This window comes from Pyxidicoccus sp. MSG2, assembly GCF_026626705.1.
Lineage (GTDB): Bacteria > Myxococcota > Myxococcia > Myxococcales > Myxococcaceae > Myxococcus.
Genome location: NZ_JAPNKC010000001.1, coordinates 8,180,767 through 8,235,366 on the forward strand (window position 1 = coordinate 8,180,767; position 54,600 = coordinate 8,235,366).

Here is a 54,600-nt window from a genome sequence, read left to right on the forward strand (position 1 = left end):
CACTGAGGCTCGTCGTGTGGTGGTCGACGTTGATGACCGTGGGCGCCGCCAGCGACGTGCCCGCGAGGTGGATGCCCGCTGGGACGTGAAGCCCGAACCCTCCTCCGTTCCAGGGCCAGCCCCACGTCAGCTTCGTTGCATCCGAGATGGTGATGGTGCCTGGATCCAGCACGACCCGTGAGTGCCCCTGGGCCTTGGCCCAGTTGATGGCGGCCTGATACCAGCGGGGGGAGAGGGTGCTCCCGTCATCGGTGCAGGTCCGGGCGGTGTCGCCGACGCACGTGGCGCCGACTGCGCCCGGGGCACAGAAGGCGCGCTGGAAGCCAGCCGTGCCGAGGACGCGGGCGCACATCGTCGTCGAGGTCAGGGTGGCCGGCGGCGCGGAAAGACTTGCGCCCTGTGCGGGGCCGCCTCTCAGGATGATGAGCAGTGCAAGGGTATGGAAGAGGAGACCTCGGCAAGGCTTCGCCGTCAGGGACGCGTACAGCAGGGGGGCTCTCATGAGATGGCTTTCGGGTTGGGAAAGGCCCGGGGTTTATCTCGCAACACCATTGCATATGGGTACCGAAATCGCCTGGGTGGAGGTGAGAGGCTTTGCGGCTTCGGGCGCTGCTCGTCGTGTGAGAGAGTGCGGCCACGCACTCAATGGACGACAGGCGCTACCCCATCCCGGCGGGGCTCCACCGGGTGGAGCAGGACATCCAACGAAGCCGCTTCGTCACCACCGCCGCCCACACGCCGACGGTGGAGGAGGCGAAGTCCTTCGTCGCCCGCGTCCGCGGCGAATTCCCGGACGCGAACCACAACTGCTGGGCGTACGTCGTGGGGCCTCCGGGCTCGACGGCCCAGGTGGGCATGAGCGACGACGGTGAGCCCCACGGAACGGCGGGCCGGCCGATGCTCACGGCGCTGCTGCACGGAGGAGTGGGGGACGTGGCCGTGGTCGTCACCCGCTACTTCGGCGGCACGCTGCTCGGGAAGGGCGGACTGGTGCGAGCCTATACCGGCTGCGTCCAGCAGGCGCTGGAGAGCCTCCCCACCACCGAGCGTGTGCGGAAGGTCCGACTCGCCGTCGAACTGGAGTACGCGAGCATCGACGGCGTCCGCCGACTCCTGCCCGAGTACGAGGCCCAGGTCGTGTCCGAAGAGTACGCCGCCACGGTGGGCTACCGGTTCGAGCTGCCCGTCACCCGCGTGGACGCGTTCCGCACGGCGCTGACCGACCTGACTCAGGGCCAGGTTCTCATCGAGCCGGTGGAGTCCGAAGATTGACCCTGGGGCCCGCAGGGGAGAGCCTCCGGAACGATGAGTGCAGGTCCCGACCTCTTCTCCGCCTCCGTCGATATGAACCGCTTCGCGCCCCTGGCCGAGCGGATGCGCCCGCGCACGCCCGAGGACTTCATCGGGCAGTCCCACCTGCTCGGTCCCGGCGCGCCGCTGCGCCAGCTCATGGAGCGCAAGTCGATTGTCTCCTCCCTCTTCTGGGGGCCACCGGGCGTGGGCAAGACGACGCTCGCACGCATGCTGGCGTCGAGCGTGGACGCGGAGTTCGTCATCCTCTCCGCCGTGTCCGACGGCATCCCCCGCATCCGCGAGGTGGTGGCCGAGGCGGAGCTCCAGCGCAACCGCTACTCCCGGCGCACCGTCCTCTTCGTCGACGAAATCCACCGCTGGGCGAAGAACGTCCAGGAGCAGGCGCTGCCCCACGTGGAGAGCGGGCTCCTCGTCCTGCTCGGCGCCACCACGGAGAACGTCAGCTTCGAGGTGCGCCCCGCCCTCATCAGCCGGTGCCGCGTCTTCCAGCTCAAGGAGCTCACCCTCGCGGACATCCAGCGCGCTCTCACCCGGGCGCTCACGGACGAGAAGCGGGGCCTGGGGACGCGCAAACTGACGCTGGGCGAGGAGGCGCTGACGCTGCTGGCGAAGGGCGGCGCGGGCGACGTGCGAAAGGCGCTCGGGGCGCTGGAACTGGCGGCCAACCTCTCCGCCGACGGTGCGGAAATCACGGTGGAGACGGCGCGCGAGGCCGTGGGCACCAGCCTGTCTCGTCACGACAAGGACGGGGACGAGCACTTCGACCTGCTCAGCGCGCTCCAGAAGTCCTGCCGTGGCTCCAACGCGCAGGGCGCCATCTTCTGGGCGGCGAAGCTGTTGCAGACGGGCGACGTCGTGTCGCTGTGGCGCCGCCTCAAGGTGATTGCCGTGGAGGACGTGGGCATGGCCATGCCCGAGGCCATCACCATCGTCCGGGCCTGTGAGGAGGGCTTCCACTCCATCGGCCTGCCGGAGGGGCGGCTCTTCGTCGCGCACGCGGTGGTGACGCTGGCCACGGCGAAGAAGAGCAACCGCGCCTACCAGGCGATGAACGCCGCCATGGAGGCGCTGGAGCAGCACCCCAACGCCGCGCCGCCGCTGAACCTCCGCAACGCGCCCACGGAGCTGATGAAGGAACTGGGCCACGGGAAGGGCTACCAGCCCCCGTGGAACTTCAAGGACCACTACGCGCCGGGGCAGACATACCTGCCCGCGCCGCTGGAGCGCGCTGTCTTCTACCGCCCGAGCAAGGAAGGCTACGAGGCGGAGGTCCACGAGCGCATGACGCAGTGGTGGCGAGACGACAAGGCGGCGAAGGACGAGTAGCGCTTCATGCTCTTCGCGGGAGGGGCACGAAGCGCCAGCCGAAGGCCCACGCCGGAATGGCCGTGGCACCGAAGCCCGCGCCCAGCCCATACAGCACCTCGTCGAGCGGGACGCCCAGGAGTCTGCCCGGCAGCAGCAGGCTGGGCCTCCAGGTGCGCTCGAACACGCCGGGCACGAGCGCGCCGAAGACGAGGCACAGGCCCAGGTAGATGACGGCCGACACCAAGGCTCCGAGCAGGCTGGGAACGACGAGGTCCCTGCGCGACAGCAGCAGCGCCGAGGACACGGACACCATCGCCGCCACCGCCGCGTAGAGGATGGACAGGCCCGCCGCGAGCAGCACGCCCGTCACCATCATGGCCAGCGCGAAGGCACCCACGGCTCGCGCCCAGGCCCTCACTGGCCCACGGTGAGGCACGAGCGTGCGGCGGAACGCCACCGCGTAGGCCGTGGAGGAGAAGGCGCCCAGGCCCGCGACGAACAGCACGTCCTCGATGCCGAAGCCGAGGCGGTCCGCCAGCCCGAAGAGGAAGCGGGGCGTCCAGTACTCCGGATAGAAGAGCCACTCCGTCGCCGCGAAGGGCAGGGACACCACCACGACCCGCTTCAGCAGCGGGCGCAGGTCCGGACGGGTGAGCCAGACGCAGCTCCCCGGCACCAGGGACAGCACCGACAGGACGAGGAACTCGTAGGGCACGGCGGCCTCAACGCAGCGCCAGGGCGACGAGCGGGAGGGCCACCATGGCCGTGGTGGCGGTGATGGCGGCGGCCACGCGGACCAGGATGCGCCGTGAGCCGGGAGGCGCGGGCCGGGCCAGCACCACGCCCAGCGCCGCCAGCGCGGGCACCAGCAGCCACGGGTCCGCGCGCAGTCCCACGGCCTCCAGCCCGAGGGGAGCCAGCACCAACGTGACGGCGTTCAGCGCCAGGATGACCCACGCGGCGCGCTCACCGCCCACGCGTGCGGGGAGCGTGAGCTTCTGGCTCTCCCGGTCGGACGGCTCGTCGGGCAGCGCGGTGGCGATGGCACAGGCCAGGTGCGTGGGCAGCAGGCACGCGACGAGCCACCAGGGAAAGCGGTCGAGGTCTCCTCCCTGTGCGAGGTAGCCGTAGAGCGGGAGCACGCCGCTCACGCCCACCATCTGTAGGACTTCACCGCCGCCCCGGTAGGACAGCCGCAGCGGCGCGTAGCTGTAGGCCCACAGCAGCGCCAGGGCCGCCAGCGCCAGGGGTACCAGCAGCGGCACCCCACGCGTCACCGAGAGCGCCACGGATACCGCCACCAGCCCCATGGCACAGCCGAGCGCCGCGGTGCCGAGCGCCCGGGGCGAGAGCCGCCCTTCCACCAGCACGCGCGAGCCGCCGGAGAAGAGGGTGGCCGTCTGGTTGCGGCGGTCCGTCTCCTGGTCCGCCCAGTCGTTGGCGTAGACGATGAAGAGCTGGTCCAGCACGCCGAAGAGCTGGACGCCGAGCAGCGTCGCAACGTCCAGCGAGCGCCCCGTGAGGCGAACGGCGACGAGCTGCCCGAGCAATAGCGGGAGAGCGATGTACGACTGCGATGGCAGCCGCGAGGCCTGCAGCCAGGCGCGAAGGGCCGTCATGAGGTGCGGCCCCGCGACAGGCCCAGGCGGAGTGCCGCCTCCGTGCGCAGGTCCCCGAAGGGCAGGTGCCACCGGGGGTCTCCATCCAGCCGCCACGCCTTCACCGGGATGAGGTCTTCCCGGGCGAGCGTCTGGTGGAGCCGCGTCTCCTCGTCTGGCTCGCGCGAGAAGCCGAAGGGGTTGCGGAACTCCGCGCCCTGGAGCCGCGAATACTTCGCGTCATTGCTGGCGACGAGCGCGAGCAATTCCTGGCGGCGCCCTTCGAGGTAGTCGAGGAAGGTGGCATCGAAGGGGCGGATGGCGGCGCGCTGCTCCGGCTCGCGCATCACCCATCGAGCCCAGTCGTAGCCGAAGACGAAGTCGTGCGCGTACCGGAAGCGCAGCGCGGACCGGGCGCCGAAGCCACGACACAGGGCCACCACCCGGCGCGCGAAGGCCTCCATGTCGTGCGGTGCTCCGGCCTCCCAGAGACAGCGCGCTGGATAGTCGAGGTCCCAGAAGATGTTGTCCGGGAAGTCCTCCGCGAGCGCCTCGACGATGTCGCAGAGCCCCTGGGTGAAGGCCCGCAGCCGCGCTTCGTCGCCCTGGTCCGTGGTCAGCTGCTCGGCCAGCTCGCACGGTGTCGGTGCGCGAGCGCGGTCCGGCGCGAGCGAGGCCCGCGCGCCGAGCAACGGCTCCAGGCGCTCCAGCCGGGAGCGCAGCGTGTTCTCCAGCCTCCTCATGCCGGCGCCCCTCCGAGCAGCCCGAGGCCGCCGAGCAGCACGAGTCCGGACAACGCGAGCGTCCCCCACCAGATGGCGCGGTGCAGCTCCAGCTTGTACGCGGACTGCGCGCCGAAGGCGTTCGTCACCGCGCCAGGGCTCTGCCTGCGCACGCGTGCCGCGAAGGCGAGCACCACCCCTGCCGCGGGAAGGACGGTGAGCGGCGAGGCCACTCGAGCCATCCACGGCGCCGCGAGCCAGAGGAGCGCGCCGAGCACCAGCAGCACCTCCGAGCCCCGTCGAGCGGAGGCATTGCCCCGGACCGAGGCCCACGTGCGCTTGCCTCCGGCGCGGTCGCTCTCCTCGTCGGACAGTCCGCTGGCCAGGGCGCTCGACAGCGACAACGCGAGCAGGCCCGGCGCCAGCGCCACGAGCCACGTCGGCGCCCACTGGCCGCACTGCGCATACGCATGCAGCGCGGGGAGCACGCCGCCGACGCCCACCATCTCCAGCACCTCGCCACCGCCCCGGTAGTTGAGCCGCAACGGCGGCAGCGAGTAGGCGATGAAGACGAACAGCGCCAGCGCGGCGAGCGGCGCCAGCAGCGGGCGCTCCAGGGCGGCACCGGCCACCATGGCCATCAAGAGCGCCACCGTGCCCGCGCCCAATCCCATGGCGAGCAGCGCCCCCGCGGGGAGGATGCCGTCCGGAATCGTCTTGGGCGAGCCGGCCTTGGGGAACATGCGGCGCTTGAGCGCGTCCACCGCGCGGTCGCCCCAGTCGTTGAGCAGGACGATGAAGGCGACGTCCGCCACCATCCACAGCACGCCGAAGGCGAGCGCGCCCACGGAGAGGCGTCCCGCATGGGCGGCGCCCACCGCCTGCCCGAAGAGGGCGGGGACGAAGACCTTCGGCCAACTCGCGGGCTTGAGGGCGTACCACCACCGCTCCGCAAGGCCCATGGTCTCGACGTGCATGCGACCCGACTCTCTCCCGAGGCTCGGAGGTTCTGCCCTCCTGGTGGGTAGCGTCAATGATTCGCTTTCCGCAACCGCCAACCCTTTGTGCTTGCTCGCACTCGGGGCGCTTCCTATCTCGGGGAGAGGCCCCTTCCCTGGAGTCCCCATGGCCGCCCCGACTTCGCCTTCCGGTCCCGCCAATCGGCTGGGCCAGGAGCCCTCGCCCTATCTGCGCCAGCACGCCCACAACCCGGTGGACTGGTTTCCCTGGGGCGCGGAGGCACTCGCGCGGGCGAAGGCGGAGGACAAGCCCATCCTGCTGTCGGTGGGCTACTCGGCCTGCCACTGGTGCCACGTCATGGCGCACGAGTCCTTCGAGTCGCCGGAGACGGCCCGGCTGATGAACGAGGGCTTCATCAACATCAAGGTGGACCGCGAGGAGCGGCCGGACCTCGACCAGATATACCAGGGCGTGGTGCAGCTCATGGGGCAGGGCGGAGGCTGGCCGCTCACGGTGTTCCTCACGCCGGACCTGAAGCCCTTCTACGGTGGCACCTATTTCCCTCCGAACGACAAGTACGGCCGGCCCGGCTTCCCCCGGCTGCTGACCTCGCTGCGCGACGCGTGGGTGAACAAGCAGGATGAAATCCAGAAGCAGGCCCGCCTCTTCGAGGAGGGCCTGGGCGAGTTGGCCTCCTACGGCCTGGATGCGGCGCCCGGCGCGCTGTCCGCCGACGACGTGGTGGCCATCGCCCGGTCCATGGCCCAGCAGGTGGACCCGGTGCACGGCGGCTTCGGCGGTGCGCCCAAGTTCCCCAACCCGATGAACCTCGCGCTGATGTTGCGCGGGTGGCGTCGCGCAGGTGGGGCGCCGCTGAAGGACGGCGTGTTCCGCACGCTGGAGCGCATGGCCCTGGGCGGCATCTACGACCAGCTCGGCGGCGGTTTCCACCGGTACTCGGTGGACGAGCGGTGGCTGGTGCCCCACTTCGAGAAGATGCTCTACGACAACGCGCAGCTCCTGCACCTGTACGCGCAGGCGCAGCAGGTGGAGCCCCGGCCGCTGTGGCGCAAGGTGGCGGAGGAGACGGTGGAGTACGTCCGCCGCGAGATGACGGACGCGGGCGGCGCCTTCTACGCGGCCCAGGACGCGGACAGCGAGGGCGAGGAGGGGAAGTTCTTCGTCTGGCGCCCGGAGCAGCTCCAGGCCGCGTTGCCGGAGTCCCAGTCCGAGCTGGTGCTGCGCCACTTCCGCGTCACGCCCGCGGGCAACTTCGAGCACGGCACGACGGTGCTGGAAGTCGTGGCCTCCGCGGCGGAGCTGGCGGACTCGTGCGGACTGTCACTGGAGCATGTGGAGCGGGAGCTGGCCGCGGCGAGGCAGACCCTCTTCGACGCGCGCGAGCAGCGGGTGAAGCCGGGGCGGGACGACAAGATTCTTTCGGGTTGGAACGGGCTGATGATTCGCGGGCTGGCACTCGCCGCGCGCGTCTTCGAGCGACCGGACTGGGCCCGCCGGGCGGCAGCCGCGGCGGACTTCGTGCTCGCGAAGCTATGGGACGGGACGCGGCTGGCGCGCTCGTATCAGGACGGACAGGCGCGCATCGACGGCTTCCTGGAGGACTACGGGGACCTGGCCTCGGGGCTCACCGCGCTCTACCAGTCCACCTTCGACGTGAAGTATCTGGAGGCGGCGGAGGCGCTGGTGCGGCGGGCGGTGGAGCTGTTCTGGGACGCGGAGAAGGCGGCCTACCTCACCGCGCCTCGCGGGCAGAAGGACCTGGTGGTGGCGACGTACGGCCTCTTCGACAACGCCTTCCCCTCGGGCGCGTCCACGCTGACGGAGGCGCAGGTGGAGTTGGCGGCGCTCACAGGGGACAAGCGGCACCTGGAGCTGCCGGAGAAGTACGTGGCGCGGATGCGCGAGGGGCTGGTGAAGAACGCCATGGGCTACGGCTACCTCGGGCTGGCGGCGGATGCGCTGCTCGACGGCGCGGCGGGCGTCACCTTCTCCGGCGCGCGCGAGGCGGTAGCGCCGCTGCTGGCCTCGGCGAACCGCGTGTATGCGCCCACGTTCGCCTTCGGCTGGCGCGAGCCGGGAGCGCCGGTGCCGGCGCTGCTGAAGGAAATCTTCGAAGGCCGCGAGCCGGTGGGCGGCAGGGGCGCGGCGTACCTGTGCCGGGGCTTCGTTTGCGAGCGGCCCCTCACGGATGCCGAGGCCCTGGCCCAGCGATTGGCGGCGGCTCCGACGGGGGCCTGAGCGCCTCGCTCCTGGCTCCGACGGGGCCTCGAGCGCGACGCTCAGGGCCTCGAAGGGAACTCAGCGTCGCGTGCTCAGGGCGACATCGGGGCCGCGGCCTCTTCCTCCTCCTCGGCGCGCGGGTAGTCCGCCGGGCGGGCCGTCGTCGCGTCGATGTCGTTGAGCGAGTAGTCGTCCACGGTGAGGGTGCCCACCCGGTCTATCGACATGCCGAGGCTGAGCCGGCGGGCCGAGCTCGGCACTCCCGGCGTCGTCCACTCGGCGCGGGTGTAGCTGCTCACGGCCGGCAGCAGCGGGCCCTGCGTCCAGTAGTCCCAGACGCCTGAGCTGTCGCGGGTGTACGCCTTGAAGCGCACCGACGTGGTGGCCTTGTACCAGGCGGAGATGCGGTAGCGGTGGCCGCTGGTGGCCGCGGGGGCGCACGTGCCGCTGTCCTGCAGGCTGATGAGCTTGCGGTCGCCGCTGGTGTAGCTGGTGATGCGCACCTGCTGCGCCCAGCTCCCGCTGTGCGCGTCCGACGTCCGCGTCCAGGTGAAGGTGTTGGTGCCGAAGCCGCCGCGCTGCCAGCAGTCCGGCGTGCCATCGCCGTTGCTGTCCGCCTCCAGCGATGGGTTCTGGAACAGCTGCGAGGACGTGGGCGGCCAGGAGACGGGCGGCTTCAGGGCGCCGCCGATGACGGTATCCATGAGGGCGACGGTGGTGCCACGCGAGACGCGGGGGGCCAACCAGTCGAGGAACGCCGCCAGGTTGGCCGGGGAGATGGAGTACTGCTGGGGCGGGTCGCACGGCGAGCAGATGTGGTGGAAGACGATGGGAATCCATCCGCCGCCGGAGTTCTCCGCGTTGAGCACCCAGGCCTTCATCGTGTCGAGCGAGGTGGTGCTCTGCACGGAGCCATGCGTGCGAATCGCGTAGGCGTCCGCGGGAGGCACGGGCTCGCCGTAGGGATTGCTGCTGCTGCCGCCGGGCGAGCGCAGGCCGCCACTCTCCCGGGCCGAGTTGTAGTTGCAGTCGATGACAATCTGCCGCGTGACGGAGTCCTTGTCGCCGAACGGGTAGGCGAAGGACGTCACCCGGAAGCCGGCGTTGAGCAGGGCCACCCGGTCGTTGCAGATTTCCCTGCGCTGGTCGTCCGCGGAGAGCTCAGTGAGGTGCGGGTGGGTCAGCGTGTGGCCGCCAATCTCATGCCCGGCGTCCCGAAGGGCGCGCACCTGGGTGAGGGTCAGGCGGCCGGACATGCCCAGCCTGGCGCTGTTGATGTAGAAGGTGCCGCGCATGCCCCGTGCTTCGAGCATGGACGCGGCCTGGAGCTGGTTGGCCAGACAGTCATCGAAGTTCAGCGAGACGATGACCTGACCCGGCGCCAGCGCGCGAGTGGTGGTTTCCATGGTGCCCCCTCAGGTGGCGATGTCGGACCAGCCTGAAGTTGGGCATGAGGGGCGCCACGGGCACATGCTTCTCTCCAAATGCACACGGGGCGCGAAGGCCTTTTCCCGGCCCCGCGCCCCGCGTGTCACTCACGTGTGTGAGTGAGGACTAGAACAGCCGGATGGTGCTCGACTGGGCTCCCGAGCGCACGCTGCGCAGCTGCTGCGCATTGCCGTACACGTTGGCCTCCGTGCAGGCACCCAGCGCGCCGATGTAGCGCACGTTGATGCTGTCCACGGCGCCGCGCGGGCGCACGATGATGCCGCTGAAGCGCACCAGCGTGTTGCGGTCGTCAGAGTCGAACGGCGTCTCCGGCGTCTTGAAGCCCACCGTCAGCGTCAGGCCGTCCGCGGACACCTCGGTCGTCACCGTCTCGGAGGCGTTGTTGTTCGGCTGGTCCGTCACGAAGCGGCCCATGTTGCCGTCGACGTCGATGTCCGTGGTGAGCAGCTGCGCCACCTGGCAGTCCGCCGTGCGCGGCGCGACTTCCACCGGCCGGTTGAACGTCACCACCAGCTTGCCCGCGTTGCCCAGGAGCGCGTCCGGGTCATCCGCGTTGGAGAACACCGCGTAGAAGCTCTGGTCCGTCGCGCCGGGGGCGCTGATGGCCATCGCCTGCTCCGGCTGGCTCATGCCCGCGACGATGTCCGACTGGCCCGACAGCACGCGGCCGTCGACCGCGCCGCCCAGCACCGCCTCGCAGTGGTACGAGGCGCCGTTGACGAGCTGCGCGCCCGGAATCACCGCGACGCCGTTGGCATCCGTGGTGCCACTCACCGTCGTGCTGCCCGTCGCCTCCGGCGGCAGGAAGCTGCCCGCCGTCTGCAGCGTGTTCGTCTGGTCCAGCCGGTACTGGCAGTTCACCTTCACGTCCGGCACCGCGCGGCCGTTGAGATTCACCAGGAAGCGGTAGTCCACCGCGAAGCCCGTGGGGAACATGCGGAGGTTGACCACCTCCTGCGCGCCCTGCTGCTCGAAGTCGTTGTTCCACGTCTGCATGGTGTAGCGACCCATGAAGCGCTCGTAGCCCGGCGCCTGCGCGAAGATGGGGAACTCCTCGCCCAGCGGGATGCCCTCAATCTGGTAGCAGCCGTCCGCCTCGATGCTGTTCTCCTTCGTCAGGTCGCCCTCGCCACAGGGCTTCGCCCGGCGGAACTCGCCGCCAATGACGGCGTACACCTGCGACTTGGACGCGTCGTCGTCGTCGAGGTTGTTCTTCCCGTCGTTCTCCTGGAAGAAGTTCATGCGCTGGCCGCTCTGGCCATCCACCACGAACCCGACAACGCGACCTTCGCCACCGCTGCTGCAGCCCGTGGCCGCCGCCAGCGTGAGCACCACGAACGCCTTCTTCAGCTTCTGCATGTATTGCCCCCCTCTGTGTGTTGAGGCAGGGCCGCTCAATAGTCGAAGTGTCAACGTATGGCCAGTGGGCTTCTGGACGGGGCGCCCACACCCCGGGGCCGGGGTCACCCGGCCCGCCGGTGCATGCGGACGCTCACTTCACGTCAGTCACCTTCAGCGCGCCGATGAGGGGGGTGATTTCCGCGTTCCCCTCCTCGCCGAAGCCGAAGTGCGTGGCGTCCGCCACCACCTGGTTGAAGGTGGGGTCCATCTGGGTCCATTCCCCCACGTAGGCCTCCACCCACTCGTGCCAGTAGAGGGCGGGCACGCCGTCCTGGTTCACCATGTAGATGACGCCGTCCACGCGCCGCGCGGGGATGCCCGCCGCGCGCAGCAGGGCCACCGTCAGCAGCGAGTGCTCCGTGCAGTCCCCGCGCCGCTGGCTCAGCACGTCCGTGGCCCGGTCCGCGCTGGCCCCGTAGTCCTTCTCCAGATTCGTGGCCACCCAGGTGCTCACCTTCTGGGCCGCGCGGTATGCGTCCTTCTCGTCGCCGACAATCTTCTTCGCCTGCTCGCGGATGGCCGGGGCGTCGCTCTCCACGATGATGGAGGACTTGAGGTTCTCCCCCCCGTCCGGGTCCGCCAGCGGCCGGGGCTTGCGGGCCTTCTCCGCGGGCGCCGCCGCCGACAGCGTCACCTCCACCTTGCCGTCGGGCAGGGGCTTGAAGTGCTGCCGGTACGTCTCCTCGCGGAACTTCTCCGGCAGCCCCTGCACCACCAGCGTCACCTTGCCGGGCACCGCGCGCGCGGACTCGGGCAGCGGCTTGGGGAGCACCACGCGGGTGAGGCCGAACACCTCCACCAGGTCCAGGCGCTTGGCGACGGGCTCCGTCTCCTTGCGCGCCTGCATCGTCTGGCCGAAGTCCACCAGCACCGTCTCCCCGCGCTGGGTGATGAAGGAGGTGACGGGCACCTTCTCCTTCTCCGACAGCGAGCTGACCCGGCTCAGCTTCACCTTCACCCCGTTGATGACCCGCTGCTCCGGGGGCTCCACGGTGGTGGTGAGGCCGTAGGTCTCCAAATCCAACCCGTCCAGCGTGAAGCCCGTCACCTTCGCCTTGCGCAGCAGGGCCACGCGCGCGGGGTCCGAGTCCTCCACGTGCTCCCGCGGGGTGGGCAGCTTCGGCAATTCCTCGTCCGGGCGGCCCGGGCGCTTGCGCACCACGCGCATGCCGTCGGGCATGGCGGTGCCCTCCAGCATCTGGTCTCCGCCGTCCCCCTTCTGCGTCACGGTGAAGGACAGGAGGCGCCCGCCGGGCTTCGCCTCGTAGACGCGCTCCTCGCGGTGCACGCGCTCGGACACGCGCGTGGCCACCATGGCCTTGAAGACGAGCTGGTTGGTGGCCTTCACCCGCGCGGGCTCGCCGGGCAGGAGCTCCACGTCCGTGAAGAGCCAGCCCACCTTCTTGTCCATGAGGTAGAGGCCGAAGTACTCGCCCCCCTTCGGGCGGGGGGCCTTCACCACGTCCGACAGCTCGGCCTTCGCCGGGGCCGTCGTTGACACCGCGGGCTTGGCGGGGGCCTGGGCGAGGACAGGCGGCGCGCCCGTCAGCAGGGCGCACAGGGACACGGCGGCGAGGGACGTCAGGCGGAGCGGGCGGGTCATCACGCCCCTTCTAACGAGGGAAGGGGCGGTTGTCTTCAACCGCCCCGCGCCGCGCCCTCCGGGACTACATCCGCTTGGTGAGGATGATGAGGTCGTCCCCCACCTTGTAGAAGTCGCGGATGCGCGCCTCCTCGCCGTACTTCATGGAGGCGTAGAAGCCGCGGGTGGGGCCGTAGGCCTCCGTGGCGCTCGTCTCCACTCGGATGAGGCGACCGTTGCGGCGGCGGATGTCGCCCTCCATGGCGGACACCAGCGCGGCGCCCACGCCCTGGCCCCGGACCTCCGGCGAGGAGGCAATCCAGTACAGGTCGTAGGTGTCCTCCGTCATCGGCGTGGGGCCGTAGCAGACGTAGCCCACGAGCTGACCGCCCCGGTCCGCGACGACGATGGAGTAGTCCGTGTTGCCCGGCGTGAGCGCGATGCCGACCAGCTCGATGGCGACCTCAACCTCCTGCGGCGAGAAGGTTTCGATCTTTCGAATCAGTGCGGCGAGGGGCTCCTTGTCCTTTGCGACGAGTGGCCGGATGTCCATGTGCTCTCTCGAGAGCGACCTCCACGAGCCGGGCCGCCAGGGCCGCATAGTCCATTCCAGCGGCCTTGGCGGCCTTGGCGAACCCTGCGCTCGGATGAAGGTCACAGTTGGGGTTGATGTCGATGACGTAGGGCACGCCCTCCGGGGATACCCGGAGATCGACCCGTCCATAGTCCTGACAGTCCAGTGCTGCAAAGGCTTCTAGCGCCACTTGCACGCAACGCGCCTCCAGCGTCACGTCCACCTGGCAGGGCCCGCTGGTCGTGTCGCGGTACTCGTCCGACTCCGGCTCCCACTTGGCGGTGTAGGAGACGATGTTCGGCCGCTCCTCGAAGGTACGGCCGAAGTGAATCTCTGTCAGCGGCAGTGGCTGGCGCGGCTGGTTGCCCAGCAGCGGCACGTAGATTTCGCGCCCGGGAATGAACTGCTCCACGAGGGCCGGCTGATGGAAGGTGCGGAGCACCGCGTCACAGGCGCGCACCAGCGCGGCGCGCTCGTACACGACGGAGTCGGCCGTGACGCCCACGCTGGCGTCCTCGCGCGCGGGCTTGACGATGAGGGGCCAGGGCAGGTCCACCGCCAGCGCGTCCTCGAGCTTCTGCACCACGCGGAAGGGCGGGGTGGGCACGCCGCGCGCGCTCAGCACCTCCTTGGCCTTCGGCTTGTGGAGCGCCAGCCCGAGCGACAGGGCGGACGAGCCGGTGTAGGCCAGCCCCAGCGCGTCGAGCAGGCAGGGGACCGCCATCTCCCCGCGGCTGTCCGCCGCGAGCGACTCGCAGAGGTTGACGACGAGGTCCGGCTGGCGCCGGCGCAGCGTGTCCACGAAGTCCAGCCGGTCGCCTTCGATGGCGAGCGGCTCGGCGACGGTGTCCCCGCGGGAGAGGGCCTCGGCCAGGGCCGAGGCGACGCGCACGACATCCTCGCGGGCCTCCCGTCCGGGGTCGTCCTCGAGGAGGTCGTGGTCGCGGTTGTGCAGCAAAATGATGTGCATTCGGAGGTGGGCGAAGGGTTAGCACGTCCCCCGGATTGATCCCAGTCCGTGGATGACGGTTGGCTACCTCCTGGGCTACCTCCCGGAGGGGTATGAAGTACGGTTGGCTACCTCCCGGAGAGGTATCCAGGAGTATGGAAAGAGAACCATGCGTATCCGCGACCCCATCCACGGCACCATTCCGGTGAGCGACCCGGAGAAGGCCGTCATCGACAGCCGGCACTACCAGCGGCTTCGCTACGTGCGCCAGTTGGGCTTCGGAGACCTCGCCTTCCCGGGTGCCACGCACACCCGCCACATCCACTCGCTGGGGGCCATGCACGTGGCCTCGCGCGTCTTCGGCGCGGTGGCCTCGCGCTCGTCGCTGCCGGACGAGGTGCGGGAGCGCTTCTGCGCGGCCGTCCGGCTGGCGGTGCTCTGCCACGACCTGGGGCACATGCCCCTGTCCCATGCCTCGGAGCGCATCGCCCCGAAGCGCTCGCTCCTGCGCCTGCCCTCCTGGTTGGACGCCGCGGCGGAGGGCGAGCAGGCCACCCACGAGGACTACACGGCGAAAATCCTGCTCGACAGCTCGCTGACGCCCATCATCGAGCGGCACTTCGGCTCGCTGGGCATCACCCCCATGGCGGCCGTGGCGCTGATTTCCGGCGCGAAGCCGCCGAAGGACCCGGGCTTCACGCACCAGGGCGTGGACTGGACGCCGCTCCTGCGCGCGATTGTGTCCGGGGAGCTGGACGCGGACCGGATGGACTACCTGCTGCGGGACTCCTTCTACACGGGAGTGAACTACGGCCGGTACGACATGGACTGGATCATCGGCAACCTCAACCCGGCGGTGAAGGACGGGCGGGCGTACCTCGCGCTGAGCCGGGCGGCGGCGTTCGCCTTCGAGGACTTCCTGCTCAGCCGCTACCACATGTTCGTGTCGGTGTACCTGCACCACACGTCGGTGAACTTCGACTACATGCTGCGGCGCTACTACGAGGAGTCGCCCGGCGAGTTCGAGATTCCGTCGGACATGGAGGACTTCCTCCTCTGCGACGACGCGGCGCTCTGGTACACGCTGCGCCGCTCGAAGAATCGCTGGGCCGAGCGCATCAGCCGGCGGCAGGGCTTCAAGCTGCTGGCCCAGTTCACCGAGCGCGACACGGGGTACGACCTGGACGTCCTGCGCAGTGCGCTGGTGACGCACAACTTCGAGCACTACGTCGTCGAGTCGATGAACGTCCTCAGCAAGTACGCCTCCGGTGCGGGGAGCAAGGGGCCGAGCCTGTTCATCATCGACGCTTCCACCGGGCGGCTGACGGAAGTGGCGCGCTACACCCCCCTGTATCAGCGCTACAGTGGCGCGGTGCGCCTCAGCCGGCTGTACGTGCGGCCGGACCAGGCGGAGAAGGCACACGAGCTGATGGGCCGGCTCCTCGGCCAGACGGTGCAACCATGAGTGAGCGTCTCCCCGGTCTGGGCCTCGGCCTGGACACCAGTCACACCCCCGTCGAGCCCCGACCGTCCTCGGTGGCGGTGCTCTACCGGCGCACGGGCGCGGGCGTGGAGGTGTACTGGGTGAAGCGCGGCAAGCAGCTCGCCTTCGCGGGCGGCTTCTACGCCTTCCCGGGCGGAAAGCTGGACGCCGCGGACGCCGAGGTCCCCGTGCGGGGCGCGACGGGAGAGGAGGCGGCACTGCGCTCGGCCGCCGCGCGCGAGCTGTTCGAGGAGGCCGGCGTGCTGGTGGCCGAGGGCGCGGAGGCACTCTCCCCGGAGCGGCTGACGGAGCTGCGCAAGGCACTGCTGGCGGGCGAGCGGGGCTGGGGTGACATCCTGAAGGCGGAGGGGCTGGAGCTGCGCGCGGACGACTTCCGCGCCGCGGGCCGGTGGGTGACGCCGCCGTCCCTGCCCGTGCGCTTCGACACGCGCTTCTACCTGGTGGAGGCGCCGGAGCACTCGCGGGCGGAGTGGTGGCCCGGGGAGCTGTCCGAAGGCGCATGGGTGACGCCCGCGGACGCGCTGGCGCGCTGGGGGGACGGCACGGCACTCCTGCACCCGCCCGCGCTGCACGCCTTCCAGGTGCTCGGCGCCTTCACGGACGAGGCGGAGGCACGGGCGCGGATGATGACGCCGTCGTTCTGCCCGGGCTACGTCGCCCAGCGCATCGAGTTCCAGCAGGGCGTGCGGGTGATGGCGCTGGAGACACCCACGCTGCCGCCGGCCGCGCACACGAATGCGTACGTGCTGGGCAACGGCGAGCTGCTGGTGGTGGACCCGGGCGCCTCGGACGTGAAGCAGTACGCGAAGCTGCTGTCGCTTCTCTCGGGGCTGAAGGCGGAGGGCCTCAAGGTGGTGGCGGTGGTGCTCACCCACCACCACGGGGACCACGTCGGCGGGGCGCGCGCGGTGAAGGAGCGGCTGGGCGTGCCGCTGTGGTGCCATGCGCTCACGGCGGACCGGCTGGACTTCCCGGTGGAGCGGCTGCTGGAGGATGGCGAGGTGTTGGAACTGGCCGGCGATGTGCCGCAGCGCTGGCGTGTGCTGCACACGCCCGGCCATGCCCGGGGCCACCTCTGCCTGGTGGACGAGCGCAGCCGGGCGGCGGTGGTGGGGGACATGGTGGCGGGCGTGGGCTCCATCGTCATCGACCCGCCCGAGGGCAACATGCGCGAGTACCTGGCGCAGCTCGCGCGGCTGCGGGATTTGCCCGTGACGACGCTGTACCCCGCTCATGGCCCTCCGATGCCGGACGGGCCCGCGAAGCTGCAGGAGTACCTGAACCACCGCGCCCTGCGTGAGTCGCTCATCCTCCAGGCGGTGCCGCCGGAGGGGGCCACGCTGGCGCAGGTGGTGTCCACGGCGTACGCGGACACGCCGCCGCTCCTGCACCCGGTGGCCGAGCGCAGCGCGCTGGCCACGCTGGAGAAGCTGATGGAAGAGGGACGCGTGCGCGAGGAGTCGCTCCAGTACTTCCGCGTGTAGTCGCAACGGGCCCCGTTTTCAGGGCAGGATGGCGCATGCTCGTCACCGAGAATGCGCTCCGGAGGTTCATCGCCGCCCTGCGAAGGGGCGCCACGCCCCGGGAGTCGTCGCCCGCCGTGCGGGACTTCGTCGAAAGCGCCCGCACCCTCGACCCACGCACCCTGGTCCGTGATGGTACGGCGCTGCTCAAGAAGGAAAAGGACGCCGCCGTCGCGCGCGTGGTGCTGCGCACGCTCCGGGGCGTGCTGGGGGACATCGAGGAGCACGGCAAGTACAGCGAGTTCGCCGACGACGCGTCATTCGTGCGGCGCGCCGTCCCCACCTGGGAGAAGCAGGTGGGCGACGACGAGGACGACGACGTGCTGCTCGCCGACGACCTCGAGTCGTCCCTGGTGGTGGTGGTTCCGTCGGCCGACATCCCACCCGCGGAGTTGAAGGCCTGGAAGGTGCTCGACAAGAGCCGCCGGCTCGCCACGGCGCTGACCGCCCTCGTGAAGAAGCCCGTCTCGCCGTGGTTCGCGGAGCTGGTCACGGCGTACATCGGGCGCGAGGTGACGCGCATCGCGAAGAGCTCGCGTGCCGAGTCCTGGCAGTCGAAGCTCGATGACGTGCCGGTGCTGCTGGGCCTGCTGCCCGGGCTGGGCATGCCGCCGATCTTCGCCCCGCGCGTGCTGCGCGCCGCCAATCTGGTAGTGCTCCGTCATCAGCACGCGCCCACGCGTGAGGCGCTGGCCGCGCTGGGCGGTGTCGAGGTCTCCGCTGCCGACACGGAGCGCGCCAACGGCATCAAGCGGGGGGCCGCCGTCAGGGCGGGTGTCCGCGCCGCGAATGCGCGACGGGCCGCGAAGACGACGCAACCGGCGACGACGAAGCCGCGACGGGCCGCGAAGGCGCCGCGACGGGTTGCGAAGACGCCGCGGGCAGCGAAGACGCCACGGGCAGCGAAGACGCCACGGGCAGCGAAGACGCCACGGGCAGCGAAGACGCCACGGGCAGCGAAGACGCCACGGGCAGCGAAGACGCCGCGACGGCGGACGACGGACGGCTGAGGCGTAGGGGCTGAGGGTCGCTTCAGAAGCGGCCCATCAACCCGAGCCGGGGCCCATGCTCCGTCATGCCCGCGAGGGGCACCACCCGGACCTGGGAGTGACGGGAGATGGGGGGCTGCGGGGCGGCGGGCCCGGACGCCTGGGACAATTCGTAGCCCACGGTGGCGCCTGCAACGGGCATCACCAGCAGCGCGAGCGAGAGCGCGTCACTGTTGCCCGAGTCCAGCACCAGCGAGCCCAGCAGCGCGCCGCCCCATCCCACGAGGCTGCCGCCGGCGGTGGCGAGGAACTGGCCCTTGCCGCCCATGAGCCGGCCGCCCACCCACGTGCCCGCGGGGATGCCAATCAACACGCCGGTGAAGCCACCCACGAGCGACACGACGCGACAGTCGTCACAACCCACCGTGGGTAGCGCCAGGACATAGCCTGCCACCAGCCCCACGGTGCCCGCCACGATTCCGCCAGCGGTGCCTCCCACCAATTCCACCGCCACGCGGGGCACGGGGTCCTCGGCGCGCGCGGCGGCGCGGACGGGGCGGGCGGGCTCGCTCACGGTGGTGGAGGGCACTTCCCCTCGCCCCGACGGCTCGCGGGTGTCCTCGCCCTCGGGGGGCGGCGTCTGGCGGGATGGCCGGTCCGACGTCCCCGACGAGGGGACGGGGATGAGCGGCGGCGGGGTCAGCTCGGTGACGGGGGCCTCGGCCGGCTCGGCTTCGGACCCCTCGGCGGGCTCGTCCCCGGGCGTCTCCTGTCCCCAGGCGGCACCGGTACCCGTGAGGACGAGGACGGCCAGCCAGGTGGAGAGCACGCGCGGAGGCTTCACCGGGGCGACGCTACCGCAAGGCGGGGCCGGCCGTCGCGTCAGCTCGCGGAGACCTCGGGCACGCGCTGCGCGCGGGCCCGGCGGCGCAGCAGCAGCCAGACGAGGGGGGCCGCGGCCAGCAGCGCCTGCGGGACCAGCGACACCGCGTCCGGGTAGATGCCCAGCAGGTCCACGGTGATGAAGCGCAGCGGCACCAGCGGCAGCGCGCCCACCTCCTGCAGCGAGTGCAGGCCCTTGCCCAGCAGCATGACAGCGGTGACGACGAGGACGATGGTGGACACGTTGAAGAGCGTCTTCATGGGCAGCCGGTAGCCCATGCGGTTGACGAAGAGGACCAGCACGAGGATGGCCACCACACCGAGGAGCGCGCCCCAGGCCACGCCCGCCGGAGAGTCCAGCGCGAGCCCCTGGAGGAAGATGGCCGTCTCGAAGCTCTCGCGCAGCACCGCGGTGAAGGAGATGAAGAACAGGCCCGCCATGCTGCCGCGCCCCAGCGCGCCCTGCATCTTCTGGCGCAGCTCGCCCATGAACTGGCTCATGTTGGAGCGCGCGTTGAGCCACAGCGCGGCGTACACCAGCATGACCACCGCCAGCAGCGCCGCCAGGCCCTCCATCCACTCGCGCTGCGCACCGGCCAGCAGGTGGCGGCCCAGCACGTAGGAGATGGCGCCGACGACGAGCGCGGAAATCCACCCGGCCTGCACCACGCGGATGTGCTCGGTGGCCTTCATCTTCTTCAGCGCCGCCAGCAGCGCGGCGACGATGATGGTGGCCTCGAAGCCCTCGCGCAGCATGATGAGCAGCGTCAGCCACATCGTGGACACCAGGTCCGCCGCGCTGCCCGTGCTCCGGCGCGCCTGGTCCAGCAGGGAGATGAGCTCGCGTCCCTCGTCCTGCAGATGGGGGCTGCCGCTCTCCGCCGCCAGCCGCGCCTGGAGGAAGGCCTTCTCCATGCGCATCACCAGCTCCGGGTCCCTGGAGCGCAGCTTGGGCTCCACCGGCTCCACGCCGTTGAGGTACGCGTCCAGCAGGGCCGCCTTCGCGGCCGCGCTGTTTCCGGCGGCGCCCTGGCGCATGGCCTCTTCGATGCCTGCGCGCGCGAGCAGCAGGGAGCGCTCCTCGTCCGCGTCCGGCAGCTTGCGGCGCAGGCAGGCGAGGTGCTCCTGGCCGTACTCCTTCACCAGGTCGTCATCGGTGGAGTTGGCCAGGCGCTCCAGCGAGGCGCTCGGCGGAGTGCCCTCGCAGGGGGGCTGGCGCAGGGTGAAGACGAAGAAGGCCAGCGACCAGCGCTCCTCCTCGGAGAGGGTGGGGTAGGACGGCATCGACGTGCCCGGCACGCCGAAGCTGGTGGTGTTGAAGGCCTTGTAGGGGGTGAGGCCGCCCATCAGCTCGGCGTCCTGGAACTTCGCGGGGGCGGGCTCCATGTTCGCGGCGATGGGCACGTCCGCGTGGCCGTCCACGCCGTGGCACGCCGCGCAGTTGGTCTTGTAGAGCGCTTCGCCGCGCTTCAGGTCCGGCAGACGGCGCGGGCTGCGGGCGAGGCCACCGGCCAGCACCAGGTCCTCCACCAGCGCGCCGCAGTCCCGGCTGACGCCCGGCGCGTCCTGGGCGTGGTCCACCCGCGCCTGGATGGCCTGCACGCGCGGCAGGAAGGCCTCCGCGGCAGGGCCCAGGCCCTTCGCCGCGTCCACCGCCTCCGCCGCGAAGCTCTTCTGCTCCGCCAGCTCGAACTCCGACTGGGTCTCGATGGCGTTCGGGTAGTCCGCCTCCAGGTACTGGAGGATGCCGATCAGCCGGTGCCAGGTCCGCTCCTCCGAGGTGCCCTCGGCACGCGCCGACAGGGGCAGCACGAACAGCAGGAACAGCACGGACAGGGCAGCGCGAGTCATGGCCCCCGGTCTACCAGCCGAGGGGTTGTGTTTCAATCTTGAGAATCAATATCAAAATTAAGACGCATCAGACGCTCGATAAGACGGGACGGGTCGGTCCGGTCCACTGCTCCACCTGGAGCGATTGGATGCGCAGACTGTCCACCTTCCAATCCCCACCCCGGAGCCGGCCGATGGCCAGGGCGCCGATGGCCAGGGCGCCGATGGCGAGCGCGCCGACGCTGAGCGCCCCCAGGGTGAGGGCGCCCAGGGCGGTGGCACCCGAGGCGAGCGCGGGGAAGACGCGGGGACGGGGAGCCCGTCGGGCCCGGAGCGAGGAGGCCAGCCGCAGGGAGACGGTGAGCGCGGCGCTGTTGGCGGCGGTGAGCGCGGCGGCGCTGGCCAGGGCCGCGATGCGCCAGGGGAAGTCGGCGGGACGGGTGGTGATGGCGGTCTGCATGCCGTGGAAGTGGGCACGTGCCGACAGGGTGCCAGCAGCCGTGAGGCAGGGCGCCCGCTCGGACGGGCACTCCCTGGGCGTTCGGGATGTCAGCGGTCGGGGTGAAGGGCGTCCATGCCACATGGACCTGGATATCCCCGCCCCGAAGCCCGCCGCGTCGCTGAAGATGTACATCCTCATCCGCGAGTCGGTGCCCACCGGGCATGCCGTGCTGGCGGCGGCGCACGCGTCGCTCGCGGCGTACCTGAAGTTCAAGGACACGCCCGAGGTGGCCGAGTGGCTCGCCGGTCCGTTCTACAAGTCCGTGTGCCGGGTGTCGGACGCGGAGTTCGAGCAGGGCAGGGCCTGCGAGGACCACGTGGTGCTCACCGAGTCCTCCCTGGGCGGGCAGGAGGTGGCCATCGCCTTCCGGCCCCGGCGCGAGTGGCCGAAGGCGTTCCGCTTCTTCCGCCTGTTCAAGTGACGCGGACGGGCCTCAGCGCTCGTACGTGAGGAACGCGTGGGGCAACTCGGCCTCCGGGTGCTGCGCGTCCTCGACGAGCCGCCAGCCGGACAGGTCCACCTCGGGGAAGTACGTGTCGCCGGGGAACTCGCGGGCGATGCGCGTGAGGTAGAGCCGGTTCCAGCGGTCCATCGTCTGCGCGTACATGTCCGCGCCACCCGCGATGAAGACCTCGTCGTCGCCGCGCGCCCGGGCCAGCAAGAGCGCCTCGTCCACCGAGTGCGCCACCATGACGCCCGGGGGCGCGTAGTCCTTCTGCCGGGTGACGACGATGAAGGTACGGCCCGGCAGCGGACGGCCGATGGACTCGTACGTCTTGCGGCCCATGACCAGGGTGTGGCCCATGGTGAGCTTCTTGAAGCGGGCCAGGTCCGCGGACAGTCGCCACGGGAGCTGGTTGCCGGCGCCGATGACCCGGTTGGAAGCCATGGCGACGATGGCGGACAGTCTCATACGGCCACGGGCGCCTTGATGGCGGGGTGCGGCTCGTAGCCCTCGAGCGTGAAGTCCTCGTACTTGAAGGCGAACAGGTCCTTCACGTCGGGGTTGATGCGCATTCGGGGCAGGGGCCGGGGCTCGCGCTGAAGCTGCGTCTTCGCCTGCTCCACGTGGTTGAGGTACAGGTGCGCATCGCCCACGGTGTGGATGAACTCGTGCGCCTTCAGGCCCGTCACCTGCGCCACCATCATCGTCAGCAGCGAGTACGAGGCGATGTTGAACGGCAGCCCGAGGAAGATGTCCGCGCTGCGCTGGTAGAGCTGGCAGGACAGCTTCCCGTCGGCCACGTAGAACTGGAAGAGCACGTGGCAGGGCGGCAGCTTCATGGAGGGCAGGTCCGCCACGTTCCACGCGCTGACGATGTGCCGGCGCGAGTCGGGGTTCTTCTTCAGCCCCTCCACCAGCCCCTTCATCTGGTCGATGTGTTCACCGTTGGGCGCGGTCCACGAGCGCCACTGGTGGCCGTAGACGGGACCGAGGCTGCCGTCCGCGTTGGCCCACTCGTCCCAGATGGTGACGTTGTGCGCCTGGAGCGAGTGCACGTTGGTGTCCCCCGCGAGCATCCACAGCAGCTCGTGGAGGATGGACTTCACGTGCAGCTTCTTCGTGGTGACGAGCGGGAAGCCCTGCGTGAGGTCGAACCGCAGTTGGTGGCCGAAGACGCTGAGCGTGCCCGTGCCGGTTCGGTCGCCCTTCTTCGCCCCATGGGTGAGGACGTGGTCGACCAGGGACAGATATTGCCGCATACGGCCATCTAGGATCTGCGCCAGTCTGGATCAAGTCTTTGACGTATCCGTCCGCCTTCCCGTGGACGTCGCACACGCCGTGCCGTTACAAGCCCGCCAACGATGAAGATCTATACGAAGAGTGGAGACGCCGGGGAGACGGGCCTGTTCGGCGGCGGACGCGTCCCCAAGGACGACGAGCGCGTGGACGCGTACGGCGAGGTGGACGAGCTGAACGCGACGATTGGTCTGGCCCGCGGCTTCCCGATGCCGGCGGACATGGACGCGCTGCTACAGCGCCTCCAGGACCAGCTCTTCACGCTGGGCGCGGTGATGGCGACGCCCGCCGACACCAAGGCGTCCTCATACATTCCCGAGCTGAAGGCGGAGTGGGCGGAGGACATGGAGCGCGCCATCGACGGCTTCGAGGCCGAGCTGCCGAAGATGACCCACTTCATCCTCCCCGGGGGCACCCAGGCCGCCGCCGCGCTGCACCTGGCGCGCACCGTGTGCCGCCGCACGGAGCGCCGCACGGTGCCGCTGTTGCGCGAGGGGAAGATTCCGCAGGCCGTGGTCGTCTACCTGAACCGGCTCTCGGACCTGCTCTTCGTCATGGCCCGGCTGGCGAATCACCGGGCTGGCGTCCCGGACGTGAAGTGGATACCGGAGAAGAAGAGCACGCCGTAGAAGACGCCCGATGAATCCGCTGCCCACCTCCCAGCTCCGCGAGCTCGCCAGCCTCGTTGGCTTCGACCTGGTGGGCTTCTCACGCGCGGAGCCGATTCCCCCCGCCTTCCTGATGGAGTGGCTGGAGTCCGGCCATGCGGCGGACATGGATTGGATGGGAGAGCGGGCCGCAGAGCGCCTGGACGTGCGGACGCTGCTCCCGGGCGCGCGGACGGTCATCTCCTTCGCGAACAACTACTGGCGGGACGACGCGCAGTCGGTGGACTCGCCGATTGCCCGTTACGCGCGGGGGCGCGACTACCACTCCACGCTGCGCGACAGGATGAAGGCCTTCCGCAAGTCGGTGGTCTCCATGTTCCCGGGGGTGGGTACCTACGGGAGCGTGGACAGCGGCCCGCTGATGGAGAAGGTGTGGGCGGCGCGCGCAGGGCTGGGGTACGTGGGGAAGAACGGCTGTTTCATCACCGAGCCCTACGGCTCGTGGGTGCTGCTGGCCACGCTCATCCTGGACGCGGAGGTGGACGCGTACGGGGAGGGCCCGGCGGCGGACCGGTGTGGCTCGTGCCGCCGCTGCCTCATGTCCTGTCCCACGGGAGCGTTGGTGGGCAACGGCCGCGTGGACGCGCGCGCGTGCCTGTCCTACCAGACGATTGAGAACCGCGAGCGCGAGGTGCCCGAGGCCTTCCGTCTCAAGTTCGACAACCTCATCTTCGGCTGCGACATCTGCCAGCAGGTGTGTCCGCTCAACCGGCGCCCGGTGTTCGCGGAACACCCGCGCTTCGCGCCGCGAGCGGTGGCGGAGCTGGGCACGCTGGAGCTGGCGGGGCTCACACCGGAACAGTATGAGCACCTCATACCCGGTACAGCGCTGGCACGCGCAAGGTACGATGGGCTCCGCCGCAACGCGGTGTATGCGCTGGGCGTCGCCAGGCAGGCGGACGCGCGGGTGTTGCTCGAAAAGCTCTGCGGCGACACGAGCGAGTTGGTACGTACAGCGGCGCAATGGGCGCTCAGCCAGCTCGACCCCTGACCTCCACCGCTGCCTCCTCCTCGCTGGGCCTGGTGTACGCCGGGATGTGCGTCCAGGTGCTCATCAGCGCGGGCACGTACCTCGCAGGCAAGCGGGCGATGACGGAGCTGCCACCGCTCACGGTGGTGCTGTGGCGCTTCATCCTGAGCGGCGCGGTGTTCGTGCTGCTGCTGGGGCTGACGCCGGGGCCGAAGCTGCCTCCGCGCCATGAGTGGAAGCGGGTGCTGGGACTGGGGCTGCTGGCGGGGCCGGTGAACCAGGCGTTCTTCTTCTATGGCCTGTCGAAGTCCTCGGCGGCGCACGCGGCGCTGTTCTATTCGCTCACGCCGCTGGGTGTGTACCTGCTGAGCCTCGCGAGAGGGCATGAGCGGGCCTCACTGCGCGCGGTGGGAGGAATCGCCACGGCCTTCGTGGGGGTGGTGGTGCTGCTGCTGGGGCGGGGGCTGGCGGACGCGAGCGGCTCGTTGATGGGGGACCTGCTCATCCTCGGCGCGGTGGTGGCGTGGGTGGGGTACACGACGGAAGGCAAGCCCTTCGTGGCGGCGCACGGGACGATTCGCGCGACGGCGTGGAGCATGGTGGCGGCGACGCTGATGATGCTGCTCATGGCGCCGTTCATGGCGAAGCCCGCCGAGGTGATGGCGGCGAGCAACGCGGCGAAGGGCTCCATCGTGTACCTGGGGCTGCTCACGTCGGTGGTGGCGTACCTCATCTGGTACTACGCGCTTTCGAAGGTGCCGGCGTCGAAGGTGGCCATCTTTTCGAACCTCCAGCCCCCGACCACCGCGGTGGCCGCGTGGCTGCTGCTGGGCGAGTCGTTGCACTGGGAGATTGCTGTGGGCGGTGTGCTCGTGCTCGCGGGCGTGCGGTTGACGCAGACGGCGCACGTGCGGCCGCCGCCTCCGGCGCCGCTGCCTCCGGATGCGGAGCGGCAGGCGGCGTAACGGTCAGGAGCGTCGCAGGTCCGGTGGCAGGCTCTCGGTGGGGCCGCGTGAGAGGAGCACGATGTTCCTCCGGGGCTGTGTCTGCTCCAGTGCGTCGATGACCTTCAGGAGAAGGCCGTCGTCACACAGGATGGCCCAGTGCTGGAATCCCTCTTCAAGGGCACGTATGGCGAGGAAAGGTGACGCTGTGAGCGCGCCGGTCGCGGTCGGTTGAGGCATGGACAAAGCACTCTCGTGACGGGATGCTCGCGGGCCGGAGGTGACGATGGCCGTCCTCGACGTGGCACGGGCCGTTCCGCTGCTCCGCAAGGAGTACGGTGAAGGGCGGTTGATCCCCTTTCTGGGCGCGGGCTTCTCGAAGCCCTTGAAGCTGCCCGACTGGAGCGAGCTGATTGCCGACATGGCCGGGCGGCTCGGCTTCGAGCCGGACATGTTCAAGCTCCACGGTAACTTCGAGCAGCTCGCGGAGTACTTCGCTCGAGACGACGCGGGCAACATCGGACACCTCGTGTACGAGATGACGCGGCACTTCGACTCGGCCTCGGCCGAGTTGCTTCGCAAGACGTCGCCCATGCACCTGGCGCTGGCGGCGCTGACGTGGCACACCCTCTACACCACCAACTACGACTCCCATGTGGAGGGCGCCCTGCGCGATGCGGGGAAGCCGGCCTGTGTGCTGGCCTCATTCGAGGACTTCCAGGGCCCGCGCCCACCCGACGCGTGCGAGGTCATCAAGTTCCACGGCACGCTGTCCAAGCCGGAGACGATCGTCCTCACGGAGAGCGCCTACTTCCAGCGGATGGCCCTGGAGGCGCCCCCGGATCAGCGCCTGCGTGCGGACCTGCTGAGCCACAGTTTCCTGTTCATCGGCTACAGCTTCAGTGACGCGAACATCCGCTACATCTGGTACCGGATGCAGCAACTCCGCCAGCAAGGCCAGGGCCGGAAGGACCCGCGGGCCCGGCGGTGCTTCTTCGCCACCTTTGGCGTGGGGCAGGTGCAGGCGGAGCTGCTCGAGCGCTGGAACATCGACGTCATCCAGCTCGACCCGGTAGACAAGAGCGGGAGCGTCACGGAACTGCTGCGGAGCATCCGATGAAGGACGCGTACTACTACACGTCGAGCGCCGACAAGGTTCGCGAGGTCGAGCACTTCTTCAAGCCCATGGTGCGGCTCGGCATCTTGAAGGTGCCTCCTCCGGGGCTCACGGAAATTCTCGACACGGACCTCACCCAGCTCATCAAGGCCAAGGCCGCGGCCGCATACAGGGCGGTCCAGGTGCCCGTGGTCGTCGAACATGGGGCGTTCTGTTTCGACTACCTCAAGGGACTGCCGGGAGTGCTCATCCGACCCTTCTGGAGGGAGATGGGTGGGGGGCTCTGCGCGCTGGTGCCGCCTGGGCAGTCCCGGAAGGTGACGGTCCGCAGCGCCGTCTGCTACTGCGACGGCAAGGACCGGAAGATCATCCTCAAGGAGGTCGAGGGTGAGCTGCCCCCCTGCGCGCAGGGAACGGGCGGCTTCCACTGGGACCCCATCTTCATCCCCAAGGGGGAGACGCGGACGTTCGCGGAGATGACACTGGACGAGAAGCTGGCCCGGTCACCCTCCGGGCTCGCCTACGCGGAGTTGCGCAAGCAGTTCGGGTTCTGACACGCCATGAACGTCTTTATCTCGGCGAGCCTGGCTCGAGGAGCCGTCGCCACGTCACCCGCCGAAGGGGTCGCTGGGCCAGGCCATTTCCTACGCGCTGAAGCAGTGGGACGCGCTGAGCCGCTTCGTCTTGGATGCGCGCCCGCCGCTCGACAACAACCGGAGCGAGGGTGTCCTGCGAAAGGCCGCTCTGGGCTGGAAGAACCTTCTCTTCGTCGACAGTGAAGCTGGGTAGGCGAGGTAGAGCCTCTTAATCTCCGTTCGGGTCCCAATCAGAGATGTCCTTCTTGGGCTGCGGAGTCGGTGTCGGCTTGGGCGGCGCCTTCGTCGTCGTCGCGGGCTTTCGCGAGGGCGGCGCCGCCAGCACGGCGGGCTCTTCATCCAGCAGCGGGTCCTTCTCCTCACGGCTCGCGGAAGCGGCAGGTTTCTCCGGCTCCGACTTCACGGGCTCCGCGGCCGGCTTCGCCGGCGCGCTCTTCCCCCCGGACTTCGCCACGGGCGCGGGCTCCGGCTTCGCGTCCAGCGGCTCCAGGTCCTCCAGCCCCAGCGACTTCTCGGGCTCCGGCTCCACGTCCGAGGCCCGGTAGCCACCGCGCTTCGAACCCTCCGAGGAGCTCCCCGTCACCATCTCCTCCGCGTTCGCGCGGCCCGACGTCGCCCTCGAACCCGAGGCCCCCCGCGGCGGCACCGGCTCCGGCGCGGGAGGCACCTCCTCACGCTCACGCGGCGCCTCCGAGGCCCGGTACGACTCCCTCTTCTCCGTCCCACCCTTCGAGTCGGATGACGGAATATCACCGTACGGGTCGTCCCTGCTCGACCGCTTGGGCGCCTGCTCGTCGTCTCCGAACGGGTCCTCCTCCTGGCTCTTCTTCGTCTTCTTCCGTGCCGGCTCGGACCTGCGGGACGGCCGCTCCCCGTCGTCGGCCACTCCGGGTGGCAGGTCCTTCAGCGACGAGTGCCGATTCGCACAGTGGTCCAGCGTCTCCTGGCACTCGGCGATGCACGAGGTCAGCTTCTTGATGGCGCGCCCGCTGCCTCCGTACTCGATGGCACAGTCCTCCTTGCACGAGGAGTAGTCCTCCTGGCAGCCGGTGGGGACGGCGGCGGCCGCGGGGCTGGAGGCGAGCAGCAGGGCGAGAAGCGGGTAGGCACGCATGGCGAATGCGAAAACTACCAGTCTTCTCGCCTCACGGCGCCAGGGGCCCGCGCTATGGTCCGCGTTCGCGGCAATCACGCATAGAGGAGGCACATGGCTGTCAGGGTGGGCATCATCGGGAGCCACGGACTCGGACAGATGCTCGGAGTCCTCGGTCGGGGAGAATCCCACACCCTGGAGACACCCTTCGGCCCCCACGCCGGCCCCATCATCACCACCGAGCTGGACGGCGTGTCCGTGGTCTACGTGTCCCGCCACGGCCCCGGCCACATCTACAACGCCACCCGCGCCCCGTACCGCGCCAACCTCTTCGCGCTGAAGCTGCTCGGCGTCACCCACGTCCTCGCCACCGGCACCGTGGGCAGCCTGCGCGAGCACCTCCAGCCGCCCCAGCTCGTCCTGCCGGACCAGGTCATCGACCGCACCTACCGCCGGCCCTGCACCTTCTACGACGACGTCGCCGTCCACGTGGAGCTGGCCAGCCCCTTCTGCGCCACGCTCCGGCAGGTGCTCGTCGCCGCCGCGGACCCTGGCGGCCCCGCCGTCCACCCCGAGGCCACCTACGTCTGCATCGAGGGCCCCTCGCTCAGCACGCGCGCGGAGAGCCTCCTGTACCAGGCCTCGGGCGCGGACGTGGTGGGCATGACGGCCATGCCCGAGGCCCGGCTCGCGCGCGAGGCGGAGCTGCACTACGCGCTGGTGGCCCTGCCCACCGACTACGACTCGTGGCGGCCTCCTCCTCCGGGCCAGGCGCACGAGGAGCGGCTGACGCAGGTCTCCCACAACGTCCAGGCCGCCACCGTCACCGCCGCCGCCCTCATCCGCCGCGCGCTGCCCCGTATCTCCGAGCCTCGCGAGCCCCGCGGCAACGGCTGCCGCTGTGACACCGCGCTCGCGCTGGCCATCGCCACCGACCGGGCCCGCATCCCCGACGAGGTCCGCACCCGGCTTCGTCCACTGCTGGGCAGATACCTCCCACCCAACGTCGCCTGAGCGGGCCCGAGCGGCGACTGCCTGGCCGGGCGCCTGCCTGCTCGCCTGCTGCCAACCCTCCCCACCGTTCCCACCTTCCTCACCCCAGGGGGAGAGGCGAGCGAGGAGGGGAGATGCGATTGCCCAGGCTCAAGTATCTGACATGGCGTGAGTTCGGCCGGCGCTTCGTGAAGGAGTTCCAGGAGGACACCGTCACCGACATCGCCGCCCAGCTTTCGTACTACCTGCTCTTCTCGCTGTTCCCGTTCCTCTTCTTCCTCTTCACGCTCGTCGCCTACCTGCCCTTCGCACCGGGCGCGGTGGACGCGATGGTGGACCGCATCCGTCCGCTCGTCCCCGGAGACGCGCTGGAATTGGTGACGGGGCACCTGCAGGCGCTGGTCAATCAGCCCCGGCCCAAGCTGCTGACGGCCGGTCTCGTCATCGCCCTGTGGACGGCGTCGCGCGGCGTGGACGCCCTGCGCAAGGCGCTCAACCTGGCCTACGACGTGCCCGAGTCCCGCCCCATCTGGAAGACGCAGGGACTGGCCATGCTGGTGACGCTCGTCGGCACGCTGCTCATCCCGCTGTCCTTCACCATCTTCCTGCTCGGCGGACGGCTGGGCGCGTGGGTCGCCGACAAGCTGCAACTCACCGACGCGTTCTACTTCGTCTGGTCCTGGCTGCGCTGGCCCTTCACCGCGTCGCTGGTGATGCTGGCGCTCGCGCTCTGCTACTACCTGCTCCCCGACGTGAAGCAGAAGTTCAAGTACATCACCCCCGGCTCCATGCTGGGCACGGGCATCTGGCTGGTGAGCACCTGGGGCTTCACGCAGTACGTGGAGCACTTCGGCAAGTACAACGTCACCTACGGCTCCATCGGCGGCGTCGTGGTGCTGCTGTTGTGGCTCTACATCTCCGGGCTCGTCTTCATCCTCGGCGGCGAAATCAACGCCATCCTCGAGCACGCGTCCGCGGAGGGGAAGGAGAAGGGCGCTCGCGACTTCGACCAGCCCGCGCCGCTGGAGCCGCCCGTGATGACGCCCGGGGCGGCGAAGAGCGCCAGCAGCGCGAAGAAGTCGCGGCTGGCGCGCTTCCGGTGGAAGCGGCGGGTGGCCCGGGGGCAGTCCCCCGAGCCCACCCTTCCGGAGCAGGAGCGCGAGCCCCCCTCCCACCTGCACTGAGGAGCCGCGGGCTACTTCTTGCCCAGCTTCTGCTGGATGGCCGGCAGCCCGCCCGGGCTGTTGTTGCTGCCGCGCAGGTTGTTCTGCGAGATGACCTTCTGCAGGTGCGCGATGCGGTCCTGGTTCGTCGGGTGCGTGCTCAGCCACTTCATGAAGGCCGGCGAGTCCCCCTGCTCCTTCTGCAGCTTCTGGAAGAAGGTGATGAGCCCGCGCGGGTCATAGCCGGCGCCGGACGCGTAGCGGGCGCCGTACTCGTCCGCCTCGGTCTCTTCGCTGCGGCCGTGCGCCAGCATCGTCCCGCCGCCCGCGAGCTGCGCGGCCATGGTCGCCACCGCGCCCGGGTTCTTCCCCAGCGCCGCCTGGGTGACGGCCTGCAGGCCCATCTGGTTGACCATGGCGCGCGCGGAGTGCCGGCCCACCACGTGGCCCGCCTCGTGCGCCATGACGCCGACCAGCTCCGCCTCCGTGTCCGCCGCCAGGATGAGGCCCGTGTAGACGTACAGGTAGCCGCCCGGCGTGGCGAACGCGTTCACCGTCTTCGGGTCGTCGATGACGTTGACCTTCCACTTCACGCCCGGCCGGTCCTTCGTGGCCTGCCGGAGGATGGGCGCGGAGATGCTCTTCACGTAGTCGACGACGGAGGCGTCCTGGACGTACTTGATCTTCTCCTTCGTCTCCAGCTCCGCCTTCACCTGCTTGCCCAGCTCCTCCTCCTGCTCGTCGGAGATGAGGGTGGACGCGATGGCCTTCTCCGCCTGGATGCGCTGCTTCGCGCAGCCCGCGGTGAGGCCCATCGCCAGGGTGAGGCCCAGTACCACCGAGAGGATTCGTTGCATGACCGGGTGTGCCTTTCGTTCCATGGGTTGTTTCGTCGGGAGCGGGCCCGACTCTTGGGCAGCGCCCGCCTCCGGGCAAGCGCCGCGTAGGGCTTCGTCCCCCAAGGACGTGAAGCAGACGGAATCCATCCAAACACGCGGTGACGCCCCAGCCCGCGCCCCCACCGGGGGGGCCGGCGAGCCTTGCGGCACCGGCACCCGGTACGGACTCTTGAAGTTGCGGGTGCCCCGAGCGCGGCGCCCGGGGAGGCGCGGATGTCACGTCCCGTATGGGTGGGCTCGCTGGGCTTCGGCCTGGTGAGCGTCCCGGTGAGGCTCTACAGCGCGGTCAGCCCGAAGCAGGTGCAATTCCACCTGCTGCACGACGCGGACGGCGCCCGCATCCAGAACAAGCGGGTGTGCTCGGCGGACGGCGAGGAGGTGGCCTACGAGCACGTGGTGAAGGGGTACGCGCTCGACGACGGCCGCCACGTGGCGGTGACGCGCGGGGAATTGGAGGCGTTCGACCCGGAATCCAGCCGCGTCATCGAGTTGGAGGACTTCGTGGAGGCGGGGGAGATAGACCCCATCTACTACGACACGCCCTACCACCTGGTCCCCGCGGAAGGGGCCGAGCGCGCGTACTCACTGCTGGTCTCCACGCTGCGCGAGGCGGGCCGCGTGGGCGTTGGCCACTTCGTGCTCTACCAGAAGGGCCACCTGTGCGCGGTGCGGCCCCATGGCCGGGCGCTGCTCCTGTCCACGCTCCACTACGCGGAGGAGGTGGTGTCCCAGGACAGTCTCGCGGAGTTGTCGCACGTGAGCGAGCGGCCGCAGTCGCGCGAACTGGAGGCGGCGCTGCACCTCGTCGAGGCCCGCGCCACGCAGTTCGAGCCCCAGCGCTACCATGACGTCCACCGCGAGCGGCTGCGGGCCTTCATCGAGCGCCGCGCCGCGCGCACCCGTCCGAAGGCAGCGGAGCGGTGGCCCGTCGTGCACGCGGGGGCCACCGCGGGGCCTCCGTCGCAGGGTGATTTGCTCGCGGCGCTGGAGCGGAGCGTGGCCGCGCTCCGGGCCGGTCAGCCGCTGCCGCCGCTGCCCGAGCAGGGCTCGCTGCGACTGCGCCCCCAGGCCTCGGCGCACCAGGTCCGGGAGCGGAGCGGCGGAGGCGAGGCCTCCACGTCCAGCGCCCCGGAGTCCCAGCGGAAGGAGGACGACGGCGGGGAGCCCTCGCCCTGAGCCTCCCGCCGGGCGGGAAGACGACGGACTACTTCAGCCGGCCTTCGCAGGCGTCGTAGTCGATGTTGGAGAAGTACGCGTCCACGTACTTGCCGCGCTCGTTCGCCTTGTAGTCCGGCGTGAAGGCGTGCTCCCACGCGTCCATGATGATGATGGGCTTGAAGCCGGCGATGTTGTTGGTCTCGTGCAGGGTGATCCAGTGGTTGGACAGCCACCCGGTGCGCGGGTCCTGGAACGTCACGGCCCAGCCGATGCCCGGCATGGTGGCCACGGCCTTGAAGTCCGCGAACCAGTTCTCGAAGGAGCCGAAGCTCTCCTCCATGGCCTTCTTCAGCTTCGCCGGCGGCGTGGCGCCCGAGCCACCCGGCTTCATGTTGCCGAAGTAGTACTCGTGGAGGACCATGCCGTTGTACTCGAAGCCCAGCCGGCGGGTCATCTCCGCGTAGGCGGGGTTGGTGCCCGCGGCCTCACCCTTGAGCTGCAGGCCGGAAAGCGTCTCGGTCAGCTTGTTGGTGCGGTTGACGTAACCCTCGTACAGCTTGAAGTGCGTCTCGAGGACGGCGTCGCTGAGCCCCTTGAGGCCCTTGAGCTGCGGGAACTGCATCGGCGCGTACTTCTTCTGCGGAACGTCCGCCATGCTGCCTCCAGAGAATGGGTGGGTGTTGGGTCGGAAGGCCGCCTCATAACGGAGGTGGGGCCTGCCAGCGCGGAGAACTTCACGCCGGTGTGCGCGGTACGACAAGTAAGAAATGCGCACGCCCCGCTCGCGGTGCTATGTGCCGGGGCGGATGCCTGAGCTTCCGGAAGTGGAGATCGCCCGGCGCAACCTGGTGCGCTGGTTCAGCGGCCGGCGCCTCGTCCGCGCCGAGGCCGACGATACCCGCATCTTCCGTGGTGCCGAGCTCCGCCACTTCACCGAGCTGTCCGGCCGGCTGGAGTCCCTCGTCCGCCGGGGCAAGTACCTCCTCTTCGCCTTCGAGGAAGGACGGGGCCTGCTGGGCCACCTGGGGATGACGGGCAAGTTCGTCCGCCGCACGGAAGGGCAGGGCGAGCCGTACAGCCGCGCCCGCTTCCACCTCGATGACGGGCACGTCCTCCACTTCAGTGATCCACGCATGTTCGGCCGGCTGGAGCCCGCCCCCGCCGCCCGGCTGAGGGAGCTGGACGTGGTGAAGGCCCTGGGGAGGGATCCCCTGGCGGACGGCCTCACCGCGGGCCAGCTCGAAAAGGCCGTGGCCCCCTCCCGGCAGCCCCTCAAGGTGGCGCTGCTGGACCAGTCGCGCATCACCGGCCTGGGCAACATCCACGCCGCCGAGGCCCTCTTCCGCGCCGGAATCCACCCCTCCCGGGAGCCCGCCTCCCTCACCCCGGACGAGTGGAAGCGTCTGGTGGGCGCCATCCGGGCCACCATCGACTTCGGCCTGAAGGAGCAGGAGGGGGAGGAGCCGGTGTACCTGGAGGAGGGGCGCTCGGAGAACCCTTTCTTCGTCTACGGCCGGGCCGGGGGCCCATGCTCCCGGTGCGGAACCCCCGTCGAGTCCTTCACCCAGGCCGGCCGCACCACCCACTTCTGTCCGAAATGCCAGCCCCGCTCAGGCGTTCACGCGTCGAAGCCCCGGGCCGGTAAGCGTTGACACCCCCATGTCCCGTGGCTTGAATCGCCCGCCTTTCAGACCCGGCCGCCCCAAGCGGCCCTGGAGAATGTTGCCCATGTCTCACGCCCTGCTGGCGGCGCTGCTCGTCGCTTCGTCCACGGCCACCGCGCAGACGCCGGTGCCCGACGGTAGCGCGCCCGCGCCCGCCGCCACCGAGGCCGCGCCCGCCGCGCCCGCTTCTCCCTCCGCCGAGCCGCCCCCCGCCGCCGCCCAGGGGGACTCCGTCACCCGCGAGGACCTGGACGCCGCCAAGCAGGAGCTGCGCGAGGAGATCCGCGCCGAGGCCGCCAAGCAGTCCGTCGACTCCGGCGAGTGGAACGAGGAGTTCCCCGAGGAGAAGCGCAAGCTGGAGGTCTTCACGCTCGACGGCTACTTCCGCCTGCGTCCCACGCTCTTCTACAAGTTCGACCTGGGCAAGGTGCCGGGCCAGGAGCTCTTCCCGCGCTCGCCGCGCAGCGCCGGGGAGAACACCCAGTCCTTCGCCACCATGCGCCTGCGCCTGGAGCCCGTCTTCAACGTCTCCGAGCAGGTGAGCATCAAGACGGAGATTCTCGGCCTGGACAACGTGGTGCTGGGCTCCCAGCCGGACAACCTCTACCCGGGTGACCAGCACAACCTCTTCGGAGTCTTCTCCGAGAGCCAGGACTCCGCCGTCGACATGCTGGAGGACTCCATCAAGATTCGCCGCGCCTATGGCGAGGTGAAGACGCCGGTGGGCATCCTGCGCTTCGGCCGCATGGGCAGCCAGTGGGGCCTGGGCATGCTGCGCAACGACGGCACCTGCTTCGACTGCGACTACGGCGACACGGTGGACCGCATCCAGTTCGTCACCAACCCCTTCGAGGGCTGGTACGTGACGCCCATGTTCGACTTCAACTCCGAGGGCGTCGTCGACGGGCGCGGCTCGCAGGGCGAGCCGGTGGACCTGACGCAGTCGGACGACAGCCACAGCTGGGTGATTGCCATCGCCCGCCGGGACACCGACGCGGTCATCCGCTCCAAGCTGAACAACAACCAGAGCGTGCTCCAGTACGGCCTGCACTTCACCTACCGCACGCAGAACTGGGAGTACGACGCCAGCACCCAGAATGGCATCGCCACGGGCTTCATCCCCCGCTCCGCTTCGCTCTACATCCCGGACCTGTGGCTGCGGTACGAGGAGCGCAACTGGCGGCTGGAGTTCGAGCTCGCCGGCACGTTCGGCAACATCGGCAACCGCGCCCTGGACGCGGGCAACATCAACGACCCCACGCAGAACCAGAGCCTGCGCGTCGCCCAGTTCGGCGGCGTGGCCCAGGGCGAGGTGAAGGTGGCCAACAACAAGCTGTCGCTCGGCCTGGAGCTGGGCTTCGCGTCGGGCGACAAGGCCCCCGGCTTCGGCAACTACCCGGCCCGCCCCGGCTCCGGCACCAACGGCTTCACCGAGCCGGGTGACTCGGAAGGCCCGCAGTTCCGCTGCGGCTCCGGCGGCTGCTCCGACAACGCCATCCGCAACTTCCGCTTCAACCGCGACTACCGCGTAGACCTCATCCTCTGGCGGGAAATCATCGGCGGCATCACCGACGCGTTCTACGTGCGCCCCTCCGCCAAGTACACGATTACGGAGGGCTTCGACCTGTACGCCCGCCTCATCTACTCGCAGACGCTCTACGCGGAGTCCACCCCGTCCTTCACCAGCAAGGCGCTGGGCGTGGAGGCCAACGTCGGTGCGGACTACAAGACCGAGGACGGCTTCATCGCGGGCGTGGCGTACGGCATCCTGTTCCCGATGAGCGGCCTGCAGGAGTTCGACTCCACGCTGCGCGCCGACCTGGAGACGCCGCAGACCATCCGCGGCTGGCTGGGCATCAGCTTCTAGCCATGCGCCGCGTCCTCCCGTCCGTGTGTGTCGCCACCGGCCTCGCGCTGGTGCTGGTGGCGTGCGGCATCAAGGGCTCGCCGAAGCCGCCGGTGCCGCCGCCCGCGCCTCCCACGGAGACGCAGCCGCCTCCGGAGGACACCTCCCGAGGGCCCCTCGAGCCCTCGGGGCCGTCCGTCTCTCCGATTCCGGACGCGGGTCCCGCCGTCCCGGGCACCGAGCCAACCCAGTGAACCACTTCATCTGGCGCAAGGGCGTGCTGCACGCCGAGGGCGTGCCGCTGCCGGCCATCGCCGAGTCGGTGGGCACGCCCACCTACGTGTACTCCGCGGCCACGCTCACCCGGCACTTCCGGGTGGTGTCGGAGGCGTTCGGCGCCACGCCGCATCTCATCTGCTACTCGGTGAAGGCGAACTCCAACCTCGCCATCCTCCGGCTCTTCGCGGGGCTGGGCGGCGGGTTCGACATCGTCTCCGGCGGCGAGCTGGCCCGGGTGAAGCAGGCGGGCGGCGCGGCGGAGAAGACGGTGTTCGCCGGCGTGGGCAAGACGCAGGAGGAGATGGAGGCGGCGCTGGCCGCGGGCATCCTCCTCTTCAACGTGGAGAGCGCCGAGGAACTGGACGCCCTGGACGCGGTGGGCCGCCGCCTGGGCCGCCGCGCGCCCTTCGCGCTGCGCGTGAATCCGGACGTGGACGCGCGCACGCACCGCTACATCTCCACCGGGCTGAAGACGTCCAAGTTCGGCGTCCCCTTCGAGGAGGCGGTGGCCCTCTACACGCGCGCGAAGAAGCTGAAGGGCGTGCGCGCCGCCGGGCTGGACTGCCACATCGGCTCGCAGCTCACCCAGGCCTCGCCCATGCGCGCGGCCCTCACCAAGGTGGCCGGCCTCTACACGGAGCTGAAGGCGGCCGGGCACCCGCTGGCGTACCTGGACGTGGGCGGCGGCCTGGGGATTACGTACACGGACGAGACGCCTCCCTCTCCCGAGGAGTACGCGCGCACCGTCCTGGACGCGACGAAGGGCACCGGCGCGCACCTGGTGCTGGAGCCGGGCCGGGCGCTGGTGGGCAACGCGGGCGTGCTGCTCACCCGCGTGCTGTACCGGAAGAAGACGCCGGCCAAGCACTTCGTGGTGGTGGACGCGGGCATGAACGACCTCATCCGCCCGGCCCTCTACGAGGCGCACCACGGCTTCCAGCCCCTGGTGAAGCGGCGTGGGAAGGCGGTGGAGGTGGACGTCGTGGGGCCGGTGTGTGAGTCCACGGACGTGCTGGCCAGGGCCCGCTCCCTGGTCCTCCCCCAGGCGGGCGAGCTGTACGCCTTCATGAGTGCCGGGGCTTACGGGATGAGCATGGCTTCCAACTACAACTCCCGTCCCCGCCCGGCCGAAGTCATGGTGGACGGGGAGGCGTGGAGGGTGGTCCGCGAACGGGAGCGGATTGAGGACCTCTGGCGCGGTGAGCGGGCCTGAACATATAAGCGCCGCCATGAGGACCTTCGAAGGCTCCATGACGGCGCTGGCCACCCCGTTCCGCGACGGGGCGTTCGACGAGCAGGCCTACCGGGCCCTGGTGCGCTACCAGATTGAGGGCGGCACCAGCGTCCTCATCCCCATGGGCACCACGGGCGAGTCGGTGACGATGACGCCCGACGAGCGCGCCCGCGCGGTGAAAGTCGCGGTGGAGGAGTCGAAGGGGCGCGCGGCGGTGGTGGGTGGCGCCGGCTCCAACAGCACCGCCGAGGCGATTGAAGGCGTGAAGCGCGTGCGCGAGACGGGCGCGGACGGCACGCTCATCGTCACGCCGTACTACAACAAGCCCACGCAGGCGGGCCTGGTGGAGCACTTCCGCGCCATCGCGCGCGCGCACCCGGGCTTCCCGATTGTCGCCTACAACGTGCCGGGCCGCACCGGCGTGGACCTGCTGCCGGAGACGGTGCAGCAGCTGTGCGACCTCCCCGAGGTCGTGGCCATCAAGGAAGCCACCGGCAGCATGCCCCGCGCGCTCGACATCCTCGAGAAGTGCGGCGAGCGGATGACGCTCCTGTCCGGTGACGACTTCACGGTGCTGCCCTTCATCGCCTGCGGCGGCAAGGGCGTCATCTCCGTGTCCTCGAACGTGGCGCCGCGGATGATGGCGGACCTGGTGGCCCAGGCGCGCGCGGGGAACTTCGCGAAGGCCCGCGACATCCAGTTGCGGATGAACAACCTGCACCGGCTGCTCTTCGTGGAGTCCAGCCCGATTCCGGTGAAGTGGGCGCTGCACCTGATGGGCCTCTTCGGCCCGGAAGTGCGCCTGCCGCTGGTGCAGATGACGGAGCCCAACGCTTCAAAGCTGCGCGACGAGTTGCGCGCGCTGGGGCTGCTCAAGGGCTGAAGGCCCGATTCTCGATAGCTCGCCAGGAGCGCCGGCAACCATGATTCGCACCGTCATCACCGGAGTCACCGGCCGCATGGGCAGCACGTTGCTGCGCCTGGCGCGGGACGCGGAAGACCTGCAGGTGGTGGGCGCCACGGAGCGCCCGGGCGGCGCCGCCGTGGGGCTGGATGCGGGGCTCGCCGCGCGGCAGGGGGCGCTGGAGGTGCAGGTGGTGGACGACCTGGCCAGGGCGCTGGACGCGGCGAAGGCGGACGTCGTCATCGACTTCACCAGCGCCGAGGTGAGCGTGGCCCACGCGAAGGTGTGCGCGGCGCGCGGCGTGGCGCTGGTGGTGGGCTCCACCGGCTTCACGCCGGAGACCACCGCGGCCCTGGCCGGGAGCGCGAAGTCCATCCCCGTGGTGGCCGCGCCCAACATGTCGGTGGGCGTCAACGTGGTGTTCCGCATGGCGGCGGAGCTGGCGCGGGTGCTGGGGCAGGGCTTCGACGTGGAGGTGATGGAGGCGCACCACCGCATGAAGAAGGACGCGCCCAGCGGCACCGCGCTGCGGCTGGCGGAGGTGCTGGCCGGGGCACTGGGGCGCTCGCAGGAGGACCTCACCTTCGCGCGCCACGGCATGGTGGGCGCGCGGCCCGCGAATGAGATTGGCGTGCAGACGCTGCGGGGCGGGGACGTGGTGGGCGAGCACACGGTTTACTTCTTCGGCGAGGGCGAGCGCATCGAGCTCACCCACCGGGCCACCAGTCGGGACCAGTTCGCCCTGGGGGCGCTGCGCGCCGCGCGCTGGGCGGTGGGCCGGGCGCCAGGGCTCTACGACATGGCCGACGTGCTAGGCTTCCAGAGGACCGCATGACGAACGCGCGCTATTGCCGCTTCCTGCACGAGGGCCGTGCGCACCACGGCCGTGTCGAGGGCAACGAGGTGGTGGTCCTCAACGCCGCGCCCTGGGCGGGCGGGAAGGACACGGGCATCCGCCGCTCGCTGGCGGGGCTGACGCTGCTGGTGCCGTCGGACGCATCGAAGGTCGTCTGCATCGGCCAGAACTACCGCAAGCACGCGGAGGAGATGGGCAAGCCCGTCCCGCCCGAGCCGCTCATCTTCATCAAGCCCTCCACCGCCCTCAACGGCATGGGCTCGCCCATCCGCATTCCGAAGGCGAGCCAGGAGGTGCACTACGAGGCGGAGCTGGCGCTCGTCATCGGTGAGCGCGTGCGCAACGCCGACGAGGCGACGGCCGCGCGCGCCATCTGGGGCCTCACCTGCTTCAACGACGTGACGGCGCGAGACATCCAGAAGCGCGAAATCCAGCACACGCGCGCCAAGGGCTACGACACCTTCGCCTGCGCCGGGCCGTGGGCGGTGACGGGCCTGTCCGCCGGAGACTTGCGGATTGTCTGCCGGGTGAACGGGCAGGTGCGCCAGGACAGCCGGACGTCCGACATGATCTTCAGCCCCGCTCGCCTGGTGTCCTTCATCTCCCAGGGAATGACGCTGCTGCCCGGCGACCTGGTGAGCACGGGGACGCCGTCGGGGGTGGGGAAGCTGGAGGCGGGGGACACGGTGGAGGTGGAGGTCGAGGGAATCGGGACCCTGGTCAACCCGGTTGAGATGGAGCCGTGAGCGACACCGTCTATGTGGGGCTGGGTTCCAACGAAGGTGACCGCGAGGCCCACCTCGTTGCCGCCCTGACCGCGCTGTCCCGCATCGACGCGGTGGCGGTGCTGAGCTGTTCCTCTCTCTTCGACAGCGCCCCCGTGGGGCCGCCGCAGCCGCGCTACCTCAACGCCGTGGTGGCGCTGGAGTGCGGCCTGTCGCCCCAGCGGCTGCTGTGCATCCTCCAGCAGATAGAGAAGGACCTGGGGCGCCAGCGCGAGCTGCGCTGGGGGCCGCGCACCATCGACCTGGACATCCTCCTCTGGGAGGGGCAGGTGGTGGCCGACCCGAACCTCCAGGTGCCCCATCTGGAGCTGCACAAGCGCCGCTTCGCGCTCGAACCGCTGGCCGAGCTGGCCCCGGAGCAGAAGCATCCGGTGATGGGCGCCACGGTGAAGGAGCTCCTCGGGAAACTCGCCCCGCAGGATGTCCGCAGGAGCGAGGCCACCTGGTGGCCCGATGCGAGCTACTCGAGCAACGACTCATGAACCTGTCCCTTGCCCTGGCCACCGCGGCGCTGCTTGCCGCCGAGCCGACGAATCTTCCCCCCGGTCACCCGACCGTCCCCCCGGGGACCACGGCGTCGCCCGCCCGCTCGCCCGCCGCCGCTCCTGGCGCCAGCGCCCTTCCCGAGGGGCACCCGCAGGTGGACGGCGCGCAGCCCGGCGCCGCGGCACCCACGGGGGCGCTGCCCGAGGGCCACCCGCCCATGTCGGGCACCGGCCGCGCGCCGCCGTCCGCGGACGAGCTGCTGCGCCAGCTCGACTCCACGGAGGGGCTGCGTGACAGGGAGAAGACCTTCGAAATCGCCTCGTCGCTGGGGCGGCTCTACTACGTGAACGGCCGCAACACGGACGCCGTCATCTATCTCTTGCAGGCGGAGGCGCGGGCGAGGCCGGCGCGGGATTTGTTTCTCGCGCAGCGCAAGAAGCTGGGCAAGGCGGCCGTCCCGTCATCGGCGGCCGCGGGCTGCGGCTTCTCGGCGGGCACGTCGGTGGAGGACATGACGGCGGCGGCGCAGGAGCGCGCGAAGAAGGGCGACACCGCGGGCGCGGCGGCCTGTGCGCGCGCGGCGCTGGCGCCGGTGCTGGACGTGGAGATGATGCGGGCGAACGCGCTCTTCCTCTCTGGTGATCTGGACGGCGCGCTGGCGGCGTACGCGGCGGTGCTGGAGGTGGAGCCCACGCACGAGGAGGCCCTGTACTCGCGCTCGGCGCTTTTGTTCGAGACGAAGGGCGAGGACGTGGCCGCGCTGAAGCAGGCGCGCGCGGGCTTCGACGCCATGGTGGCCGCGCACCCGGATTCGCAGCGGGCGCCCATGGCGAAGCGGATGAGCACGCTCGCGGAGGAGACGGTGAAGGCCGGCGGCCGGAAGAAGCTGCTCGCCTCGCGCGCGGAGGACCGGCGCATCCGGCTGTCGCAGGCGGCCGCGGCCCCCGCGGACGCGCCGCGCCCGCTGTCGCAGGAGGCCATCGACGCCGTGCAGAACACCGAGCGCACGCCGGAGCTGGAGCAGGGCCTGGCGAAGCTGGTGGACGAGGGCGAGGAGCACCTGTCCAAGGGCCGCTACCAGGAGGCGCTCGCCAACTACACGCGCGTGGTGCCCTTCCAGCCGGAGAACGGGCGCGCGAAGGCGGGCATGGCGTGGGCGCTGGTGGGCCTGGGCCGTCCCATGGCCGCGCGCGTGTGGGGCGTCGCCGTGCAGGCCGACCCGGCCGCGGTGGAGAAGCTGGGCGACACGCTCAAGAGCAAGGGCGACGAGAAGGGCGCGAAGGCGCTCTGGGAGAAGCTCGCCGCCGACGCTCCGAACTACCCCAACAAGGCGGCCTTGCAGGCCAAGCTGGGGCAGTAGCGCACCGGTAGCGGGGCCCGAGGCGGGCCGCACGGCGCGGCGCTTCCGTCCGGAGCGCCGGAGTGCTGGCCGCTGGCGTTTGCGAGGGACGCCAGCCCCCGCGGGTCAGACGAACTTCGCGGCCAGCAAATCCTGCACGTCGAGCAGGCCCACGGCGTGGCCTTCCGCGTCCACGACGGGGAGCTGGTCCACCTTCAGCTCGCGCATCTGCGCGGTGGCGGTGAGCACCAGCGTCTCCGGCGTCACGCAGCGCGGGTGCTTGCCCATGACGTCGCGCACCGGAATGGTGAAGTCGGTGAGGCCGCCCTCCACGCGGCGGCGCAAGTCGCCGTCGGTGAAGATGCCCACCAGCATCCCGGCCTTGTCCACCACGCACGCGGCGCCCGGCCGGCCCGGCGTCTTCGTCATCACGCCCACCACCTGCGACAGCGGTGCGGTGTCCAGCACCAGCGGGTTGGCGGGGCCGCTGCGCATCAACTCGAACACCCGCTGCACGGAGCGCCCCAGCTTCCCGCCCGGGTGCAAGAGCGCGTAGTCCTCCGTGCCGAAGGGCCGCGAGCGCAGCACCGCCATGGCCAGCGCGTCTCCCAGCGCATGCAGCGCCGCGGTGGACGCGGTGGGCACCAGCCCCATGGGGCAGGCCTCTTCAATGGGCCCGATGTCCAGCACCAGCTCCGCGCCACGCGCGAGTGGGCTCTCCGCGTCGCCGGTGAGGGCGATGACGGGCGTGGCCATGCGCTTGAAGGCGGGCAGCAGCCGCACCAGCTCCTCGGTGGAGCCGCTGTTGGACAGGGCGAGGATGACGTCCCCGCGCCCCACGCGGCCCAGGTCTCCGTGCACCGCTTCCGCCGGGTGCAGGTACACCGAGCGGATGCCCGTGGACGCCAGCGTGGCGGACAGCTTCTGGCCGATGTGGCCCGCCTTCCCCATGCCGGTGACGACCACCTGGCCCGTGCACTCGCGCACCAACGTCACGGCGCGGAGGAACGCGTCGCCCAGGCGCTCCGTGACGTTGAGGATGGCGCGGGCCTCGGCCTCCAGCACGCCCCTCGCGTAGGCGAGCGTGGCCTCGGCGTCAGAGGCAGGAGCCTGGGCAGGGCGGCCGGGGAGGGCGCGCAGGCGGGGCTTCTTGGCGGCGGAGCGGGGGGCGCGGGCCATGGTGTTGGCCGGACCTTCTACACGCCACCCTCCACGGTGGCCACCCTTGACGCGTGGGGGGGCATCGGTTACGCGCCTGCTCGCCTGGGCTTTTCGTCCCGGCTACATCCACCTTCATTCAATCGCAGGTTCTTTCCCAGGAGAGGGGACGAGATGAAGTTCTTCATCGACACCGCCGACGTCGAGGAGATCCGCAAGGCCCATGCAATGGGCTGCGTGGACGGCGTCACCACCAACCCGTCGCTCCTCGCCAAGGTGGGGCGGCCCCTGGAGGAGACCATCCGGGAAATCTGCTCCATCGTGGACGGGCCCATCAGCGCCGAGTGCGTCTCGCTGGAGGCGGACGAGCTCGTGAAGGAAGGCCGCGGCCTCGCGAAGATTCACGACAACGTCGTCGTGAAGGTTCCCATGGGCGTGGAGGGCATGAAGGCCGTCAAGGTGTTCACCGCCGAGGGCATCCGCACCAACGTCACGCTCTGCTTCTCCGCCAACCAGGCCCTGCTGGCCGCCAAGGCGGGCGCCACGTACATCTCGCCCTTCGTGGGCCGGCTGGACGACATCTCCCAGGACGGCATGGAGCTCATCTCCAACATCCTGGAGATCTACCGGAACTACGACTTCACCACGCAGGTGCTGGTGGCCAGCGTGCGCAACCCCGTGCACGTCCTCCAGGCCGCCCGCATGGGCGCGGACGTGGCCACGCTGCCCTTCAGCGTCATCGCCCAGCTGGCCCAGCACCCGCTCACCGACGCGGGCATCAAGAAGTTCCTGGCCGACTGGGAGAAGGTTCCCAAGGCCTCCAAGCCCCAGGCGGGGAAGTAGCCCGCCCGGCTCCCGGACGGGCCTCGTCCCTTCGGGAGCCACCCCAGGGGTGTGGGAGCAACTCCTCCCCACCCCGGGCAGCGCATGGGACTGGCGATTTCGCGGCGCGGCATGTATTCGTTGACTTCCGAATCAACGAGCAGCCCGAGTCACGAGGAATCGCATGGAATTCCAGCTCACCGACGCCCAGCGCGCACTCCAGGAAGCGGCGCGCAAGTACGCCCGCGAGGTGGTGCGCCCCAAGGCCGCGCACTACGACGAGACGGCCACCTTCCCCAGGGACCTGTTGTCCACCGCGTGGGAGTTGGGCCTGTTGAACATGGCCATCCCCTCCGAGTACGGCGGCGTGGGCCTGTCCCACCTGGAGCAGGTCATCGTCGCGGAGGAGCTGAGCTGGGGCTGTGCCGGCGTGGCGACGTCCATCATCGCCAACGACCTGGCCAACCTGCCCATCATCCTCCACGGCACCGAGGACCAGAAGAAGCGCCTGCTGGGCCACTTCTCCGAGCGGGTGAAGTTCTCGTCCTTCTGCCTCACGGAGCCGGAGGCGGGCAGCGACGTGGCCAACATGCAGACCACCGCGCGCCGCGAGGGGGACCACTACGTCCTCAACGGCGCCAAGTGCTTCATCACCAACGGCGGCCAGGCCGAGCAGTACACGGTGTTCGCGACGCTGGACAAGGCGAAGAAGCACAAGGGGATTACGTGCTTCGTGGTGGAGGGCCGTCCCAAGGGCCTGACCCCCAGCAAGCACGAGAACAAGATGGGCCAGCGCGCCAGCGAGACGGTGTCGCTGACCTTCGAGGACGTGCGCGTCCCGGTGGCCAACCGCATCGGTGAAGAGGGCCAGGGCTTCGCCGTGGCCATGGCCACGCTGGACAACAGCCGCCCGCTCACCGCCATGTTCTCCGTGGGCATCGCCCGCGCCGCGCTCGAGTACTCCATGGAGTACGCCAGCCAGCGCAAGACGTTCGGCAAGCCCATCATCGAGCACCAGGCCATCCAGTTCATGATCGCCGACATGGCCATGAACACCCACGCGGCCCGCATGCTCACCTACGAGAGCGCGTGGCTCCTGGACGAGGGCAAGCGCAACACCCTCCAGTCCAGCTACGCCAAGAGCTTCGCCGCGGACATGGCCATGAAGGTCGCCACCGACGCGGTGCAGGTCTACGGCGGCTACGGCTACATCAAGGACTACCCCGTGGAGAAGCTGATGCGCGACGCCAAGCTCATCCAGGTCTACGAGGGCACCAGCCAGGTCCAGCGGCTCGTCATCGCTCGCGAACTGTTCAAGTAGAAAAGCGGAACTGGGGCCGGCGGCCGTTTCCCGTTGCCGCCGTGACTCCCGGATGCCTATTAACCCTGACTGTTCGCGCGCCGCGTCAACCCGGCCCTCGCGGACTGTTTCGCAGACTTCAATCGTCTCCCGGTAAGGAGAAGCACCACCGTGAAGATCCTCGTCACCGCCAAGCGCGTGGAAGACCCCGAGTCGAAGATCAAGGTCAAGCCGGATGGCTCGGGCATCGTGCAGGAGGGGCTCAAGTACAAGATCAACCCCTTCGACGAGATTGGTGTCGAAGAGGGGCTGCGCCTCGTCGCGAAGCACCAGGGCGAAGTCGTCGTGGTGTCCATTGGCGGCAAGGAGGTGCAGGAGCAGCTCCGGCACGCCCTGGCCATGGGCGCCCACCGCGCGGTGTGGGTGAACCACACCGGCCCCCTGGACCAGCTCGGCATCGCCGGCCTGCTCCAGAAGGTCGTGGAGAAGGAGAAGCCGGACATGGTCGTCCTCGGCAAGCAGTCCATCGACGATGACCAGAACCAGGTGGGCCAGTACCTCGCCGAGTTCCTCGGCTGGGGCCAGGCGACGTTCGCCTCCAAGGTGGAGTCGCTGGAGAGCGAGCAGGAGAAGAACAAGGTGCCCGCGCTCGTCGTCGGCGCCGACGGCAAGACGGTGCGCGTGGTTCGCGAAGTGGACAACGGGCTGGCCACGCTGGAGTGCCAGCTGCCCGCCATCGTCACCACCGACCTGCGCCTCAACCAGCCGCGCTACGCCAGCCTCCCCGGCATCATGAAGGCCAAGAGCAAGCCGATTGAGGAGCTGACGCCGGCCAAGCTGGGCGTGGACGTCACGCCGGCCATCCAGGTGCTGAAGATGTCGGCCCCTCCCGCGCGCAAGGCGGGCATCAAGGTCGCCGACGTGCCGGCCCTGGTGGAGAAGCTCCACAACGAGGCGAAGGTCGTCTGATTCGAACCCGGATTCGAACCTCTTAGAGATTACGGAGTCACGCAGATGCCAATCGTTCTCATCATCGCCGAGCAGCAGCCGGACGGGCACCTTCGCAAGGCCACCTTCAACGCCATTGGCGCCGGCAAGCAGCTGGCCGACAAGGCCGGTGGCGAGCTTCATGTCGCCCTGGTGGGCAAGGACCCCGGCAAGGTCGCCGACGAGCTCAAGGGCTACGGCGCCAAGGCCGTGCACGTGGGCGCCGCCGCCGAGCTGGAGCACTACCTCGCCGAGACGTACGCCCCGGCCCTGGCCGCGCTGGCCCAGGAGCTGAAGGCGGACTACGTGGGCATGGCCTCCACGGCGCAGGGCAAGGACCTGATGCCGCGTCTGGCCGCGCGCCTGCGCGCCGCCATGGCCACGGACGTCATGGCCTTCAACGGCGGCGGGGCCGACGTCACCTTCAGCCGCCCCATGTGGGCCGGCAACGTCTTCGCCGAGGTGAAGCTCACCACGCCGGTGAAGGTGTTCACCCTGCGCGCCACCGAGTTCACCGCCGCCCAGGGTGGCCAGGGCGCCGCCGAGGTGAAGACCTTCACCCCGAAGGTGGAGGCCTCCAAGACGAAGTTCGTCGACTTCAAGGAAGTGAAGAGCGCCCGCCCCGAGCTGACCGAGGCGCGCGTGGTGGTCTCCGGCGGCCGCGGCACCAAGGGCGACTTCAAGGAGATTGAGGCGCTGGCGGACGAGCTGGGCGCCGCGGTGGGCGCGTCCCGCGCGGTGTGCGACGCGGGCTGGGTGCCCAACGACTTGCAGGTCGGCCAGACGGGCAAGGTGGTGGCTCCGGCGCTCTACATCGCGGCCGGCATCAGCGGCGCCATCCAGCACCTGGCGGGCATGAAGAGCTCGAAGACCATCGTCGCCATCAACAAGGACCCCGAGGCCCCCATCTTCCAGGTGGCGGACTACGGCATCGTGGCGGACCTCTTCAAGGTCCTGCCCGAGCTGCGCACCGAGCTGGCCAAGCTGAAGTAGCCAGCCGCCGGTACGCCGGTTCCGAATCACGAGGGGCGGACGTGGGGACTCTCCCCGCGCCGCCCCTTCGCTTTGGGGCTACAGCTCGATGTCGCTGTCGCCCTTCTGCTTCCCGTGCTCGTTGGGCGCGTCCGAGTCCCGACCGGGCGGCTCGGCGCCGAAGGGCGGCTCCGGAGGGACGGGCGGCTTCGGCGTGGGGGGCGGCATCCCGTCCTCCCCGGGCTCGTCACCGGGTTCTTCTCCGGGCCCGTCACCGGGCTCATCTCCAGGCTCGTCTTCACCGGGCTCCGCGGAGGGCGCGTCGTCCCGCAGGTCGATGACGGTGCCGTCCTCCACCTCCACGGCGAGCTTGCGGTAGTGCCACTCCGCGCCGCCCTCGGACTGCTCCGCGTCCACCTGCAGCGTGCCGTCCGCCTTGGGGCCGTCGAGGGGAATGGTGAAGCGGGCCTCGGTGCGGCCGTTGTTCGAGCTTACGGAGGACTGCCTCGGCAGCCCGGGGTCGATGGGCGCGCCGAGCGCGCGCTGCACCTCCGCATCGCCGGTGGCCATCGCCACCGCCTCCGTGTACGCCCCCATCTTCGACAGCGACGAGAAGCCCGCATAGGCGAGGACGGCGCCCAGGCAGCCACACGAGGCCACGATGCCCAGGCACCCCACGGGGACCATCCACTTCCAGTTGCGACTCCACCAGCCCCGCTGGGGCACCAGGGAACCCTCGGGCACCGTGTCCATGGACTCGTCCTTCCTTCGTGCGCACAGATGACAGGCGCGGGAACCCCCTCATATCGGGCCCGGGCGGGGCGCGGTAGAAACCCGCACGGGCCGGTGTCAGCCACGAAATTCGAAGGCCAGGGACATGTCGTCTCGGAAAACCCCTTCCACCGAAGTCCTGCTGGGTGTGCTGGAGGCGCTGCCTCCCGGGCAGCGGCTGTGGGTGCACGGCGTGGGCGGCAGCCTCCACCCCCTGCTGCGCGCCGGGGACGCGGTGCGCGTGCTGCGCTGCGGGCCCGGCGCCCTGGCGCGGGGGGATGTGGCGCTCCTGAGGCAGGGCCGCAAGCTGGTGGCGCACGTGGTGGTGTCCACTCGCCCATGGCGGACGGCCCCGCTGCTGGGGGGCGCGGACACGCCGGCCGGGGTGACGCTGGGACGGGTGGTGGCGGTGAAGCGCGGGGAATGGGTGGTACCGCTGCCCCGGCCCTTCCGGCCGGCGTTGTGGATGACGCAGCGGACGCTGGCGGCGGTGTGGGCGAGGCCTGGAGGCCGGGTAGTCTACCGGCGCGTGCGGGACTTCTTCTTCTCCGGCTGGTCGAGACCCTTCCGGCGCCGGTTGGTGGGGCCGCTGGAGGTGCGGCTGCTGCGGGCCGGAGACCTGGACGCGCTGCTCGCCTTCGCGGGTGAGCGGCTGGTGGTGTCCACCAGCTTCCTGCGCCGCCAGCTCCGCGAGCGGTGGGGGCTGGACGCGCCCGCCCGGCGTGGGGCCGCCGCCGGGGCCTTCGACGCGGAGGGGCGCATGCGCGGCTTCGCCTGGGTGGACGCGTACCGCCAGGAGGCGCTGCCGCTGGACGGTGTCTGGGTGCGCTCCCTCGTGGTGGCGCCCCAGGTCCGGCGCATGGGCGTGGCCACCCGGCTGCTGGGCTGCCTGCTGGACGAGGCGCGGCGCCAGGGCGAGGTCCGCGTCCAGGCGGACGTGGACGATGACAACACCGCCTCGCTGCAGACCTTCGCGAGGCTGGGCTTCCGGCCCGCGCCCGCGGAGCTGACCCGGCAGGCGAACGAGGCGTGGGACGCGGCGGGTCGGGCCAAGGCCCTGGTGGTCCTGGAGCGGGAACTGGCGCAGTGACGGGGCGGGGGTTGCGTTATTCCCTCGGGTAGGCCAGATGCTCGGCGTCACCTTCTTCTTCATCCCGTAGCTCGCCGTGATCACCTCGACTCCCGACACCCTCGACGCCCCCCGCCCGGAGCGCACGCAGCGGCTCCAGGCGGATGGGCCCCTGGCCCTCGTCACCCTCCTCTGGGGCGTCACCTTCGTGGTGGTGAAGGACGCACTGGGGCATGGGGACCCGTTCACCTTCCTCACGCTGCGCTTCCTCGTGGGCGCGGGCGTGCTGAGCGTATTGGCGGGGCGGCAGGTGCTGCGCCCCGTCAACCTGCGGCGGGGCGCGGTGCTGGGCGCCTTCCTCTTCGTGGGCTTCACGCTGCAGACGGTGGGGCTCACGCTCACCACGCCGTCGCGCTCGGCCTTCATCACCGGGATGAGCGTGGTGTTCGTCCCGCTGCTGTCGCTGGTGCTCTTCAAGCAGGTGCCGAAAGTCACGTCGCTGCTGGGGGTGGTGCTGGCCGCGGTGGGGCTCTACTTCCTCACGCGGCCGGACACCGGAAGCACCGGCGGGGAGGGCGGCGGGCTGGCGCTGGGCGACGTGATGACGCTGGGCTGCGCCGTGGCGTACGCGTTCCACATCACCCTCACGGAGCGGTACGCGCCGAAGGAGGGGGTGATGGGGCTGGTCGCGGTGCAACTCTGGGGCGTGGCGCTGCTGTCCGCGCTGTGCCTGCCCTTCGTGACGCGGCGGGTGGAGTGGAATCCATCCTTCGTGGCGGCGGTGCTGGTGTGCGGCGTGCTGGCCAGCGCCCTGGCCATCTGCGTGCAGACGTGGGGACAGGCGCGCACCTCGGCGGTGCGGGCGGCGGTCCTCTACTCCATGGAGCCGGTGTACGCCGCGGCCTGCTCGGTGGCGCTGGGCTACGAGGTGCTCGGCGCGCGCGAGTGGGCCGGGGGCGGGCTCATCCTCCTGGGCGTGCTGGTGTCCGACGTGGGCGCGGCGGCGTGGGGCTGGTGGCGCTCGCGCGCGGTGTAGTGGGCCTGCCTGGCGGCCGGCCGGGCGCGGTGGGCAAGAGTGAGGAGGGCCCGCGCCGCCAGGACGCGCTATACCTCTGGCCCTTCCCATGAGTGTGGAGCTGCGGCGAAACGGGATGCACCTGACGGGCACCCCCCTGTCCCTGGATGCGAAGCGGAAGTCTCCGCTGTGCTTCGTCAGCCATGGCCACTCGGACCACATCGCCCGGCACGAGCGCACCATCGCCACGGCGGCCACGCTGCGCTTCATGACGCACCGGCTGGGCCCGGTGAATGCGCCGCTCGCGGTGCCCTACCGTCAGCCCTTCGATTTGGGGCCGTTGGTGCTGGAGCTGCTGCCCGCGGGCCACATCCTCGGCAGCGCGCAGCTGCGGGTCATCCGCTCGGATGGGAAGCGCATCGTCTACACGGGTGACCTCAACGTCGCGCCCTCGCTCACCGCCGAGGCGACGGAGGTGGCCGAGTGCGACACGCTCGTCATCGAGTCCACCTTCGGCCACCCGCGCTACCGCTTCCCACCGCGCGCGGAGGTGCTGGGGCAGGTGGAGGAATGGATTCGCAAGCAGCTCGAGCGGGGCGCGGTGCCGGTGCTGCTCGGCTATCCGCTGGGCAAGAGCCAGGAGGCGATGAAGTACCTCGCCGGCCGGGGCTTCCCGCTGGTGGCGCATGCGTCCATCTACGAGGTGGCGCAGCTCTACGCGGAGCTGGGCGTGCCAATCGAGAACATGCGCCTCTTCAGCGGGAAGGTGGAGCCGGGCGAGGTGCTCTTCATTCCTCCGCACCAGGCGCGCGGCGGGGCGCTGTCAGCGCTGTGGCCCAGGGCCACGGCGGTGCTGACGGGCTGGGCGGTGGACCGGGGCGCGGCCTTTCGCTACGGCGCGGACGTGGCCTTCCCCCTGTCGGACCACGCGGACTTTCCCTCGCTGGTGTCCTACGCGAAGGCGACGGGCGCGAAGGAGGTCATCACCTGCCACGGCTTCGCGGAGGAGCTGGCGCAGGCGCTGCGGGACGCCGGCATCGACGCGCGCCCGCTCGGAGGGAAGCCGCAGCAGCTCACCCTGCTCTGACAGGGCGGACGTGCCGGGTTAGAAAAGCGCCATGGCCCGTACCCCGCAGCTGTCCGGACGTACCGTGCGTGTCCTCGTGTGCACCGAGAAGAAGAGCTTCGTCACCCGCGAGCTGGCGGAGACGAAGGTTTCCTTCGAGGGCATCGAGGGAGACAGGCACGCGGGGCTGACGCGGGCCGCGGACGTGCGCACGCCGTGGTTCCCCAAGGGCACCCCCATCCGCAACACGCGGCAGTTGTCGCTGGTGTCCACGGAGGAACTGGCCCAGGTGGCGCAGACGTTGGGCGTGCCGAAGGTGCTGGCCTCATGGCTGGGAGCCAACCTGGAAGTGGCGGGCGTGCCCACGCTGACGCAGCTCCCGCCGGGGACGCGGCTGTTCTTCCCCGGGGATGCGGTGCTCGCGGTGGAAGGGGAGAACGACCCCTGCACCGGCCCCGGGCGCGTGATTGAAGCGCACTACCCGGACATGCAGAAGCTCGCGAGCCGCTTCGTGAAGGCCGCGTGGCAGCGCCGGGGCCTCGTGGCCTGGGTGGAGCGCCCTGGCCTCCTCCGCGCGGGCGACGAGGTGCGGGTGATGCTGCCCCGGCCCGTGACGTACGTGCTGCCCGACGCAACGAGCCGGAAGGAACGGGAGGATTGACGCTGCTCGTTCATATGAAGCAGGAACGGCAGCAATCAATGCTCCGAGCCGAGCATGAATCTCTCGACGGCTTCAGCGCACGTGAGCACAGCGGTCGTGCTTCCGAATGCCGCCTGCCATCTGTCTCTTCTTGTCTTGATGGCATTGAACAGGGCTGATTGAAGCCCATTGTAGGGCGGCAGGAATTCAGTCGCTGTGTCCGAACCAGGGGGCTGCCCGATGAGCTTGATGAGGGCGGATGACTGGCTCCCCAGTGCGGAAATCATCTCGAGGAGTGCCTGATCAACTGTTCCGGGTTGGCAGAGGGCAAATCTGAACGAGAGCTCTCCATCGGGATCGAGCTCCAGTTCAATGATGTGTGAGCTGTCTCGGTACTCAAAGTAATCCCAGCCAGGACTGTCGCTGGAGAGGTGCCTGAACGGTGCGCGGTTGAGTGTCTTGTGGAGTTGGCTGATGTGGATCTTGTCTGGAACGGCGATGGCTCTGAAGGCTTCGAACCCCATGTTTTCTCCTAGAAGAGCCCAGGTGGGAGTGTCTCGCTCCAAGAGGCCGGGAGCGCGTCCTCGAAGTGGAACATTCGACTCGGCACTCGGCAGATGGCGTTTTCTGGGATTGGTATTCCTTGAATCTGTGCGGCAAGGAAACGGTGGTGGCCATCGATGATTCTGCCTTGCTCGTCGATGACGATCTTGCGTCCGCCATTCCAGTTCCACTTGGGACTTTTCATCTTTTCGATGAAGTTCTGTACCTTCTTGGCACTGGTCTCGTCAGCGCGTTGGGTGGGTTTGACTCCAGTGGCATCGAGCTTGTCGACAAGTTCCTTGTACTTATCGCCGCCCCCGCTCCCTTCTGTTTCGTTGGACATCATGAGGATGTCCAGCGCCTTGGCTCCCTTGCCGCCCGCGTCGACCACCATCACCCCGCCGACGGTCACCGAGGCAGCGCCGGCAAGCGCCAGGGGGATACCCAGCACGGCGGCGAGGCCACCCGTGGCGACGGTTCCCCCAGCGCCCCCTGTCATCGCACTCACGCCGCCGATGATGGCGCTGAGTCCCTGGTACAGCTCGTAGAGGCTCGCGGCGCCCATGCCCACTCCAAAGCCCAGGCGCCCCTCCCTCGACATGTTTTCGGGAAGCGGCAGCATGTACCCGAAAGGCAGGAGCCCCGCGCTGACTCCCATCGTCGTGCCGGCGAAGAACTGCGTGAGCCGATAGTACAGCAGGCTTGCCTCAATACTATCTGTCCCGGGGTCGTATCTGGGGGCACGCACGACGGTTTCATTGTTCTGCGCTGATCCCGAGCCACCCCAGCCCGAGTTGTCGGAACCCGTCTCTGGCGTAGCAGACGGAGTCGTGTGGAAGGGCACGTCGTAGCCAGGCATGTGCTCGAAGAAGCCGCCGCCCTGCCCGATGTCCGGTGACCGGGATGACGCGGGGGTTCCTCCCGCCATGTCTCGGGAGACCCATCCGCCGTACCAACTGTCGTAGTACCAGACGCGTTCCGTGGCGACGAAGCCGGACGGGTCCGTGAACCTCAACGGGTTGTTGAAGACATAGCTGTAGCGGTTGAAGGACTGGCTGAAGAGCGGGGCCTGGACGAAGGGGTCCGGGCTGAGGAAGTGGCCCAGCTGCGGGTCATACATGCGTCCGCGCATGTTGATGAGGCGCAGCTCGTCGTCATGCTCGTGCCCCGTGAAGCCGTTCCTCACCGTCCCGGACACCGCGGTCTGCGGTACCGTCAGGTCGTCCGGCCGGCGGCGCTGCCCGAAGGGCTCGTACTTCGAGCGGCCCACCACGGCGCCGGTGGCGTCCGTCACCGTCTCCACCGAGCCCAGGTGGTCCGGATGGAGGTACAGCCACTGCTCCTCCACCGTCGCCCCCACCTCCTTCCATTGCACCTGCGCCACGGAGCGTCTGGCACCCATCACCTGAAACATGTGCGTCACGGTGCCGTCCGGCGCCTTGCGCCGCTCGTACAGCCCGCCCAGGTACATCGTCACCGAGCCGTCCGAGCCCGTCTTCACCGTCCGGCGGTTGTGCGCGTCGTAGCGGAAGGACACCGTGAGGGCGCCATCCGTCACCGACGCGGGCAGGCGGAAGCCCGTGTACTGCACCTGCCGGCCCGGAGCCTCCACCTGGTTGCCGGCGTCGTCGTAGTGGTAGGTGCCCTCGCTCGAGCCCGTCACCGCGTGCGGCCCCGCCGTCCCCGCTCCGTAGGTGTACGTGCCGGCCACGCCCGTGCCCTGCGGCACCGTGCGCGACAACAGGTTGCCCAGGTCGTCGTAGCCGTACTCCAGCACCGACGTGCGGCAGGCCTGCGTCACCGTCCAGCGCGTCAGCCGGTCCAGCGCGTCGTAGGCGAAGTCCTCGGAGGTCTTCGACAACCGGTCGAACCGGCCGCGCAGGTTGCCGTTGGCCTCGTATGTGTAGGCCAGTCCCTGGATGGGGGTGCCGCCGGGCTGGAGCTTGGAGTCGATGAAGCGCAGCCGCCCCTGCACGTCGTAGAGACGCCGCGTCACCACGCCGTTGCCGTATGTCTCCTGGGCGAGCTGTCCCGACGGCGTGACGGCGTCCGCGCGCCAATACACCCTTCCGCTGGCGCCCGGCTCCTTCACCACGTTGAGCCGGCCGCTCCAGTCCGTGTATCCGTACTCCACCTTCAGCCTGTGGCCATTCACGTCCGGGTAGGTCACCTGCAAGGGACGCCCGTAGGTCGC

Annotated in this window: 54 protein-coding genes and 1 pseudogene (2 of these 55 cut by a window edge); 33 read left to right on the plus strand and 22 right to left on the minus strand. The window is 70.0% G+C overall.

The annotated features are described in order from the left end of the window. On the minus strand, positions 1 to 502 hold the 5' portion of the coding sequence (locus OV427_RS32105) for a hypothetical protein (RefSeq protein WP_267860018.1). Its footprint begins 1,511 nt before the window's first position; only the first 502 of its 2,013 coding nucleotides appear in the window; the start codon lies at positions 500 to 502; its stop codon lies beyond the left edge, outside the window. Between the two features lie 143 nt (positions 503 to 645). Here OV427_RS32105 and OV427_RS32110 point away from each other — a divergent pair, with 143 nt between their 5' ends. Together OV427_RS32110 and OV427_RS32115 are read left to right on the plus strand one after the other, a co-directional pair. Continuing rightward, on the plus strand, positions 646 to 1,272 hold the full coding sequence (locus OV427_RS32110; RefSeq protein WP_267860019.1) for a YigZ family protein: 627 nt from the start codon (positions 646 to 648) through the stop codon (positions 1,270 to 1,272). A gap of 33 nt (positions 1,273 to 1,305) precedes the next feature. Next, positions 1,306 to 2,640, plus strand: coding sequence for a replication-associated recombination protein A (locus tag OV427_RS32115; RefSeq protein ID WP_267860020.1), 1,335 nt, complete (start codon positions 1,306 to 1,308; stop codon positions 2,638 to 2,640). 4 nt (positions 2,641 to 2,644) lie between these two features. Here the strand turns inward: OV427_RS32115 and OV427_RS32120 are convergent, their stop codons facing one another. The 4 genes from OV427_RS32120 to OV427_RS32135 are packed head-to-tail and all read right to left on the minus strand — an operon-like array spanning position 2,645 to position 5,919. Next, positions 2,645 to 3,337: a lycopene cyclase domain-containing protein gene (locus OV427_RS32120; protein WP_267860021.1), complete on the minus strand. Its 693-nt coding sequence runs from the start codon at positions 3,335 to 3,337 to the stop codon at positions 2,645 to 2,647. 7 nt (positions 3,338 to 3,344) lie between these two features. Further along, the gene (locus OV427_RS32125; protein WP_267860022.1) at positions 3,345 to 4,241 is read right to left on the minus strand and encodes a prenyltransferase; all 897 of its coding nucleotides are present in this window, start codon (positions 4,239 to 4,241) and stop codon (positions 3,345 to 3,347) included. Beyond that, positions 4,238 to 4,963 carry a ferrochelatase gene (locus tag OV427_RS32130; protein WP_267860023.1) on the minus strand — a complete coding sequence of 242 codons (726 nt, stop codon included), beginning with the start codon at positions 4,961 to 4,963 and terminating at the stop codon, positions 4,238 to 4,240. The genes OV427_RS32125 and OV427_RS32130 overlap by 4 nt, the downstream gene beginning before the upstream one ends. Beyond that, positions 4,960 to 5,919 carry a prenyltransferase gene (locus tag OV427_RS32135; RefSeq protein ID WP_267860024.1) on the minus strand — a complete coding sequence of 320 codons (960 nt, stop codon included), beginning with the start codon at positions 5,917 to 5,919 and terminating at the stop codon, positions 4,960 to 4,962. Before OV427_RS32135 ends, OV427_RS32130 begins: the two co-directional genes overlap by 4 nt. A gap of 148 nt (positions 5,920 to 6,067) precedes the next feature. Between OV427_RS32135 and OV427_RS32140 the strand changes: the two genes are divergently transcribed. Continuing rightward, positions 6,068 to 8,161, plus strand: a complete 2,094-nt coding sequence (locus tag OV427_RS32140; protein ID WP_267860025.1) for a thioredoxin domain-containing protein — start codon at positions 6,068 to 6,070, stop codon at positions 8,159 to 8,161. A 74-nt stretch (positions 8,162 to 8,235) separates the two neighbouring features. Here the strand turns inward: OV427_RS32140 and OV427_RS32145 are convergent, their stop codons facing one another. The 5 genes from OV427_RS32145 to OV427_RS32165 all read right to left on the minus strand — a co-directional run bounded on the left by OV427_RS32145 (position 8,236) and on the right by OV427_RS32165 (position 14,119). Then, on the minus strand, positions 8,236 to 9,549 hold the full coding sequence (locus OV427_RS32145) for a polysaccharide deacetylase family protein (RefSeq protein WP_267860026.1): 1,314 nt from the start codon (positions 9,547 to 9,549) through the stop codon (positions 8,236 to 8,238). Between the two features lie 148 nt (positions 9,550 to 9,697). Further along, complete coding sequence (locus OV427_RS32150) at positions 9,698 to 10,951, minus strand: hypothetical protein (protein ID WP_267860027.1); 1,254 nt, start codon at positions 10,949 to 10,951, stop codon at positions 9,698 to 9,700. Positions 10,952 to 11,084: 133 nt separating this feature from the next. Then, the gene (locus tag OV427_RS32155) at positions 11,085 to 12,596 is read right to left on the minus strand and encodes a transglutaminase-like domain-containing protein (protein ID WP_267860028.1); all 1,512 of its coding nucleotides are present in this window, start codon (positions 12,594 to 12,596) and stop codon (positions 11,085 to 11,087) included. Positions 12,597 to 12,660: 64 nt separating this feature from the next. Then, complete coding sequence (locus OV427_RS32160; protein ID WP_267860029.1) at positions 12,661 to 13,128, minus strand: GNAT family N-acetyltransferase; 468 nt, start codon at positions 13,126 to 13,128, stop codon at positions 12,661 to 12,663. After that, entirely contained in the window at positions 13,040 to 14,119 is a 1,080-nt protein-coding gene (locus OV427_RS32165; protein WP_267860030.1) for a D-alanine--D-alanine ligase family protein, read from the minus strand. Before OV427_RS32165 ends, OV427_RS32160 begins: the two co-directional genes overlap by 89 nt. Positions 14,120 to 14,267: 148 nt before the next feature. Here OV427_RS32165 and OV427_RS32170 point away from each other — a divergent pair, with 148 nt between their 5' ends. Genes OV427_RS32170 through OV427_RS32180 form a run of 3 tightly spaced genes read left to right on the plus strand, consistent with a single transcriptional unit; the run spans position 14,268 to position 18,135 of the window. Then, positions 14,268 to 15,563, plus strand: a complete 1,296-nt coding sequence (locus OV427_RS32170) for an HD domain-containing protein (protein ID WP_267860031.1) — start codon at positions 14,268 to 14,270, stop codon at positions 15,561 to 15,563. After that, positions 15,560 to 17,086 carry an MBL fold metallo-hydrolase gene (locus tag OV427_RS32175; protein ID WP_267860032.1) on the plus strand — a complete coding sequence of 509 codons (1,527 nt, stop codon included), beginning with the start codon at positions 15,560 to 15,562 and terminating at the stop codon, positions 17,084 to 17,086. The genes OV427_RS32170 and OV427_RS32175 overlap by 4 nt, the downstream gene beginning before the upstream one ends. Before the next feature lie 35 nt (positions 17,087 to 17,121). After that, entirely contained in the window at positions 17,122 to 18,135 is a 1,014-nt protein-coding gene (locus OV427_RS32180) for a hypothetical protein (protein ID WP_267860033.1), read from the plus strand. A 22-nt stretch (positions 18,136 to 18,157) separates the two neighbouring features. Here the strand turns inward: OV427_RS32180 and OV427_RS32185 are convergent, their stop codons facing one another. From OV427_RS32185 to OV427_RS32195, 3 genes are all read right to left on the minus strand, one after another. Beyond that, positions 18,158 to 18,958, minus strand: a complete 801-nt coding sequence (locus OV427_RS32185; protein ID WP_267860034.1) for a GlsB/YeaQ/YmgE family stress response membrane protein — start codon at positions 18,956 to 18,958, stop codon at positions 18,158 to 18,160. A gap of 38 nt (positions 18,959 to 18,996) precedes the next feature. Next, the gene (locus OV427_RS32190; RefSeq protein WP_267860035.1) at positions 18,997 to 20,847 is read right to left on the minus strand and encodes a cytochrome c/FTR1 family iron permease; all 1,851 of its coding nucleotides are present in this window, start codon (positions 20,845 to 20,847) and stop codon (positions 18,997 to 18,999) included. A gap of 67 nt (positions 20,848 to 20,914) precedes the next feature. Beyond that, entirely contained in the window at positions 20,915 to 21,286 is a 372-nt protein-coding gene (locus OV427_RS32195) for a hypothetical protein (protein ID WP_267860036.1), read from the minus strand. Positions 21,287 to 21,407: 121 nt separating this feature from the next. Here OV427_RS32195 and OV427_RS32200 point away from each other — a divergent pair, with 121 nt between their 5' ends. Beyond that, positions 21,408 to 21,749, plus strand: a complete 342-nt coding sequence (locus tag OV427_RS32200; protein WP_267860037.1) for a hypothetical protein — start codon at positions 21,408 to 21,410, stop codon at positions 21,747 to 21,749. 12 nt (positions 21,750 to 21,761) lie between these two features. On the opposite strand, the gene OV427_RS32205 is transcribed toward OV427_RS32200, so the two are convergent. Both OV427_RS32205 and OV427_RS32210 read right to left on the minus strand, forming a co-directional pair. Beyond that, a complete protein-coding gene (locus OV427_RS32205; protein ID WP_267860038.1) occupies positions 21,762 to 22,241 on the minus strand; it encodes a dihydrofolate reductase in 480 nt (159 codons plus the stop codon). Further along, entirely contained in the window at positions 22,238 to 23,032 is a 795-nt protein-coding gene (locus OV427_RS32210; protein ID WP_267860039.1) for a thymidylate synthase, read from the minus strand. Before OV427_RS32210 ends, OV427_RS32205 begins: the two co-directional genes overlap by 4 nt. 102 nt (positions 23,033 to 23,134) lie before the next feature. On the opposite strand from OV427_RS32210, the gene OV427_RS32215 reads away from it, so the two are divergent. The 6 genes and pseudogenes from OV427_RS32215 to OV427_RS32240 all read left to right on the plus strand — a co-directional run. Further along, on the plus strand, positions 23,135 to 23,698 hold the full coding sequence (locus OV427_RS32215; RefSeq protein ID WP_267860040.1) for a cob(I)yrinic acid a,c-diamide adenosyltransferase: 564 nt from the start codon (positions 23,135 to 23,137) through the stop codon (positions 23,696 to 23,698). 10 nt (positions 23,699 to 23,708) lie between these two features. Further along, entirely contained in the window at positions 23,709 to 24,728 is a 1,020-nt protein-coding gene (gene queG / locus OV427_RS32220; RefSeq protein ID WP_267860041.1) for a tRNA epoxyqueuosine(34) reductase QueG, read from the plus strand. 44 nt (positions 24,729 to 24,772) lie between these two features. Next, complete coding sequence (locus OV427_RS32225; RefSeq protein ID WP_420718298.1) at positions 24,773 to 25,672, plus strand: DMT family transporter; 900 nt, start codon at positions 24,773 to 24,775, stop codon at positions 25,670 to 25,672. A gap of 265 nt (positions 25,673 to 25,937) precedes the next feature. Then, positions 25,938 to 26,771, plus strand: coding sequence for an SIR2 family protein (locus OV427_RS32230; protein ID WP_267860043.1), 834 nt, complete (start codon positions 25,938 to 25,940; stop codon positions 26,769 to 26,771). After that, positions 26,768 to 27,322: a non-canonical purine NTP pyrophosphatase gene (locus tag OV427_RS32235; RefSeq protein WP_267860044.1), complete on the plus strand. Its 555-nt coding sequence runs from the start codon at positions 26,768 to 26,770 to the stop codon at positions 27,320 to 27,322. The genes OV427_RS32230 and OV427_RS32235 overlap by 4 nt, the downstream gene beginning before the upstream one ends. Positions 27,323 to 27,347: 25 nt before the next feature. Beyond that, a pseudogene (locus tag OV427_RS32240) lies at positions 27,348 to 27,554 on the plus strand (IS66 family transposase); the annotation flags it as partial. 18 nt (positions 27,555 to 27,572) lie between these two features. Here OV427_RS32240 and OV427_RS32245 read toward each other — a convergent pair. Then, on the minus strand, positions 27,573 to 28,478 hold the full coding sequence (locus OV427_RS32245; RefSeq protein WP_267860045.1) for a hypothetical protein: 906 nt from the start codon (positions 28,476 to 28,478) through the stop codon (positions 27,573 to 27,575). Positions 28,479 to 28,571: 93 nt separating this feature from the next. Here OV427_RS32245 and OV427_RS32250 point away from each other — a divergent pair, with 93 nt between their 5' ends. Beyond that, positions 28,572 to 29,471 (plus strand): MTAP family purine nucleoside phosphorylase, encoded by a 900-nt coding sequence (locus OV427_RS32250; RefSeq protein WP_267860046.1) that lies wholly within the window; start codon positions 28,572 to 28,574, stop codon positions 29,469 to 29,471. 113 nt (positions 29,472 to 29,584) lie between these two features. Then, entirely contained in the window at positions 29,585 to 30,634 is a 1,050-nt protein-coding gene (locus tag OV427_RS32255; RefSeq protein WP_267860047.1) for a YihY/virulence factor BrkB family protein, read from the plus strand. A gap of 11 nt (positions 30,635 to 30,645) precedes the next feature. Here the strand turns inward: OV427_RS32255 and OV427_RS32260 are convergent, their stop codons facing one another. Further along, the gene (locus OV427_RS32260; protein WP_267860048.1) at positions 30,646 to 31,470 is read right to left on the minus strand and encodes a M48 family metallopeptidase; all 825 of its coding nucleotides are present in this window, start codon (positions 31,468 to 31,470) and stop codon (positions 30,646 to 30,648) included. Between the two features lie 255 nt (positions 31,471 to 31,725). On the opposite strand from OV427_RS32260, the gene OV427_RS32265 reads away from it, so the two are divergent. Beyond that, on the plus strand, positions 31,726 to 32,688 hold the full coding sequence (locus tag OV427_RS32265) for a Ku protein (RefSeq protein ID WP_267860049.1): 963 nt from the start codon (positions 31,726 to 31,728) through the stop codon (positions 32,686 to 32,688). A gap of 28 nt (positions 32,689 to 32,716) precedes the next feature. Here the strand turns inward: OV427_RS32265 and OV427_RS32270 are convergent, their stop codons facing one another. Further along, complete coding sequence (locus tag OV427_RS32270) at positions 32,717 to 33,325, minus strand: superoxide dismutase (RefSeq protein WP_163998115.1); 609 nt, start codon at positions 33,323 to 33,325, stop codon at positions 32,717 to 32,719. Positions 33,326 to 33,476: 151 nt separating this feature from the next. On the opposite strand from OV427_RS32270, the gene mutM reads away from it, so the two are divergent. The 9 genes from mutM (at position 33,477) to OV427_RS32315 (ending at position 42,084) form a co-directional block, all read left to right on the plus strand. Further along, complete coding sequence (mutM, locus tag OV427_RS32275) at positions 33,477 to 34,322, plus strand: bifunctional DNA-formamidopyrimidine glycosylase/DNA-(apurinic or apyrimidinic site) lyase (protein ID WP_267860050.1); 846 nt, start codon at positions 33,477 to 33,479, stop codon at positions 34,320 to 34,322. 76 nt (positions 34,323 to 34,398) lie between these two features. Continuing rightward, the gene (locus tag OV427_RS32280; protein ID WP_267860051.1) at positions 34,399 to 36,201 is read left to right on the plus strand and encodes a TIGR04551 family protein; all 1,803 of its coding nucleotides are present in this window, start codon (positions 34,399 to 34,401) and stop codon (positions 36,199 to 36,201) included. A 2-nt stretch (positions 36,202 to 36,203) separates the two neighbouring features. Beyond that, positions 36,204 to 36,434: a hypothetical protein gene (locus OV427_RS32285; RefSeq protein ID WP_267860052.1), complete on the plus strand. Its 231-nt coding sequence runs from the start codon at positions 36,204 to 36,206 to the stop codon at positions 36,432 to 36,434. Continuing rightward, positions 36,431 to 37,672 carry a diaminopimelate decarboxylase gene (lysA, locus tag OV427_RS32290; protein ID WP_267860053.1) on the plus strand — a complete coding sequence of 414 codons (1,242 nt, stop codon included), beginning with the start codon at positions 36,431 to 36,433 and terminating at the stop codon, positions 37,670 to 37,672. The genes OV427_RS32285 and lysA overlap by 4 nt, the downstream gene beginning before the upstream one ends. Positions 37,673 to 37,688: 16 nt before the next feature. Beyond that, positions 37,689 to 38,576, plus strand: coding sequence for a 4-hydroxy-tetrahydrodipicolinate synthase (dapA, locus tag OV427_RS32295; RefSeq protein ID WP_267860054.1), 888 nt, complete (start codon positions 37,689 to 37,691; stop codon positions 38,574 to 38,576). Positions 38,577 to 38,616: 40 nt separating this feature from the next. Continuing rightward, positions 38,617 to 39,432 (plus strand): 4-hydroxy-tetrahydrodipicolinate reductase, encoded by an 816-nt coding sequence (dapB, locus tag OV427_RS32300; protein ID WP_267860055.1) that lies wholly within the window; start codon positions 38,617 to 38,619, stop codon positions 39,430 to 39,432. Then, positions 39,429 to 40,199 carry a fumarylacetoacetate hydrolase family protein gene (locus tag OV427_RS32305; RefSeq protein ID WP_267860056.1) on the plus strand — a complete coding sequence of 257 codons (771 nt, stop codon included), beginning with the start codon at positions 39,429 to 39,431 and terminating at the stop codon, positions 40,197 to 40,199. Before dapB ends, OV427_RS32305 begins: the two co-directional genes overlap by 4 nt. After that, positions 40,196 to 40,720, plus strand: a complete 525-nt coding sequence (folK, locus tag OV427_RS32310) for a 2-amino-4-hydroxy-6-hydroxymethyldihydropteridine diphosphokinase (protein ID WP_267860057.1) — start codon at positions 40,196 to 40,198, stop codon at positions 40,718 to 40,720. The genes OV427_RS32305 and folK overlap by 4 nt, the downstream gene beginning before the upstream one ends. Then, positions 40,717 to 42,084 carry a tetratricopeptide repeat protein gene (locus OV427_RS32315; RefSeq protein ID WP_267860058.1) on the plus strand — a complete coding sequence of 456 codons (1,368 nt, stop codon included), beginning with the start codon at positions 40,717 to 40,719 and terminating at the stop codon, positions 42,082 to 42,084. The genes folK and OV427_RS32315 overlap by 4 nt, the downstream gene beginning before the upstream one ends. Positions 42,085 to 42,189: 105 nt before the next feature. Here OV427_RS32315 and OV427_RS32320 read toward each other — a convergent pair whose 3' ends face one another. Continuing rightward, entirely contained in the window at positions 42,190 to 43,242 is a 1,053-nt protein-coding gene (locus tag OV427_RS32320; protein ID WP_267860059.1) for a KpsF/GutQ family sugar-phosphate isomerase, read from the minus strand. 153 nt (positions 43,243 to 43,395) lie between these two features. On the opposite strand from OV427_RS32320, the gene fsa reads away from it, so the two are divergent. The 4 genes from fsa to OV427_RS32340 all read left to right on the plus strand — a co-directional run bounded on the left by fsa (position 43,396) and on the right by OV427_RS32340 (position 47,323). Further along, on the plus strand, positions 43,396 to 44,064 hold the full coding sequence (fsa, locus tag OV427_RS32325; protein ID WP_267860060.1) for a fructose-6-phosphate aldolase: 669 nt from the start codon (positions 43,396 to 43,398) through the stop codon (positions 44,062 to 44,064). Positions 44,065 to 44,227: 163 nt separating this feature from the next. Then, the gene (locus OV427_RS32330) at positions 44,228 to 45,364 is read left to right on the plus strand and encodes an acyl-CoA dehydrogenase family protein (RefSeq protein WP_267860061.1); all 1,137 of its coding nucleotides are present in this window, start codon (positions 44,228 to 44,230) and stop codon (positions 45,362 to 45,364) included. A gap of 150 nt (positions 45,365 to 45,514) precedes the next feature. Then, positions 45,515 to 46,312, plus strand: a complete 798-nt coding sequence (locus OV427_RS32335) for an electron transfer flavoprotein subunit beta/FixA family protein (RefSeq protein ID WP_267860062.1) — start codon at positions 45,515 to 45,517, stop codon at positions 46,310 to 46,312. Positions 46,313 to 46,357: 45 nt separating this feature from the next. Then, positions 46,358 to 47,323: an electron transfer flavoprotein subunit alpha/FixB family protein gene (locus tag OV427_RS32340; RefSeq protein ID WP_267860063.1), complete on the plus strand. Its 966-nt coding sequence runs from the start codon at positions 46,358 to 46,360 to the stop codon at positions 47,321 to 47,323. 78 nt (positions 47,324 to 47,401) lie between these two features. Here OV427_RS32340 and OV427_RS32345 read toward each other — a convergent pair whose 3' ends face one another. Further along, complete coding sequence (locus tag OV427_RS32345; RefSeq protein ID WP_267860064.1) at positions 47,402 to 48,055, minus strand: cytochrome c oxidase assembly factor Coa1 family protein; 654 nt, start codon at positions 48,053 to 48,055, stop codon at positions 47,402 to 47,404. A gap of 124 nt (positions 48,056 to 48,179) precedes the next feature. On the opposite strand from OV427_RS32345, the gene OV427_RS32350 reads away from it, so the two are divergent. From OV427_RS32350 to OV427_RS32365, 4 genes are all read left to right on the plus strand, one after another. Beyond that, positions 48,180 to 49,163: a GNAT family N-acetyltransferase gene (locus tag OV427_RS32350; protein WP_267860065.1), complete on the plus strand. Its 984-nt coding sequence runs from the start codon at positions 48,180 to 48,182 to the stop codon at positions 49,161 to 49,163. 76 nt (positions 49,164 to 49,239) lie between these two features. Beyond that, complete coding sequence (locus OV427_RS32355; protein WP_267860066.1) at positions 49,240 to 50,178, plus strand: DMT family transporter; 939 nt, start codon at positions 49,240 to 49,242, stop codon at positions 50,176 to 50,178. Between the two features lie 88 nt (positions 50,179 to 50,266). Beyond that, positions 50,267 to 51,244 (plus strand): MBL fold metallo-hydrolase, encoded by a 978-nt coding sequence (locus tag OV427_RS32360; protein WP_267860067.1) that lies wholly within the window; start codon positions 50,267 to 50,269, stop codon positions 51,242 to 51,244. Between the two features lie 31 nt (positions 51,245 to 51,275). Next, positions 51,276 to 51,884, plus strand: coding sequence for an MOSC domain-containing protein (locus OV427_RS32365; protein WP_267860068.1), 609 nt, complete (start codon positions 51,276 to 51,278; stop codon positions 51,882 to 51,884). A 35-nt stretch (positions 51,885 to 51,919) separates the two neighbouring features. On the opposite strand, the gene OV427_RS32370 is transcribed toward OV427_RS32365, so the two are convergent. Further along, a complete protein-coding gene (locus OV427_RS32370) occupies positions 51,920 to 52,387 on the minus strand; it encodes a hypothetical protein (RefSeq protein ID WP_267860069.1) in 468 nt (155 codons plus the stop codon). Between the two features lie 8 nt (positions 52,388 to 52,395). Further along, positions 52,396 to 54,600, minus strand: the final stretch of a protein-coding gene (locus OV427_RS32375; protein WP_267860070.1) for an RHS repeat-associated core domain-containing protein. 4,269 nt of this gene lie beyond the right edge of the window; only the last 2,205 of its 6,474 coding nucleotides appear in the window; the start codon falls outside the window, past its right edge; the stop codon is at positions 52,396 to 52,398.

Bases quoted from the DNA above. Each gene is read 5' to 3' on its own strand.
- OV427_RS32110 (WP_267860019.1), top strand. From the start codon at position 646: ATGGACGACAGGCGCTACCCCATCCCGGCGGGGCTCCACCGGGTGGAG.
- OV427_RS32115 (WP_267860020.1), top strand. From the start codon at position 1,306: ATGAGTGCAGGTCCCGACCTCTTCTCCGCCTCCGTCGATATGAACCGC.
- OV427_RS32125 (WP_267860022.1), bottom strand. From the start codon at position 4,241: ATGACGGCCCTTCGCGCCTGGCTGCAGGCCTCGCGGCTGCCATCGCAG.
- OV427_RS32130 (WP_267860023.1), bottom strand. From the start codon at position 4,963: ATGAGGAGGCTGGAGAACACGCTGCGCTCCCGGCTGGAGCGCCTGGAG.
- OV427_RS32135 (WP_267860024.1), bottom strand. From the start codon at position 5,919: ATGCACGTCGAGACCATGGGCCTTGCGGAGCGGTGGTGGTACGCCCTC.
- OV427_RS32140 (WP_267860025.1), top strand. From the start codon at position 6,068: ATGGCCGCCCCGACTTCGCCTTCCGGTCCCGCCAATCGGCTGGGCCAG.
- OV427_RS32145 (WP_267860026.1), bottom strand. From the start codon at position 9,549: ATGGAAACCACCACTCGCGCGCTGGCGCCGGGTCAGGTCATCGTCTCG.
- OV427_RS32150 (WP_267860027.1), bottom strand. From the start codon at position 10,951: ATGCAGAAGCTGAAGAAGGCGTTCGTGGTGCTCACGCTGGCGGCGGCC.
- OV427_RS32155 (WP_267860028.1), bottom strand. From the start codon at position 12,596: ATGACCCGCCCGCTCCGCCTGACGTCCCTCGCCGCCGTGTCCCTGTGC.
- OV427_RS32160 (WP_267860029.1), bottom strand. From the start codon at position 13,128: ATGGACATCCGGCCACTCGTCGCAAAGGACAAGGAGCCCCTCGCCGCA.
- OV427_RS32165 (WP_267860030.1), bottom strand. From the start codon at position 14,119: ATGCACATCATTTTGCTGCACAACCGCGACCACGACCTCCTCGAGGAC.
- OV427_RS32170 (WP_267860031.1), top strand. From the start codon at position 14,268: ATGCGTATCCGCGACCCCATCCACGGCACCATTCCGGTGAGCGACCCG.
- OV427_RS32175 (WP_267860032.1), top strand. From the start codon at position 15,560: ATGAGTGAGCGTCTCCCCGGTCTGGGCCTCGGCCTGGACACCAGTCAC.
- OV427_RS32180 (WP_267860033.1), top strand. From the start codon at position 17,122: ATGCTCGTCACCGAGAATGCGCTCCGGAGGTTCATCGCCGCCCTGCGA.
- OV427_RS32190 (WP_267860035.1), bottom strand. From the start codon at position 20,847: ATGACTCGCGCTGCCCTGTCCGTGCTGTTCCTGCTGTTCGTGCTGCCC.
- OV427_RS32195 (WP_267860036.1), bottom strand. From the start codon at position 21,286: ATGCAGACCGCCATCACCACCCGTCCCGCCGACTTCCCCTGGCGCATC.
- OV427_RS32200 (WP_267860037.1), top strand. From the start codon at position 21,408: ATGGACCTGGATATCCCCGCCCCGAAGCCCGCCGCGTCGCTGAAGATG.
- OV427_RS32205 (WP_267860038.1), bottom strand. From the start codon at position 22,241: ATGAGACTGTCCGCCATCGTCGCCATGGCTTCCAACCGGGTCATCGGC.
- OV427_RS32210 (WP_267860039.1), bottom strand. From the start codon at position 23,032: ATGCGGCAATATCTGTCCCTGGTCGACCACGTCCTCACCCATGGGGCG.
- OV427_RS32215 (WP_267860040.1), top strand. From the start codon at position 23,135: ATGAAGATCTATACGAAGAGTGGAGACGCCGGGGAGACGGGCCTGTTC.
- queG (WP_267860041.1), top strand. From the start codon at position 23,709: ATGAATCCGCTGCCCACCTCCCAGCTCCGCGAGCTCGCCAGCCTCGTT.
- OV427_RS32225 (WP_420718298.1), top strand. From the start codon at position 24,773: ATGTGCGTCCAGGTGCTCATCAGCGCGGGCACGTACCTCGCAGGCAAG.
- OV427_RS32230 (WP_267860043.1), top strand. From the start codon at position 25,938: ATGGCCGTCCTCGACGTGGCACGGGCCGTTCCGCTGCTCCGCAAGGAG.
- OV427_RS32235 (WP_267860044.1), top strand. From the start codon at position 26,768: ATGAAGGACGCGTACTACTACACGTCGAGCGCCGACAAGGTTCGCGAG.
- OV427_RS32245 (WP_267860045.1), bottom strand. From the start codon at position 28,478: ATGCGTGCCTACCCGCTTCTCGCCCTGCTGCTCGCCTCCAGCCCCGCG.
- OV427_RS32250 (WP_267860046.1), top strand. From the start codon at position 28,572: ATGGCTGTCAGGGTGGGCATCATCGGGAGCCACGGACTCGGACAGATG.
- OV427_RS32255 (WP_267860047.1), top strand. From the start codon at position 29,585: ATGCGATTGCCCAGGCTCAAGTATCTGACATGGCGTGAGTTCGGCCGG.
- OV427_RS32260 (WP_267860048.1), bottom strand. From the start codon at position 31,470: ATGCAACGAATCCTCTCGGTGGTACTGGGCCTCACCCTGGCGATGGGC.
- OV427_RS32265 (WP_267860049.1), top strand. From the start codon at position 31,726: ATGTCACGTCCCGTATGGGTGGGCTCGCTGGGCTTCGGCCTGGTGAGC.
- OV427_RS32270 (WP_163998115.1), bottom strand. From the start codon at position 33,325: ATGGCGGACGTTCCGCAGAAGAAGTACGCGCCGATGCAGTTCCCGCAG.
- mutM (WP_267860050.1), top strand. From the start codon at position 33,477: ATGCCTGAGCTTCCGGAAGTGGAGATCGCCCGGCGCAACCTGGTGCGC.
- OV427_RS32280 (WP_267860051.1), top strand. From the start codon at position 34,399: ATGTCTCACGCCCTGCTGGCGGCGCTGCTCGTCGCTTCGTCCACGGCC.
- OV427_RS32285 (WP_267860052.1), top strand. From the start codon at position 36,204: ATGCGCCGCGTCCTCCCGTCCGTGTGTGTCGCCACCGGCCTCGCGCTG.
- dapA (WP_267860054.1), top strand. From the start codon at position 37,689: ATGAGGACCTTCGAAGGCTCCATGACGGCGCTGGCCACCCCGTTCCGC.
- dapB (WP_267860055.1), top strand. From the start codon at position 38,617: ATGATTCGCACCGTCATCACCGGAGTCACCGGCCGCATGGGCAGCACG.
- OV427_RS32305 (WP_267860056.1), top strand. From the start codon at position 39,429: ATGACGAACGCGCGCTATTGCCGCTTCCTGCACGAGGGCCGTGCGCAC.
- OV427_RS32315 (WP_267860058.1), top strand. From the start codon at position 40,717: ATGAACCTGTCCCTTGCCCTGGCCACCGCGGCGCTGCTTGCCGCCGAG.
- OV427_RS32320 (WP_267860059.1), bottom strand. From the start codon at position 43,242: ATGGCCCGCGCCCCCCGCTCCGCCGCCAAGAAGCCCCGCCTGCGCGCC.
- fsa (WP_267860060.1), top strand. From the start codon at position 43,396: ATGAAGTTCTTCATCGACACCGCCGACGTCGAGGAGATCCGCAAGGCC.
- OV427_RS32330 (WP_267860061.1), top strand. From the start codon at position 44,228: ATGGAATTCCAGCTCACCGACGCCCAGCGCGCACTCCAGGAAGCGGCG.
- OV427_RS32340 (WP_267860063.1), top strand. From the start codon at position 46,358: ATGCCAATCGTTCTCATCATCGCCGAGCAGCAGCCGGACGGGCACCTT.
- OV427_RS32345 (WP_267860064.1), bottom strand. From the start codon at position 48,055: ATGGACACGGTGCCCGAGGGTTCCCTGGTGCCCCAGCGGGGCTGGTGG.
- OV427_RS32350 (WP_267860065.1), top strand. From the start codon at position 48,180: ATGTCGTCTCGGAAAACCCCTTCCACCGAAGTCCTGCTGGGTGTGCTG.
- OV427_RS32360 (WP_267860067.1), top strand. From the start codon at position 50,267: ATGAGTGTGGAGCTGCGGCGAAACGGGATGCACCTGACGGGCACCCCC.
- OV427_RS32365 (WP_267860068.1), top strand. From the start codon at position 51,276: ATGGCCCGTACCCCGCAGCTGTCCGGACGTACCGTGCGTGTCCTCGTG.
- OV427_RS32370 (WP_267860069.1), bottom strand. From the start codon at position 52,387: ATGGGGTTCGAAGCCTTCAGAGCCATCGCCGTTCCAGACAAGATCCAC.